This is a genomic window from Stenotrophomonas sp. YJH_SMC_120 (assembly GCF_059368675.1).
This window is the reverse complement of the sequence record NZ_JCAFRY010000026.1, coordinates 1-50,075: the sequence shown is the minus strand read 5'-3', so window position 1 is coordinate 50,075 and position 50,075 is coordinate 1. Positions and strand designations below refer to the sequence as shown.

The following is a 50,075-nucleotide window of genomic DNA, read 5'->3' as shown; positions in this document are numbered from 1 at the left end:
AGAGCAACGTGATGCCGTGCTGCCTGAATGGCTGCATTACTACAACTGGCACCGACCCCACATGGGGATCGGCAGCCAACCGCCTATTTCCAGAATCCCGCTGAACAACGTGGTGGGTTTACACAGTTAGTCGACTGCTCTACGTTCAGGCCGCGAAAATCCCGCCCTGCGCGCGTTAGTCGACTACCAGTCGACTCTACCAATCCCGGTCCCCAGTCCCGATCCCGATCCCGATCCCGATCCCGATCCTGGTGCCGTCTCAGCGATACACCACGTACCGCATCAGCAGGAACGACACACACGCCAGGCCGCCTTCCACCAGCGGTTTGGCCAGCCAGGTGTACTGCAGGCCCAGCGCGTGGTCCACCAGGCTCACCAGCAATGTGCTCGCCACGGTGAGCAGCAGCCATAGGCCGAAGAAGCGTGCAAATCGCTTCCATCCCAGCTTGCGGGTGCCGGCCTCGGCAAAGGTGTAGCGGCCGTTGAGCCAGAAGCCCAGCAGCATGCCGGCCAGGCGCCCGGCGATGTTGGCCGGCGCCACGGGCATGCCCAGTGCGGTGGTGACCACGAACACGAGCCAGTCGAGCAGCAGCTGCACGAGCCCGATGACGAGGTAGGCGCTTCCCTGGCGGACGAGGCTCATCGGCATGGCGAAGGGAGGAGGGATGCCCATGTTAACGGCGCACGCTCTAGAATCACCGGCAACGAACCACGGACCGCCGTTCCCATGACCCAACCCCTGCACGTCATCATCCTCGCTGCCGGCGCAGGCAAGCGCATGAAGTCGGTGCTGCCGAAGGTGCTGCAGCCGATCGCGGGCCAGCCGATGCTGGCGCACGTGATCGACGCGGCCCGTGAGCTCCAGCCGGCGGCGATCCACGTGGTCCATGGCCATGGCGGCGAGGTGGTGCGCCAGTACTTCGCCGGCCAACCCGACCTGCAATGGGCCGAGCAGGCACAGCAGCTCGGCACCGGCCACGCGGTAGCGCAGGCGATGCCCCAGGTTCCCGACCTGGCGCAGGTGCTGGTCCTGTACGGCGACGTGCCGCTGATCCGTGCGCAGACCCTGCGCGACCTGCTCGCACAGCCGGGCCGGCTGGCGGTACTGGTGGCCGATGTCGATGACCCGACCGGATATGGCCGCGTGCTGCGCGATGCCGAGGGCAAGGTTGGCGCGATCATCGAGCAGAAGGACGCCACCGATGACCAGCTGCGCGTGCGCACGATCAATACCGGCATCATCGCGGCCGAATCGACTGCGCTGCGCCGTTGGCTGTCGCAGCTTTCCAACAGCAATGCACAGGGCGAGTACTACCTCACCGATGTCTTTGCGTTTGCCGCCCATGAATACACGCCGGCCGAAATGGCGCTGGTGGCCGACGCGCAGGAGGCCGAAGGGGCAAACGACCCCTGGCAGCTCTCGCAGCTGGAGCGCGCCTGGCAGCGTCGTGCGGTACGGGCTCTGTGCGCACAGGGGGCGCGCGTGCGCGATCCGGCCCGGCTCGACATCCGCGGCACTGTCACCGTGGGCAGCGACGTGCTGATCGACGTCGATGTCGTGCTCGAGGGCAACGTGGTGCTCGGCGACGGCGTCACCGTCGGTCCGTTCAACCGTTTGAAGGACGTCAACCTTGGGCCGGGCACCGAAGTGCGTGCGCACTGCGACCTGGAGGGCGTGGTTACCGAGGGCGCCGCGCAGATCGGCCCGTTCGCGCGCCTGCGACCGGGCACCGTGCTGGCCGATGGCGTGCACGTCGGCAACTTCGTCGAGACCAAGAAGGTCACGCTGGGTGTGGGCAGCAAGGCCAATCACCTCACCTACCTGGGCGATGCGGTGATCGGCAGCAAGGTGAACATCGGCGCTGGCACCATCACCTGCAACTACGATGGCGTGAACAAGTCGACCACCACCATCGGCGACAACGCGTTCATCGGCTCCAACAGTTCGCTGGTGGCACCGGTGACCATTGGCGACGGCGCGACCATTGCCGCCGGTTCGGTCATTACCCGCAACGCGCCGGACGGCAAGCTGACACTGGCGCGTGCCCGACAGGAAACCATCGATGGCTGGAAGCGCCCGCTCAAGAAGTCCTGAGCCCCGCATTCCCCGCGCCGATGAACTCGGTGTGCTGCCCGGCATCGAGCAGCGCGCCGGCCAGGTGTTGAGGGGCCATGAGGCCTATCCGGTGTTCGCCGGGCATGGCCTGGACCTGCCGACACTACAGGATGGCCTTGAACGCGGGCAGCTGTGGGTGGTGGATGCGGCAGACGGTGGCATCGCCGGCTATCTGCTTGCCGGCGAACTGGCAGGTGAGTTCCACGTGCTGCAGATGGATGTGGATCCTGCACACGCGCGGCAAGGTCATGGGCGCACGTTGTTGCGCCATGCATTGGTACAGGCCCGGGCGAAAGGCTATCGCTCGGCCGTGCTGACCACGTTGTCCGACGTGCCGTGGAATGCGGCCTTCTATGCCAGTGAAGGGTTCGTCGCCGCACCGGAGGCGGAGTGGGGTGCAGGGCTGCAGGCGGTGATGGCCGAAGAGGCCGCGCTGGGGTTTCCGATGCATCTACGCGTGGCGATGCGGCAGGCCTGGTAGGTGCCGGCCTCGGTCGGCATATCCACGCATCGCGTGGATCTACCCGATCGGTCCGCTCAACCCACCGGCAGCAGGATCGACACGCACAACCCGCCATCGCCGCGGTTCTGCAGTGACACCCGTCCGCCGTGGGCCTCCACGATCTCCCGCGTCAGCGCCAGCCCCAGCCCGGTGCCATTGCGCTTGGTCGAGTAGAACGGCATCAGTGCGTTCTGCAGCACCTGCTCGTTCATGCCCTTGCCGCGGTCAAGCACGTCCAAGCGCAGCCACTGCGGCAGCCGGGTCAGCTGTACCTGCACATCGTCGTTGGGCGGCTCGGCTTCAGCGCAGGCTTCGTGCGCATTCTTCAGCAGGTTCAACAACGCCTGCCCGAACTGCGCGATGTCGATGCGGCTGCTCAGCTCCTCGTCCGGCTCACGTTCCATGCCGAACGGGATCTGCTGGCGCAGGCTGGACAGGAACGGCGCCCAGTGCACGGTCTGCAGCTGCGGCTGTGGCAGCTTGGCAAAGCGCGCATAGCCACGGATGAAGCCTTCCAGGTGGCGTGCGCGATCCTCGATGGTGGTGAAGATCTCGGGCAGCCGGTCAAAGCGTTCACGCTGCACCAGCACGCCGCCGGAATGGGCGAGCGAAGCAATCGGCGCCAGTGAGTTGTTGAGCTCGTGGCTGATCACCCGGATCACCTTCTTCCAGGTCTGCACTTCCTGGCGGCGCAGCTCGGCGGTCAACAGGCGCACCAGCAGCAGGTCGTGTGGGCGGCCGTTGAGCTGGAAGGCACGCCGCGAGAGGTGATAGACCTGCTCGTCATCCTCATCGCCGTCCTCCCCCTCGGCGTGCACCGCGAACAGGCTGTCACCGCCACGGGCGATGGCATCGCGCAGTTCCACCGGCACCTGTTCCAGCACGTCTTCCAGGCGCTGGCCTTCCAGCTTCCAGCCGCCGTGCAGCAGCTTGCGCGCGGCCAGGTTGGAGAACACCACGCGGGCGATGCCATCACCGCCGGAGGCGATCAACAGCATCGCAACCGGCGTGTTCTGCACCATGGTGTCCAGCAGCAGCTCACGTTGCACCAGGCCCTGCCGCTGCTCACGCAGTACATCACCCAGCTCCCGGTGTGCCTGCACCAGGTCGCCGAGCTCGTCATTGCCGGGCCAGTGCACGCCGAAGTTGTATTCGCCGTCGCGATAGCTGCTGGTGGTGCCCGCCAGGGCCCGCATCAGTGACCGCACCGGGGCGGTGGCCCGACGCAGGGTCCACCACATCAGTGACAGCAGGATCAGCGCCGACACCGTGGTCACCACCCAGCCATGGTCCATCCAGTAGGCCAGGAGCCACGGCAGTGCCGCAGCCAGTGCCAGCACCGGCAGCAGGCGCAGGAACAGGCGGAAGGTGAACGAGCGCCGCTTCATTCGCGTGGAATACCGTGGCGGTCCATGCGCCGGTACAGCGCCTGGCGGCTCAGGCCGAGCTCGGCGGCAGCCTGGGCGATGACGCCATGGTTGCGCGCCAGCACCTCCTCGATGCGTGCGCGGTCGGGATCATTGCCTGCGCTGGGTGCCGGTCGTGGTGCGGCGGCTGCGCGCGGCAGGTTGAGATCGGCCACTTCGATGCGGTTGCCGGTGGCCAGCAGTTCGGCACGCTGGATCACGTTGCGCAGCTCGCGCACGTTACCTGGCCAGGGGTGCCGCTGCAGTGCTGCGGTGGCGGCGCTGGACAGCGGCTTGCCAGCGGTCAGGAATCGCTCGGCCAGCGGCACGATGTCGCCCGGGCGGTCGGCCAGCGGCGGCAGCACCAGTTCCACCGTGTTGAGGCGGTAATAGAGATCTTCGCGGAAGGTACCCTCGCGGATCATCGTCGGCAGGTCGGCATTGGTCGCGCTGACCACGCGGACCTTGACCTGGCGCTCGCGGTTGGAACCCAGGCGCTCGAAGCGGCCGGTTTCCAGCACGCGCAGCAGCTTCATCTGCCCGCCCAGCGACAGGTTGCCGATCTCATCCAGGAACAGGGTGCCACCATCGGCGGCCTCGAACTTGCCTTCGCGCGCCTTGTTGGCGCCGGTATACGCACCGGCCTCGGCACCGAACAGTTCGGCTTCGATCAGTTCCGAGGGCAGCGCGCCACAGTTGACCGCCACGAACGGGCCCTTGGCCACCAGCGAATTGGCCTGGATGATCTGCGCGATCTTCTCCTTGCCGGCACCGTTCGCGCCGGTGATCAGTACCGGCAGTTCCGAGCGTGCGACCTGGCAGGCGAGGGCGATGACGCGCTCGCTGGCGGGGTCGGCGAAGACCGCGCCGCACAGGTCGTACTTCTCTTCCAGCGCATTGCGCTGGCGCAGCTCACGGCTGCGGCGCCGGTCCAGTTCACGGCGTGCCTCGGACAGTTCCAGCAGGTTGTTGACCGTGGTCAGCAGCTTGCGGTCGTCCCAGGGCTTGGCCAGGTAGTCGGCGGCACCGGCCTTGACCAGGTCCACCGCGCTGCTCAGGTGGGTCCAGGCGGTCAGCAGGATCACCGGCAGGTCCGGGTGGCGCGCGCGGATCTGTGCGAACAGGTCTTCGCCTTCTTCGCCGGAGGTGGTGTCCTCGCTGAAATTCATGTCCTGGATCACCAGGTCGACCGGCTGCGACTCGAGCAGGGCCAGCCCTTCGGCCGGGCTCTGCGCCTGCAGGGTGTCGATGTCATGCAGGGAGAACAGCACGTCCAACGCGGTGCCCACGCTGGCGTTGTCGTCGATGATCAGGATCGAAGGCATCAAGCAGTTCTGCAGAAAGGGATGGGCGGCGCCGATGGAGCCGTTCGTGTCCACGCACCGGGAGAGCCCGGCGCCACCCATCAAGCATAGCCAAACCTGTGGCCGTGCAGGAGCGGATGATGCTCAGCGCCTGGGTGGGGCTGGCGGAGGTGGTGGCGCGGGTGGTGGCGGGACCTCCAATGCCTGTCGCCACGCAGCGGCGTTGACCGCCACCGTCAGTTCGCGCTTGTCGCGGCGCAGCAACAGATAGGCGCTGGCCGCGTGGGAATGGCGCAGTGCCTCGGCCAGATGTTCAACCCGGCGCACCGCCGTGTCGTCCACGCGGAGGATGCGATCGCCACTGCGCACGCCGAAGCGCACTTCCGGGCTGGCGGCCTCCACATGCACCTGGCCTTCGGTCGAGCGCAGCGACAGCCGCGCTCCATCGCGGCGCCATTCCAGCGTCTGTGCGCTGCCACCACCGGCCAGCGCCGGCAGGGGCAGTAGCAGCATCAGGCACATCGCGCAGGCACGCATCTCACGCGCCCCGCGTGGCGACCGCAGGCGGTACCGCCGCCGCACGCCGTGCCGGACCGAACACCGCAATCTGTCCCAGTATCCATAGCAGCAGTGCACCCAGCGGCAGGTAGTACAGCGGCATGCGCGGCAGCTCGTACAGGTTCATCAGGGCCAGGTTGATCGCGTACGCCGCGAGCATGCCCAGCATGATGCCCAGCGAGGCCAGCAGGAAGTTCTCGGTCTGGAAGTAGCGCAGGATCTGCCCGCGGGTGGCGCCCAGCGCACGGCGGATGCCGATCTGCTTGCTGCGCTGCTGCACCCAGAAGCTGGCCAGGCCGATGATGCCCAGCGCAGTGACCACCAGCAGCGAGATGCTGACGGTGATCAGCAGGCCGACCATCGCGCGGTCGTTCTTGAAGAAGTCCTTGCGCTGGTCTTCATAGGTCAGCTTGTCGCGCATCAGGCGGTTGGGGTCGTTGCGCTCCAGCGCGGCGGCACCGGCATCGAGCACCTCCTGGCGGCGTTCCGGCGAAGTGCGCAACACGTACGTGCCACCCTTGTCGAAGCTGACCCGGATCGGCAGCAGCATCGAGTTGGTCCAGTTGTCATTCCAGCCATTGGGCGTGCTGAGCGTGTCGACGATGCCGACCACATGCAGCGACTGCTTGCCCATGTAGTAGGTCTTGCCCAAGGCGCTGCCGTTGGGCTCCATCTTGGCGGCGGTGGCCTGGGTGAGGATGACCGGGATGGCCTTTTCCTTGGCGCCACCCTTGCTGACGTCTTCGAAGTTCTGGTACTCGTCGGGCAGGAAATCGCGGCCGGCGATCAGATTGATGCCCATCGTGGCCAGCCCGTTCTCGGACAGGGTGTACATCGAAGCGTTGGTGGTCGGCCGTTCCTGGTCGATCACCCGCGAGATGCTGCTGCTGGAGGATCCGTTGCGGAAGGGAACCTGGTTGATGATGGTGACGTTGCTGACGCCGGGAATCGCGCGCAGCGATGCCAGGTCCTCGCGGGTGCGGGACATGGCGTCGGTCTGCTTGCCGATGCCGCTGACGCGCAGCATCACCAGTTCGCTCTCGGCGATGCCGCTGGGCATGCTGATCTTTTCCACGCGCTGGCTGACCAGGAACAGCGCGTTGCAGACGATGGCGCAGGTCAGTGCGACTTCCAGCACGATCAGGGCGGCAGCGGTCTTGTGCCGGCGCAGCGTGCTGAGGATGGGGCGGATGTCCATGGGAGTCCTCGTTCGGGTGCTTACTGCGACTTGAGCTGGATGGCCGGGGTGACCTGCATCGCGCGCCAGGCGGGCAGGAATCCGGCGGCGAGGCTGGCGAACAGGGTCAGGCCCAGCGCGAGCAGCAGCATGTTGCCGTCCAGGTGGGCCAGCTTTGCGTATTCCACCGGCTGCTGGCGCACCGCGAACAGGCCAAGCAGGGCCAGGCCGATACCCAGCACGCCACCGACCACGCCCACCGCGCCGGCTTCCACCAGGCACTGCAGGAAGATCTGGCCACGGCTGGCACCGAGTGCACGGCGCACGCCGATCTCACCACTGCGGCGCAGGAACTTGGCCAGCAGCAGGCCTACCGTGTTGACCAAGCAGACACCGAGGAAGCCCAGCGCCAGCCACAGCTGCAGGCGCACGTCGCTGGGCACTGCACCATTGAAGTCCAGCCATTCCATCACGGTGCGCAGGCGCACGTTCGGTGGGTGCTTGAAGCGGCCGGCCTCGCGCTGCTGGGTCGAATAGTTCTCCAGGTAGCGGCGGTAGTCGCCGGCCTTGGCCGGGTCCATTTCCACCCAGTACTGCAGCCACGCGCACGGTGCATTGAGCGAGTAGCTGTTGCCGTCGGGGTTTTCGCCGAAGCAGTTCATGTTGCCGTTGTTGCCGAGCTTCAGGTCCAACGAGGTGGAGATCGGCAGCAGCAGGTCTTCGTTCTTGCCGTAGCTGCCGGTGGTCAGGTCGTAGAAGTGCGGCTCCGGGCTCCATTCCTTCATCACGCCGACGATGCGGTAACTCTGGCCTTCCATGCGCAGGTCGCGGCCCACGCTGTTGGCGCCCTGGTACAGCTTGTCGTTGAGCGCCTTGGAGATGACCACCACGCGTGCGCGGCCTTCATCGTCCTCGCGCGTCCAGGGGCGGCCGTACTGCATGGGCACCTCGAACATCGGGAAGAAATCGGCCGAGGTCCAGCGGGTGTCGATGCTGAAGGGCTTGAGCGTGCTGTTGTCCGGTTCGATGGTGCCGCCGCCGCCGCTCATCAGCGCCTGGCGCTCGCCCTTGGCCTCGCGCAGCAGCGCTTCACCGTCGAAGCGGGTCAGCTGGGTTTCCGGTTCCTCGCCGGCGACATAGGCGCCGGTCGCGGCATCGAGCTGCACGTAGAACAGGCGGTCACTCTTGCCCGGAATCGGGTCGCCGGACAGCACGTGGAATACGGTCAACGTGGTCATCGAGGCGCCGATGCCGAGCGCGATGGCGATCACCATCAGCGCGGTCAGGACCTTGTTGCGGCGGAAACTGCGCGCCGCCAGTCGGGTGTAGTAGGCGAACATGGTCGGGCCCTCACTCGTTGACGGCGACGATGTGGCGCAACGGCGTGGCCAGCACCGGCTCGCGCACCAGGTCGGTCACCTGGCCATCGACGATGTGCACGTTGCGCTGCGCACGCGCGGCCAGTTCCGGGTCGTGGGTGACCATCACGATGGTGGTGCCGGCGGCGTTGATCTCCTCCAGCAGCTCCATCACGCCCCGGGCCATCTGCGTATCCAGATTGCCGGTCGGTTCGTCGGCCAGCAGCAGGCGCGGGCTGCCGGCCAGCGCACGCGCGATGGCCGCGCGCTGCTGCTGGCCACCCGACAGTTCATTCGGATAGTGCTTCATGCGCGAGCCCAGGCCGACCTGGGTCAGTGCCTTCTCGATGCGTTCGCGGCGCTCGTTGGCGCTCATCCTGCGATAGCGCAGCGGAACGTCGACGTTGTCGAACAGGTTCAGGTCGGGGATCAGGTTGAAGCCCTGGAAGATGAAGCCGATCTTCTGGTTGCGCAGGCGGCTGCGGGCGTCGTCGCCCAGCGTGCTCACGTCCTGGCCGTCCAGCATGTAGGTACCGCTGGTGAAGGTTTCCAGCAGGCCGGCGATGTTGAGGAAGGTGGTCTTGCCGGAGCCGGACGGGCCGGTGACCGCGACGAACTCACCTTCCTTGACCTGCAGTTCCAGCGAGCGCAGTGCGTGGGTTTCCACCTGTTCGGTGCGGAAGACCTTGGCGACCGAACGCATTTCGAGCATGTACATGGGGTGTCCTCTCTCCAGGATTCAGGTATCAGGTATCAGTTGACGGAGACGCGTTCGGCGTCCTTGAACAGGTCGCTGCCGGAGACCACGATGCGGTCGCCCGGCTGCACACCCGACTTGATTTCCACTTCGCCCAGGCTGCTGACGCCCAGTTCCACCGGACGGCGCACGGCGGTGCGGCCATCCATCACGTAGGCCATGCCGTTGCCCTGTTCGACGAACGGGCCACGCTCGACCTTCAGCACGTTCTTGCGGGTATCGAGCAGCACGCGCACTGACATCCGTTGGCTCTGGCGCAGGCCTTCGGGCTGCGCGCTGGCAAAGCGCACGCGCGCGTTGACCTCACCGTTGACCACTTCCGGCGACACCGCGCTGATCTCGCCCGGGAAGGGCTGGCCGTTGCCGCCGGTCAGCTGTGCGGGCATGCCGATCGCCAGGTCGCGGGCGAAGCTCTCCGGCACCTTGATCTCGACTTCGAACTTGGACAGGTCGACCACGCCCAGCACCGGGGCATTGGCGGCCAGGTTGGTGGACTGCACCGCCTGCACCTGGCCGACCTGGCCATCGAACGGGGCACGCAGCGTCAGCGCATCGACCTGGCGCTGTACTTCGGCCACCACCGCCTTCTGGCGATCGGCCAGCAGGCGCTTGTTGCGGGCATCCAGGTCCGCGCCCTGGCTCTGCAGGCGGGCATCGGTGGTGGCGTTGGCCAGGGTGATGTCGGCTTTCTTCAGCGAGTCCTTGGCCTTGGCCAGGTCGATCTGCGGCACCGCCCCGCCGTCGTAGCCGCGCTGGTAGCGCTGCAGGTCGCGGTCGGCGGCCTGCCGTTCGATGGTGGCCTGGTCGGTTTCCTTGCGCGACTTGGCGCGGGCCAGGGTGGCGTCCAGCGCGGCACGGCTGGCCTCGGCCTCCAGGCCGGCCAGGGTGGCCTGTTCCTGGGCCAGCTTGCTGCGCAGTTCGGGGCTGTCGATGACCGCCAGCTCCTGCCCCTTCTTCACCACGTCACCGGCGACCACCTTCAGGTCCACGGTGCCCGCAGAGATGGCATACAGGACCGGGCTGTTGGCGGCGATCACGCGGCCGTCGGCGGCGATGTCACGGACCAGGTCGCCCCGCTTCACTTCGGCGATGCGCACGCGGCTGCTGTCGAAGGAACGGCTGGCGTTGGACCAGGCGTGCACGGCCCAGCCGATGCCGGCGAGCAGGGCGATCGTGCCCAGCGCCGGCCAACGGTAACGGAGCCAGTTGGCGCGCGGAGCGCTGGCCGGAGTGGAGGAAACGATCTGGTCCTGGGCGGAAGTGTCGCGGATCATCGGGTGCGTGCCTGACGGTGGTAGCCAGTACCAAGCACGTAGCGTGCCAACTTTAATTCCTTATGGGTCAATGAGTTGGGATGTGGTGTGAAGTGTCCGGGTGTCCGCGGACACCTTTCCGGACACTTTCATTAAGCGGACAGGAGGGGGAGCGCGGGCACGCAGGCTAGAATGCGACGATCGTCTTCAAGGAAACGCGTGACATGTGTGGAATCGTGGGTGCGATCGCTGATCGCGACGTAGTGCCGGTGCTGATCGAAGGCCTGAAGCGGCTGGAGTACCGTGGTTACGATTCCTCCGGCATCGCGGTGATCGACCAGGGTGAGCGCCGCGATGTACGTCGCGTGCGTCGTACCGGTCGTGTGTCGGAAATGGCCACGGCGGCCGAGGCCGAGGGCTTCAACGCGGTGCTGGGCATCGGCCACACCCGCTGGGCCACCCACGGTGGTGTCACCGAGGCCAACGCGCATCCGCACATCAGCCATGGCGTGGCGCTGGTGCACAACGGCATCATCGAGAACCACGAAGAGCAGCGCGAGAAGCTGCGTGCGCTGGGCTACACCTTCGAGTCGCAGACCGACACCGAAGTCATCGCACACCTGATCCACCATCACCTGAAGAGTGGTGACGACCTGCTGGTGGCGCTGCAGCATACGGTGAAGGAGCTGACCGGTGCCTACGCACTGGCCGTGGTCAGCCGCGCCGAGCCGGAACGCTTCGTCTGCGCGCGCATGGGCTGCCCGCTGCTGATCGGCCTGGGCGAGGGCGAGAACTTCGTTGCTTCCGACGTCTCGGCGGTGATCTCGGCCACCCGCAAGGTCATTTTCCTGGAAGAGGGCGATACCGCCGAGATCCGTCGCGATGGCGTGCGCATCTTCGACGAGCACGACCGGCCGATCGAGCGCGACGTGCATCTGTCCGATGTGTCGCTGGCATCGCTGGAGCTGGGCCCGTACCGCCACTTCATGCAGAAGGAGATCCACGAGCAGCCGCGCGCGCTGGGCGACACCATCGAGGCGGCGATCGACGCCGGTGGTTTCCCGGCCGAGCTGTTCGGCAAGAGCGCCGAAGCCGTGCTGTCGGGCACTGAAGGCGTGCAGATCATCGCCTGCGGCACCAGCTACTACGCCGGCCTGACCGCGCGCTACTGGATCGAAGCCATCGCCGGCCTGCCGTGCAGCGTGGAGATCGCCAGCGAGTATCGCTACCGTGCCGCCTACGCGAATCCGAAGCACCTGATCGTGACCATTTCCCAGTCCGGCGAAACGCTGGATACGTTGGAAGCGCTGAAGTACGCCAAGTCGCTGGGCCACAAGCACACGCTGTCGATCTGCAACGTGCCGGAAAGCGCGATCCCGCGCGCCAGCGAACTGGTGTGCTACACCCGTGCCGGTGCCGAGATCGGCGTGGCCTCGACCAAGGCCTTCACCACCCAGCTGGCGGCACTGTTCCAGCTGACCGTGGTGCTGGGCAAGCTGCACGGCCGCATCGACGCGGCGCAGGAAGCGGACTACCTTGAGCAGCTGCGCTTCCTGCCGGGCAGCGTGCAGCACGCATTGAACATGGAGCCGCAGATCGCTGCGTGGGCCGAGCGTTTCGCACGCAAGAGCAGCGCGCTGTTCCTGGGTCGTGGCCTGCATTACCCGATCGCGCTGGAAGGCGCGCTCAAGCTCAAGGAAATCTCCTACATCCACGCCGAGGCCTACCCGGCAGGCGAGCTGAAGCATGGCCCGCTGGCGCTGGTGGACGAGGACATGCCGGTGGTGGTGATCGCGCCGAACGACAGCTTGCTGGAAAAGGTGAAGTCGAACATGCAGGAAGTGCGCGCGCGTGGCGGTGAACTGTTCGTGTTCGCCGACCAGGACAGCAACTTCAACGAGTCCGAAGGGGTGCACGTGATCCGTACGCCGCGTCATGCCGGCGTGCTCAGCCCGATCGTGCACACCATTCCGGTGCAGTTGCTGGCCTACCACACCGCGCTGGCGCGCGGCACCGACGTGGACAAGCCGCGCAACCTGGCCAAGAGCGTGACGGTGGAGTAACACCCGTCAGCTCGGTTGGAGGTTGCAAGCGAAGGGGGCCGTGTGGCCCCCTTTCGTTTGTGCCGGTGGCAGCGGCAAGTGGGACAGCCACAGGGTGTTCTGTCCACCGTCGGCAGCAGGCAATCAATCTTTAACGCGTGGCATCGCGTGTATTCAGCGGCGGTTTCAGCCGCGGTGCCATTCTCTGGATCGTCGGTTGGTTCCCACGACGAACTGTCCCATCGATGCCGGTAGTGACCGATGGTCGCAGTCGTAGAATCGATTTGACCGAGGTCCGGGTTGAGCGGTTGAACCCACCTCGTTCGCGTTGCAGCACGTCGTCTGCCGATCCATTCCAAGCGGCAGCCGGGTGCGCCAGACGTGCGCTGAAAGGTCTGTTCCCGGGGAGGGGGCGTATCGGAAGAGCACACTTTTTGACTTCAGTGACCTGCACCAGGAAACAAGAATGAACGTCCGCGAACTCCTGCAATCCAAGAAAGAAGCTGTCATCACCATCGATGCCGAAGACACCATTGGTGCCGCCGCCCACAAGATGAGCGCGAACAGGATCGCTGCGCTGGTGGTGATGAAGGACGATGCCCCGGTCGGCATCATTTCCGAGAAGGACATCGTGCGTACCCTGGCCGACGACGGCCCGCAGGCCGGCCGCCGGGTGATTTCCAGCCTGCCGTCCACCGGCCTGGAGGGCATCGCCCCGGAGGCCACCCTGAAGCAGGCCATGTCGCTGATGACGTACTCGCGGCGCCGTCATCTGATGGTCACCGAAGGCACTCGTCTGGTCGGCATCCTCAGCCTGGGCGACATCGTGAAGAACCTGCTGGGCGAGCTGGAGCTGGAAAAGGCCGTGCTGCAGGACATCTACATGGCCGCCCACTGAGGGCTGCAGCGCTGGAAGCAGAGAAGCCGGGCATTGCCCGGCTTCTTCGTTCACGGCATCGGTGAAATCAGAAAGTGACCTTCACCGAGTCGGCGCTGTAGTTGGCTGGGCCGTGGTAGACCACTTCGATGTTGTTGCCATCCGGGTCGAGCACGAACGCGCCGTAGTAGCCCGGGTGGTAAGGGCGTTCACCGGGCGCGCCGTTGTCGGTGCCGCCGGCGGCGATCGCGGCGGTATGGAAGGCATCGACGGTGGCGCTGTCGCGGGCCTGGAAGGCCAGATGGTGGCGGCCGGTCAGCTGGCCGGTGGCGGCCGTGCTGCTGGCGCTGGAAATGAACAGCTCATCGGCCCAGAAGTAGTCATCGCCTTCACCGGCGATCGGGATGCCGATGGTGTCGAACACCGCCTGGTAGAAGCGGCGGCTGGCCGCCAGGTCGCGCACTACCAGCTGGATGTGGTCGATCAGGCGGCCGCGGTGCAGTTCCATCGTTTCCATACGAACCTCGCAGAAAAAGGGGACGGAGGGGATTAAGTCGCTTCCAGCCCAATAATGCCAGAAACGACTTAATCCCCTCCGTCCCCTTTTCGGGTCAGACGTTGGCGATGATCTCGACCCAGTAGCCGTCCGGGTCCTTGATGAAAGCCAGGTTCTTCATGCGGCCGTCGGTCAGGCGCTTCTGGAAGGTCACGCCCAGATCCTCGAAGCGCTGGCAGGCGGCCTCGATGTCCGGCACCGACACGCAGATGTGGCCGAAGCCGCGCGGGTCGCTGTTGCCGTCGTGGTAGACCGCGCCGTCCTGGGTTTCGGTGCCGTGGTTGTGGGTCAGTTCCAGCACGCCCGGCAGCCCGGCCATCCACAGGCGGCGGGCGTTGTCATCTTCCGGCACCGTGACGCCAGCGGGCACGTAGGCCAGGAAGTACAGGCTGAACTGGGCCTCGGGGAAGTCGCGCTTGTCGATCAGCTGGTAGCCGAGCACGCGGGTGTAGAAGTCCAGCGAAGCGGCAATGTCCTTCACGCGCAGCATGGTGTGGTTGAACACGAAGCCGGTGGTTTCGGCCGGGGCCTGGGCGGCGACGCCGGGAACATCGCGCAGGGCGGGAATGGTCATGGGGGAGGTCCTTCAGACAGGGCCGTTGCCGGCCGGATGGCGCCATTCTACCGGCCAGCACCTGACGGCACTGCGACGTACAATGGCCGGATCGCACCGTTCCGTCCTGACAACGATTGCCCGCCATGTCGCAGCGTGAATGGGTGGCTGCCGCCATCCGCAAGATCGAAGCTGATTTCAACCGTTCCGCCGATACCCACCTGATCCCGCTGGCGCTGCCAGGGTTCGAGGGCATCGACCTGTACCTGAAGGATGAGTCGAGCCATCCCACCGGCAGCCTGAAGCACCGGCTGGCGCGCTCGCTGTTCCTGTATGCGCTGGCCAATGGCTGGTTGCGTGAAGGGCGTCCGGTGATCGAGGCCTCCAGCGGCTCGACCGCCGTGTCCGAAGCCTATTTCGCGCGGCTGCTCGGCCTGCCGTTCATTGCGGTGATCCCGGCCTCCACCTCGCCTGAAAAGATCGCCGCGATCGAGTTCCACGGCGGCCGTTGCCACCTGGTCGAACGTGCCTGCGACCTCAACTGTGATTCGGAAAAGCTGGCCCGTGAAACCGGCGGCCACTTCATGGACCAGTTCACCTATGCCGAGCGCGCCACCGACTGGCGTGCCAACAACAACATCGCCGAGTCCATCTTCAAGCAGATGGCCGAGGAGCCCAGCCCGGTTCCGGAATGGATCGTGTGCAGCCCCGGTACCGGCGGTACCGCAGCGACGCTGGGGCGCTATGTCAGCTATCGCCGGCATGACACCCGCATCCTCTGTGCGGACCCGGAAGTGTCGGTGTTCTTCGATGGCTACAAAGCCGCCGTGGCCGGTGAGCAGGACTGGCGCGGCCTGACCTGCAGCGGTGGCTCGCGCGTGGAAGGCATCGGCCGGCCGCGGGTAGAGGCGAGCTTCATCCCGACCAGTGTCGATGCGATGGTGAAGGTGCCCGATGCGCTGAGCCTGGCCGCGATGCGCCATGTCAGCCGCCAGCTGGGCCGCCGTGTCGGCGGCTCCACCGGCACCAACTTCATCGGTGTGCTGCAGGCGGCGCAGTGGATGCGCGAGGCGGGCCATCAGGGCAGCATCGTCAGCATCCTGTGCGACAGCGGCGAGCGCTACGCACAGAGCTACTACGACCCGTCGTGGTATGCGCGCCAGGGCATCGACGTCGACGGCGCCGATGCGCAACTGGCGGCGGCGGTGGCCGGGCAGGGACTGCCCGAATTGCCGTGGTGCAGCCTGGAAGCGTTGTAACGCGGCAACGTACGGCCGGCTGTGCGTCGACTCTACCCGGTCGCCGGGGCGGCTCAATATCCCGCTGCAGTGAACGCGTCCAGCACCGCGTCGCGCAGTGCATCGGGCAAGGCCTCGATGTCCATCGCGCGATCATCCAGATGCAGGCTCGGGTCCAGGATGCTCGCTCGGCCCTGGGCCAGCGCCTGCAGCCACAGCAGCACGCAGATCACGAACTCGCGCTCATGGCCCAGCCGCAGCTGGCTGGCGCCGCGTTCGATCACCTCGAACGGGTACCACTCCTGCGCATCGTTGAACGTGCCGCCCTGCTGCAGCACTGCCTGCAACTGCTGCAGATGGCGCGGGGCGTCATCGCCGGCATCGCACAATGCGGCGATCCAGGTCAGTTCGGCCGGGCTGGCGGACAATGCCAGTGACCGGGCCGGTGAGGCGGATGCAACTGCAGCCAGACCTTCCATGTAGGGCCTCGTTCGGTGCGTACCGCTGCGGACTCCCCCGCAGCCAGAGCTTCGGTGCGCGACCGTAAGGCCGACGTGAATGCCGGGCCGTGCCCCCTTGTCAGCCCCGCCTGCCAGCGCCATATCCTGCATGCTGCCCGCCTGCCGGGCCCGTACCCTGGAGATCTGCCGTGACCGTTGCCAACCCCCTGCTCGATTTTTCCGGCCTGCCGCGCTTCGAGGCCATCCGCCCCGAGCACGTGGCGCCGGCGCTGGACGTGCTGCTGGCCGGGGCCGAAGCCGCCGTCAGCGCCGCCGAGCAGGTGCAGCCGGTCACCTGGCAGACCTTCGTTGCCCCGCTGGATGACGCCACCGAGCGCCTGTGGCGCGCCTGGGGTCTGGTCGGCCACCTGCAGGGCGTGGTCAACACCCCGGAACTGCGTGAGGCCTACAACAGCAACCTGCCGCGGGTGACCCGCTTCGCCAGCGCGCTGGGCCAGAACCTGGCGTTGTACCGGCAGTACCAGACGCTGGCCGCCAGTGCCGAGGCGGCGCGCTTCGACGCGGCCCAGCGCAAGGTGCTGGACAACACCCTGCGCGATTTCCGCCTCGGTGGTGCCGAGCTGGCGCCGGAGGCGCAGCAGCGCTTCGCGGCGATCAAGGAAGAACTGTCGGCGCTGTCGGCGAAGTTCTCGCAGAACGTGCTCGACGCTACCGACGCCTGGTCGCTGATCATCGAGGACGAAGCGCGGCTGAAGGGCCTGCCGGAAGACGTGAAGGCCGCCGCGCGTGCCGCAGCACAGAAGGACGGCAAGGCCGGCTGGAAACTGACCCTGCAGATGCCGTGCTACCTGCCGGTGCAGACCTGGGGCGAGGACCGCGACCTGCGCGAGATCCTGTACCGCGCCAGCGCACAGCGTGCGTCCGAATTCGGCGATGAGTCGCTGGACAACAGCGGCAACATCGATCGGATCCTCGCCCTGCGCGCTGAACTGGCCGCGCTGCTCGGCTTCGATTCGTATGGCGATTATTCGGTAGCGACCAAGATGGCGCAGGACCCGGCCGAAGTGCTGGGTTTCCTGCGTGACCTGGCCGCGCGCGCCAAGCCGTTCGCGGCCAGGGACCGCGCCGACCTGGAGCAGTTCGCACGCGAGCAGCTGGGCATCGACAGCCTGCAGGCCTGGGACCTGGCGTTCGCCGCCGACCGCCTGAAGCAGGCCCGTTACAGCTATTCCGAACAGGAGGTGAAGCAGTACTTCACCGAACCGAAGGTGCTGGGCGGCCTGTTCTCGGTGATCGAGCAGCTGTACGGCCTGCGCGTGCAGGAGGACAGCGCACCGGTGTGGCATGACGACGTGCGCTTCTTCCGTCTGGTCGAAGCGCAGGGCGCGCTGGTCGGCCAGTTCTATCTGGACCTGTATGCGCGCGAGGGCAAGCGTGGTGGCGCGTGGATGGACGATTGCCGCAACCGTCGCGTGCGCGCGGACGGCAGCGTACAGACGCCGCTGGTCTACCTGGTGTGCAACTTCGGCCGTGGTGCCAACGGCAAGCCGGCCACCTTCAGCCACAACGAAGTGACCACGCTGTTCCATGAGATGGGCCATGGCCTGCACCAGCTGCTGACCCGCATTGGTGAGCTGGGCGTGGCCGGCATCAATGGCGTGGAATGGGATGCAGTGGAACTGCCCAGCCAGTTCATGGAGAACTTCTGCTGGGAGTGGGAGCACCTGCAGGCCATGACCGCGCACGTGGACACGGGCGAACCGCTGCCGCGCGGGCTGTACGAGCGCATGCTGGCCGCGCGCAACTTCCACAGCGGCATGGCCACCGTGCGCCAGCTTGAGTTCGGCCTGTTCGACATGCTGTTGCACAGCCAGTTCGAACCGGCGCAGGACAGCGTGCTGGCGCTGCTCGATCGCGTGCGTGCGGAGGTGGCGGTAAACCATCCGCCGGCCTGGAACCGCTTCCCGCACCAGTTCAGCCACATCTTCGCGGGCGGTTACGCCGCCGGCTACTACAGCTACAAGTGGGCCGAAGTGCTCAGTGCCGACGCCTATGCGGCGTTCGAGGAAGCGCCGCAGGCACTGGCCGAGACCGGTGCACGCTTCCGCGATGAGATCCTGTCGCGCGGTGGCAGCCGCCCGGCGGCGGAGAACTTCAAGGCCTTCCGTGGGCGCGCGCCGCAGATCGACGCGCTGCTGCGCCACTCGGGCATGGCGTAAGGTGTTTGGTAGGTGCCAACCCTGGTTGGCACTTCACCGCCATCCACGCATGGTGTGGATCCACCGGAATGCCGGCCAGCGGCCGGCACCACCGAAGACCGGTCATTCGGCGTAGATCATCTTCCGGGTCATGCCGCCGTCGACGATGAAGTCCTGGCCGGTGCTGAAACCGGACAGCGACGACAGCAGGTACACCGCCAGTGCACCGATATCTTCAGGGCGGCCGACCCGGCCGACCGGATGCTGTGCGTGGTCGATGGCCGAGTACTCTGGTTCATGGCGCCGTGAGGGTGCCTGCCACGCAGTGGTACCGACCCAGCCGGGGCTGATGCTGTTCACCCGCACCGCCGGGCCGGCGCTGATCGCCAGCGCATGGGTGAAGGCCACCAGGCCACCCTTGGCCGCCGCATAGGCCTCGCTGCGCGCTTCGGATTGCCAGGCGCGGGTGGAGGCGATGTTGATGATCGCGCCCGCAGCACTGTCCGTCAGCGCCGGCAGCGCGTGCTTGCTGCACAGGAAGGCGCCATGCAGCGACGACAGCCGGCGTTGCCATTCGTGCCAGTCCATGTCCTGCAGCCGCGTGCCGTGCGGCCCGGCGATGCCGGCATTGTTGACCAGCCCGTCGATGTGTCCGAAACGCTGCAGCGCCTCGGCGATGAAGTCGCGCACGCTGGCTTCGTCGGTGATGTCCAAACGCTGGAACGCGGCATCCTCACCGCGCTGCCATTCGTCCAGGCAGGCCTGGCCGGCCTCCCTGTCGAGGTCGCCGATCAGCACGCGTCCGCCGGCACCGAGCACGGCCTGGGCAATACCGCGACCGATGCCGTTGGCGCCGCCGGTGACCAGCACCACCTTGCCCGACAGTGGCGCGGCCGGCCATGCGGCAATCGGCGGCACCGTGCTCACGTCAGGTCTTCGCCGCGCAGGCGACGATGCCAGCCGTCCACGCCGATGCGGTCCAGGGTCTGGATGTTGCGCTCGACGATCACGTCCGGGTCCGGATACACATCCACCGCACGCGCCACGCTGTCTTCGCGCAGCAGGTGCAGGGTGGGGAAGGGCGCGCGGTTGGTGTAGTTGCTGGCGTCGTCGGCGGCCACGCCCTCGAACTGGTAATCCGGATGGAAGCTGGCCACCTGCAGGATCCCCTGCAGGTCCAGTGCCTCGATCGCCGCATCGGCGTTGTCGAGGAAGTCGTTGTAGTCGAGGAAATCGGTCAGCACCTGCGGGTGCACGATCAGCGTCGTGTCGATCTGCTCGGCCGGCGTGTCGCGCAGCAGCACCAGCTCCTCGGCCAGCTGTTCAACCAGCGCTTCTGTCGTGGTCGCATCACTGAGCACGATGCGGACCTGGTCCTTCACGTATACCGCCTTGGCGAACGGGCACAGGTTCAGGCCGATGACGATGCGCTCCAGCCACAGGCGGGTCGCGGCGATCGGGTCATCGATGGGCAGGTCGGAATCGGTCATGGCGGGCACGTCGGCTGGCGGGGCCGACATTGTAGGCGCGTCGCTGGCAACGCGCCGTCGTACCTGCGGCTGGCAGCGCCGGGGGATTCCCGGCAGGTGGCTCAGTCGCGGAAATTGTTGAACTGCAGCGGCAGCTCGAACTTGCCGGCCTTGAGCACGGCGATGGCGTCCTGCAGGTCATCGCGCTTCTTGCCCTGCACGCGCAGCTTGTCGCCGTTGATCTGGCTTTCCACCTTCAGCTTGGCGTCCTTCAGGGCCGCCGCGATCTTCTTGGCGATCTTCTGCTCGATGCCCTGCTTGACGGTGATCTTCTGCCGGGCCTGGGCCAGGTTGGTCTCGATGTCGCCGAACTCCAGGCTGAGCACGTCGATGCCGCGCGCGGCCAGGCGAGCACGCAGGATGTCGTTCATCTGCTTGAGCTGGAATTCGGTCGGCGCGAACTGATTGATGACATCGCCGTCGCGCTCGAACTTTGCGTCCACGCCCTTGAAGTCGAAGCGGGTGGCCAGTTCGCGGTTGGCCTGGTCGATGGCGTTGGTCAGCTCGTGGGTGTCGACTTCGGACACGACGTCGAAGGAAGGCATGGGCGGTGCTCCGCAGGTTTCAGTGGCGATCATTCTATCGTGCCGGCCCGCGTGCCCGCTTTCTGTGGAGCCCAGCCCATGCTCGGCGGCCGCCCTACAATCTGGTGCGGTCGGCGATAATGGGCCATGAACGTGCAACGCTCCCCTTCGCGTGCGGTGGCCTGGATGGTCGCTGCGGTCGCCTGTTTCTCGCTGATGGACGCTGGCATGAAGCAGCTGTCGGCCAGCTATCCCACCCTGGAAGTGACTTTCCTGCGTGGTGCGGCCTCGTTGCCGTTCGTGCTGGTGTGGGTGCTGGTCAGTGCCGGCCCACGTTCGCTGGTGCCGCGGCGCTGGGGCCTCCACCTGCTGCGCGGCGCGTTGGGCATGGCGATGATCGGCTGCTTCGTGTTCGCCCTGCGCGACCTGCCGCTGTCCACCGCCTACACCATCTACTTCGTTGCCCCGCTGCTGATCGCCGCGCTGTCGGTGCCGTTGCTGGGCGAGCGGGTCGGGCCGCGGCGCTGGGTCGCCATCGGCATTGGTCTGGTGGGCGTGCTGGTGGTGCTGCGGCCGGGCGTGGATGGCTTCATTTCGGTGCCCGGCCTGATGGTGCTGGCGGCGGCAACGGCCTATGCCGTGGCGGCGATCACGGTCAGCCTGCTGACCCGCACCGATACCTCGCAGTCGATGGTGGTCTGGTTCCTGGTGATCATGGCCATCGGCGCCGGCCTGCTCGCCATTCCCGGCTGGGTACCGCTGCAGCTGGCACACGCGCCTTTGATTGCCGGCATGGGCCTGGCCGGGGCGCTGGGCCAGATTGCCCTGACCAAGGCCTTCCAGCTGGGCGAGGCCTCGATGATCGCGCCGCTGGAGTACAGCGGCCTGGTCTGGGTGATCGGCTGGGATCTGGCCTTCTGGGGCCAGCTACCGGACGGCTATACCTGGGTGGGCGCGGCGATCATCGTCGCCTCGGGGCTGTACCTGCTGCATCGCGAGCGGGTAAACCGGCAGGAACCGCCGAAGCCGCTGGATCATCCCTGAGCCCGGGGGTAGTGCCGGCCGCTGGCCGGCAACCCCTTGCGCCGGAGGGACCGCTGCAGGTGCCGGCCAGCGGCCGGCACTACCGGGGACAGTTTCTTAGAACCAAAAGGAATAACATTCTGGGCCATGGCGCGGGCGCGCGACCGCCTGCGCTGGTAGGCTGCACGCCCCCTTCCGTCACCCAGCCGGTGAGCCACGCCCGTGATCGAGTTCCAGCGCCTGCACAAATCCTATGCCGTTGCCGGCCGCGAAGTCAGCGCGCTGCAACCGTTGGACCTGACCATCGAGGCCGGTGAGGTGTTCGGCATCATCGGTCATTCCGGCGCCGGCAAGTCGACACTGATCCGCATGATCAACCGCCTGGAAGAGCCCAGTGGTGGCCGGCTGCTGATCGGCGGTGAGGATGTCACCGCGCTGGACGCGGACGGCCTGCGCGCGCTGCGCCGGCGCATCGGCATGATCTTCCAGCACTTCAACCTGCTGTCCTCGCGCACGGTGGCCGGCAATGTCGCCTTCCCGCTGGAACTGGCCGGCACGCCGAAGACGGAGATCGACGCGCGCGTGGCCGAGCTGCTGCAGACCGTGGGCCTCGAAGCGCATGCGCAGAAGTATCCGGCGCAGCTGTCCGGTGGCCAGAAACAGCGCGTCGGCATCGCCCGCGCGCTGGCGACCCGTCCGCAGATCCTGCTGTGCGACGAGGCCACCAGTGCGCTCGATCCGCAGACCACCGCTTCGGTGCTGTCGCTGCTGTCGAAGATCAATCGCGAGCTGGGCCTGACCATCGTGCTGATCACCCATGAGATGGACGTGATCCGCCGTGTCTGCGACCGCGTTGCGGTGCTCGATGCCGGCCAGATGGTCGAAACCGGTCCGGTCACCCGGGTGTTCCTGCACCCGCAGCACCCGACCACGCGCCGTTTCGTCAGCGAATCGGAGCATGTGGACGAGGGCACGCTGCACCGCGATTTCGATGCCGTCGGTGGCCGTATCGTGCGCCTGACCTTCCTCGGTGGCGACACCTACGAACCCCTGCTCGGCCGCGTCGCGCGCGAGACCGGGGTCGACTACAACATCCTGTCCGGTCGCATCGACCGGATCAAGGACACCCCGTATGGCCAGCTGGTGGTCGCCCTGGTGGGCGGCGACCAGTCCGCCGCGCAGGCCGCATTCGTGGCCGCCGGCGTGCATGTTGAGGAGCTGCGTCGATGATCATCGCTACTGCCGGCGGATTCTTCCGCCACCTGGACGCGGGCAAGTGGGCCGACATCGGCCAGGCCACCATCGACACCCTGCTGATGCTGCTCGGTTCGCTGCCGCTGACCCTGGCCATCGGCCTGCCCCTGGGCGTGCTGCTGTACCTGTTCGGTGCACCGCAGATGAAGCGCCGGCCATTTGCGTACGGCGTGCTGGCGCTGGTGGTGAACCTGCTGCGTTCAGTGCCCTTCATCATCCTGATGATCGTGCTGATCCCGGTCACCCTGTTCCTGATGGGGACGTCGCTGGGTGTACGCGGTGCGATCGTGCCGCTGGTCATCGGTGCCGCGCCGTTCTACGCGCGCCTGGTCGAGACCGCACTGCGCGAAGTGGACCGTGGCGTGATCGAAGCGACCCAGGCGATGGGAGCCACCACCTGGCAGCTGGTCACCCGCGTGCTGCTGCCGGAAGCGCGCCCGGGCCTGATCGCTGGCGCAACGGTCACCACCGTCGCGCTGATCGGCTTCACCGCGATGGGCGGTGCGATCGGCTCCGGTGGCCTTGGCGACCTGGCCTTCCGCGACGGCTACCAGCGCTCGCACACCGACGTGGCGCTGGTCACCGTGGTCCTGCTGCTGATCCTGGTGCAGCTGCTGCAGATGCTCGGCGACCGCCTGGTCGCGCATTACAGCCGCAGATAACAGAATGCCGGGCGGCGCCCGGCATCTTGTTCGGGTAGTGCCGGCCGCTGGCCGGCAATCCCACGTGCGGTCAACGCACGTTCGGTACTTCGTAACCCAGCTTCCCGACCTGCTCCGGGTGCTGCGGCACGCGCTTGAGCTTGTCGGTGTTCACCCCGTACTCGTCACGCAGGCGCTCGGCCAGCTCCTTGTACAGGGCTTTGTCCATGTCCGGCGTACGCGAGAAGATCCAGGCCATCTCGCGGCCCGGGTAACCGATCAGTGCCCACGAGTAATCCGGTGCCACTTCCAGCACCCGCGAATGGGTAGGCACGACGCGGTAGAACCAGGTGCGCCAGCCGTGGTTGCCGCTGTCCGGGTCGACGCTGGCGCGGGCACGCACTTCCTGCAGCGGTTCGCCGAAGCCATCACGGTAGCGGTAGGTGATGCCGACCTTGTGCTCGTCGCGCAGTTCGTAGTCGTTGACGCTGGCCACATGGCCACGTTCGATGAAGTTCGGCACGCGGCCGATCACGTACCAGGTGCCCATGAAGCGCTTCAGGTCGATCGGCGCATCCGGGTTGGTCGGCGCATCCGGGTCGGTCGCGCGCGGGGTGCTGGCGCGGGGCGATGGCGGCTCACTGGCGGCCACGGCGGGGCCCGCCAGGGACAGGGCCAACAGCATGGCGCAGAGCGGGCGGATCGAAGTCATGCGGGAGCGGGCTCAGAAGGGCTTTGCCTGAGCATGGTCGACTGAGCGTGCGCGATCCGTCAATGGTGTCGCAACCTGTGAGAAGGGCCTTGCCCAAGCTGTGTTGCATTGTCCACCGGAGAAGCCCCATGAACGCACGTTCCGTCCGCCGCCCTGCAACTGAACGCGTCATCATTGAACGCGCCGATCCGCGCCTGCTGCGCAGCGTGCGGCAGGTGGCCCTGGCCGGCTTGGCGCTGGTACTGGTCTGGCCAGCCGCGCGCGGCAGCAACGCCTGGCTGGGCTGGCTGCCGATGTGGCTGGTGGGCATGCCGCTGGTGGCCTGGTGGGCGCTGCTGCGCTTCCCTGTGCCGCGCCTGTCGTGGCTGCGGCTGGCCCGTCGCACCGGTGGACAGGCACATCGTCGCACCGCCGGGACGCCCCGCCGTCGCCGCGCTACGGCCACGGCCTGACCTTCGACACGGGGGCGGCTGCAGCGATCCATGCTAGCGTTCCACGGCTTATGACTGCCTGGAGCTGCAATGTCTCGACTCGCTTCCGCCTGCCTGCTGGCTGGCATGATGACCGCTGCCTCGGTGGGGACCGCCGTGGCTGCTGAAGACACCGATCGCTACGCCTGGCTGGAGGACGTCACCGGCGACAAGCCGCTGTCCTGGGTCAAGGAACAGAACGCCAAGTCCGAGGCGCGCCTGGCGCAGACCCTGGCCTTCAAGCAGATGGAGACCAGCATCCGCGAGGTGCTCGACTCTGATGCCAAGATTCCCGCCGTGCAGAAGATCGGTGACTACTATTACAACTTCTGGAAGGACCAGCAGCACGAGCGTGGCCTGTGGCGCCGCACCACGCTGGCCGAGTACCGCAAGGCCTCGCCGCAGTGGGAGACCGTGCTTGACCTCGATGCCCTGAACAAGGCCGAGGGCGAGAACTGGGTCTGGCACGGCGCCGACTGCCTGCGCCCGGATTACAGCCGCTGCCTGATCGCGCTGTCGCGCGGTGGTGCCGACGCCGACGTGACCCGCGAGTTCGACCTGGCCAACAAGACCTGGATCAAGGACGGCTTCTTCCGTCCGGAGTCGAAGGGCGGCCTGAACTGGATCGATCGCGACACCGTATTCGTCTACACCGACTTCGGTGCCGGCTCGATGACCACCTCCGGCTACCCGCGCGTGGCCAAGCTGTGGAAGCGTGGTACGCCGATGGCCTCCGCCAGCGTGGTGTATGAAGGCAAGCCGGAAGACATGTACATCGCGGCGATGCACGATGACACCCCGGGCTTCGAGCGCAACCTGGTCAGCCGTACGCTGGCGTTCTACAACAACGAGATCTACCTGCGTGGCGACGATGGCACGCTGACCAAGATCGATGCGCCGAACTCGGCTGAGAAGGGCCTGCACAAGCAGTGGCTGACCCTGGAGCTGCGTGATCCGTGGACCGTGGGTGGCAAGACCTATGCGTCCGGTTCGCTGCTGGCGACCAGGCTGGATGACTTCCTGGCCGGCAAGCGTGAGTTCGACGTGCTGTTCACCCCGACCGCGACCACCTCGCTGGCCAGCGCCACCTGGACCAAGAGCCACCTGGTGCTGAACGTGCTGGACGACGTCAAGAACCGCCTGTCGGTGCTGACCCCGGGCGCCAATGGCTGGCAGACCAGTCGCTTCGTCGGCGCGCCGGCCTTCGGCACGTTGGGCGTGGCTGCTGTCGACAGCAACGACAGCGACGCGGTGTGGCTGACCGCCACCGACTACCTGACCCCGACCACCCTGGCGCTGGCCGAGATCGGGCAGGCCCCGGAAACGCTGAAGACCATGCCGGCCTTCTTCGATGCCAAGGGCAAGGTGATCGAGCAGCACTTCGCCACCAGCAAGGACGGCACCCGCGTGCCGTACTTCGTGGTGCACGACAAGGCGATGAAGCTGGACGGTTCCAACCCGACCCTGCTGTACGGTTACGGTGGTTTCGAGATCTCGCTGACCCCGGGCTACTCCGGTGGCATGGGCCGCGCCTGGCTGGAAAAGGGCGGCGTGTACGTGGTTGCCAACATCCGTGGCGGCGGCGAATACGGCCCGCGCTGGCACCAGGCGGCGCTGAAGCAGAACCGCCACAAGGCCTATGAAGACATGGCCGCGGTGGCACGCGATCTGGTCAAGCGCAAGATCACCAGCGCCAGTCACCTGGGCGTGCAGGGCGGCAGCAACGGTGGCCTGCTGACCGGCAACATGCTGACCCAGTACCCGGAACTGTTCGGTGCGGTGGTGGTGCAGGTGCCGCTGCTGGACATGAAGCGCTACAGCCATCTGCTGGCCGGCGCCTCGTGGATGGCCGAATACGGCAACCCGGATACCAGCGACTGGGCGTTCATCAAGACCTTCTCGCCGTACCACCTGTTCGACGCGAAGAAGAAGTACCCGCCGGTGCTGTTCACCACCTCCACCCGCGATGACCGCGTGCACCCGGGCCACGCCCGCAAGATGGCGGCGAAGATGATCGACGCCGGCAAGGACGTGACCTACTACGAGAACATCGAAGGTGGCCACGGCGGTGCAGCCAACAACGCGCAGGCCGCACACATGTCGGCGCTGGCCTACAGCTTCCTGTGGGAGCGGTTGGGCGGTAAGTAAGCAGACAGGCAGAACGGAAAACGCCGCCCCCCGGGGCGGCGTTTTTCTTTATCCGGTAGTGCCGGCCGCTGGCCGGCAACCGCATCATTCACGCATTCCCGGGTTGCCGGCCAGCGGCCGGCACTACCGCCAACGTGATCCCTGCCAACGCTGCAACCCACGCGCGATCCGTGCCACCGCCTCCTGCAACCGCGGCACTTCCTGGGTATAGGCCAGGCGCACGTGCTGGTTGGCGCGATGGAAGCCGAAATCCAGCCCGGGCGTGAATGCCACGTGCTCGGTTTCCAGGAAGTGGGCGCAGAACGCCTGTGCGTCATCGGTGAATGCGCTGACATCGGCGTACAGGTAGAACGCACCCTGCGGCTCGACTTCGATGCGGAAGCCCAGCTCGCGCAGCGCGGGCAGCAGGAAGTCGCGGCGCTGGCGGAACGCTTCGCGACGCTGTTCGAAGATCGACATCGCTTCGTCGCTGAAACACGCCAGTGCGGCATGCTGGGCGATGCTCGACGCGCTGATGTACAGGTTCTGCGCGAGTTTCTCCAGGTCCGGCACGGCTGCTGGCGGTGCCACCAGCCAGCCCAGCCGCCAACCGGTCATGCCGAAGTATTTGGAAAAGCTGTTCAGCACGAATGCGCTGTCATCCACCTGCAGCACGCTGGGTGCATCCAGGCCATAGGTGAGGCCGTGGTAGATCTCGTCCACCACCAGGTGACCACCGCGCGCGTGCAGGGTCTTCGACAGGGCGGCCAGTTCGTCGGCGGAGAGCACGGTGCCGGTCGGGTTGGCCGGTGAGGCAACCAGCGCGCCGACGCTGTCGGCATTCCAATGCTGTTCCACCAGCGACGGTGTGAGTTGGTAGGCAGTGTCCGGGCCGACCGGCACCAGCTGTGCGCCGCCTTCAACGAGGCGCAGGAAGTGGCGGTTGCACGGATAACCAGGGTCGGCCAGCAGCCAGTGGCGGCCGGGATCGACCAGCAGGCTGCTGGCCAGCAGCAGCGCACCGGAGCCGCCGGGGGTGACCAGGATGCGTTCGGGGTCGATGTCCAGCCCGTAGTGGCTGCGATAGAAGCCGCTGATCGCCTGGCGCAGGGCGGGCAGGCCACGTGCGGCGGTGTAGCGGGTATGGCCGGCGGCCAATGCGGCCTGGCCGGCACGCACGATCGGTTCGGCGGTGGTGAAGTCCGGTTCGCCGATTTCCAGGTGGATCACGTCGTGGCCGGCCTGTTCCAGCGCTTGCGCGCGGGCCAGCAGGGACATCACGTGGAACGGGGCGATTTCATGGCTGCGCCGGCTGTAGCCCGGCGTATGGGGCAGGGTACTCATGCAGCCCATGGTACGCCGCGCACCGGGGTCACGCGCTCTGGCAGTGCCGGCAGGCATGGCCACCATGACGTTCCGCAGGGTTGCCCACCGTCCTTCCGCAACCCAGACTCGGGCGCAAGGACGCCATTGCATTGCCCCTCAAGGAGCCCTATCTCATGAAATCCACCCTCTGCCTGTTGCTTGCCAGCCTGATGACCACCACTGCCACCGCCGCCACTCCGCCCGTTCCGCCGGATGCCGCCAAGCATCCGCATGTGGTCAAGGCGCCGTTCGGCGCGACCCGCAACGATGACTATTACTGGCTGCGCGACGACAAGCGCGGGAACAAGGACATGCTGGCCTATCTGCAGGCCGAGAATGCCTATGCCGACCAGCTGCTGGCGCCGCTGAAGCCGCTGGAAGACACCCTTTACAAGGAGATCGTCGGCCGCATCAAGCAGGACGATTCCAGCGTGCCGGCGCGCGAGCGTGGCTACTGGTACTACAGCCGCTTCGAGACCGGCCAGGACTACCCGATCCATGCGCGCCGCAAGGGCAGCATGGAGGCCGCCGAGGAAATCCTGCTGGACGTCAACGCGATGGCTGCCGGCAAGGGCTATTTCAGCGTCGGCTCGATGGAAGTCAGCCAGGACAACCAGCTGCTGGCCTGGGCCGATGATGATGTCGGCCGCCGCCAGTACACCATCCGCTTCAAGGACCTGGCCACCGGCAAGGTGCTGCCCGATGTGATCACCGGCAGCTCGGGCGACCTGGTCTGGGCCGACGACAACCGCACCGTGCTGTATGTCGAGAACGATCCGGAAACGCTGCTGACCGTGCGCGTGAAGAAGCACGTGCTGGGCACCCCGGCCAGCGCCGACACCGTCGTCTACGAAGAGAAGGACGACAGCTTCTACATGGGCATCGGCCGCACCCGCGACGATCGCTTCATCACCATCGGCGTGCACAGCACCGTGTCCTCGGAAGAGCGTTACGCGCCGGCCAGCGACCCGACCCACTTCACCGTGCTGGCGCCGCGCCAGCGCGATGTCGAGTACGACGCCGACCACTACGATGGCCGCTGGGTGATCCGTACCAATGACGGTGCCAAGAACTTCAAGCTGGTCACCGCACCGACCGATGCGACCTCGCGTGCGCAGTGGAAGGACTGGATCGCGCACGACGATGCGGTGTTCATCGAAGGCTTCGAACTGTTCGATGGCTACACCGCCATCGCCGAACGCTCCGAGGGCCTGGAACGCATCCGCCTGCTGTTCAAGGATGGCCGCAGCGACTACGTGAAGGCCGACGAGCCGGCGTACTCGATGGGCCTGGGCGACAACACCGAGGCCGATACGCCCTGGTTGCGCTACGTCTACACCTCGATGACCACCCCCACCACCGTGTTCGAACTGAACACCGCCACCGGTGAGCGCCGCCAGCTGAAGGTGCAGCCGGTGATCGGCTATGAAGCGTCGAAGTACGAAACCGACCGCGTCTGGATCACCGCACGCGATGGCGTGAAGGTGCCGGTGTCGCTGGTCTACCGCAAGGGCTACCAGAAGGATGGCAAGGGCGCGTTGTTTCAGTACGCGTATGGCAGCTACGGCATGTCGATGGATCCGTATTTCAACCAGACCGCGGTGAGCCTGCTCGACCGCGGCGTGGTGTATGCCATCGCCCACATCCGCGGTGGCCAGGAAATGGGACGCGACTGGTACGAGAACGGCAAGCTGCTGCACAAGCAGAACACCTTCAACGACTTCATCGACGTCACCCGTGGCCTGGTGGCGCAGGGCTGGGCGGCGAAGGATCGCGTGGCGGCATCCGGCGGCAGTGCCGGTGGCCTGCTGATGGGCGCGGTGGCCAACCAGGCGCCGCAGGACTACCGCGTGATGGTGGCCCAGGTGCCGTTCGTCGATGTGGTGACCACCATGCTCGACCCGACCATTCCGTTGACCACCAACGAGTACGACGAGTGGGGCAACCCGGAGCAGAAGCAGTTCTACGACTACATGCTGTCCTACTCGCCCTACGACAACGTGAAGCAGCAGGCGTACCCGGCGCTGTTCGTGGGCACCGGCCTGTGGGATTCGCAGGTGCAGTACTGGGAACCGGCCAAGTGGGTGGCCAAGCTGCGTGACGACAACACCGGCCACTACCCGATCCTGTTCCGCACCAACATGGAAGCCGGCCACGGCGGCAAGTCGGGGCGCTTCCAGCGCTATCGCGAGCTGTCCGAGTCGTACGCGTTCGTACTGCAGCAGCTGGGCATCGCCCAGCCGTGATCGCGACAGGGTGCCGGGCACTGCCTGGCACCCTGAACCGGTATCCTTGCGGCCATGAGCGCGCCAGATCCTTCCGTCCCTCGCGGTGCCACCACGCCACCGCGCGTGGTGCGTTTCCGCTGGGCGTGGTGGCTGCTGGCCTATGTCAGCCTCGGCACCGGCATCGTCGGCATCTTCGTGCCGGGCCTGCCGACCACCGTATTCATCCTGATTTCGGCCTGGGCCGCCTCGCGTGGCTCCGAGCGCCTGCACAACTGGCTGCTGCAGCATCCACGCTTCGGCCCGGCCATCGCCAACTGGCAGGCACACGGGGCGGTCAGCCGCTACGGCAAGTGGATGGCCACGATCACCATGGCGGTATGCGCCGGCATCATGCTCTGGTGCGTGCCAATTGCCTGGGTGAAGTGGTTCTCGATCGGCAGCATGACCGTGGTGGCGATCTGGCTGTGGACCCGGCCACTGCCGCCCCCCGCGGATTGAGCACCTGCGGTAGTGCCGGCCGCTGGCCGGCAACCCGATCCCCTGCACCAACCGCTCAGCCGCCAATGGCTATACTCGGGGCATGAAGATCCCCCATCGAAACGCCATCCTGATTCCGCTGGCAGCGGCTTCGCTGCTGTTCCTCGCCGCCTGCGGCAACAAGGGCCCGCTGGTACTGCCGCAGAAGCCGGTGCCGGTGGAAGAAACCGTCGAACCTGTTGCCGAGCCCGCTACCGAAGCGACCCCGGCGCAGACCGAAGGCAGCGGCACCCCGGCCACGACCGTGGAGCCGGCTGCACCGACCACGCAACCGGCGCCTGCGCCTGCGAAGAAGGTGGGCGGCGGGAATGAGTAAGGCCGGTTCCAAGGCCCTGCGCTTCAGCAAGATGCATGGCGCGGGCAATGATTTCGTAGTGATCGACCTGCGTGACGGCACCGCGCCGCCCACGCCTGAACTGGCCGCGCAGCTGGCCGACCGCCACACCGGCGTCGGCTGCGATCAGATCCTGACCATCGAAGCGCCGCGCGCGGAAGGCTCGGTGGCGTCGTACCGCATCTGGAATGCCGACGGCTCCAATTCCGAACAGTGCGGCAATGGTGCGCGCTGCATCGCCGCCTGGCTGGTGCGCGAAGGCAGTGCGCAGGGCGACCGCTTCGTCATCGACAGCCCGCTGGCCAGCCATGAGGTGGAAGTGCTGGGCGATGGCCAGTTCGCGGTGACCATGGGCGTGCCGGCGTTCGAGCCGGCCAACGTGCCGCTGGTGGGTTTCGCCCACGCGCGCGAGGAATACCTGCTGCCGCTGCAGGGCGAAAGCGTGCGTTTCGCTGCGGTGTCGATGGGCAACCCGCATGCAGTGATCGAAGTGGGCCTGATCGATGCTGCACCGGTCGAGCGCGTCGGTGCGCTGCTGCAGCAGCATGCCTCGTTCCCGCGCTCGGTGAACGTGGGCTTCGCCCAGGTGATGGGCCCGGCGCATGCTCGCCTGCGTGTGAATGAACGCGGCGTCGGCGAAACCCTGGCCTGCGGCAGTGGCGCCTGCGCCGCTGCGGTGACCCTGATGCAGCGCGGCCGCCTGCAGCGTGATGCACGCATCAGCCTGCCCGGCGGTGACCTGCGCATCCAGTGGCCGGGCGATGGCCAGCCTGTGGTGATGGCCGGCCCGACCGCATTCGTCTTCGAAGGGGAGTGGATGGCATGACCGAAACCGTCGACAAGCTCGGGGCCCACGAGGTCGCTGCCTGGTTGCGGCGACATCCCGGCTTCCTCAAGCAGTTCCCGGACCTGGCCCTGACCCTGGTGGTGCCGCGTGACGACGGCCCGACCGCGTCGCTGGCCAGCTACCAGCTGGAAGTGCTGCGCGAGAAGAACCGCGAGCTGGCACGACGGTTGGCCGACCTGGGCGCGACTGCCCAGGTCAACGAACGCCTGGCGGTGCGCACGCACCAGCTGACCCTGGCGTTGATGAAGCAGGACAACGCCGCCGACACCCTGCGTGCGATGGCGGCCTCGCTGCAGGAAGATTTCGCCGGCGACCTGGTGCGATTGGTGGTGCACACGCCGGTGGCCGGGCTGGAACAGGCCGACTGGTTGCAGGTGATCGCCGCCGATGATCCGCAGCTCGGCCCGTTCCGCGACTGCCTGAAGGACGGCGAGCCGATCTGCGGCCGCCTGCAGCCGGAAAAGAATGCCGTGCTGTATGGCGTGCGCAGCGAGGAAGTGCAGACCACCGCGCTGCTGCCGTTGCCGGGCGTGGGCCTGATTGCGGTGGGCAGCCACGATCCGAACCGTTTCTATCCGGGCATGGGCACGCTGTTCCTGCGCATGATGGGCGACGCCCTGGTCGCCGGCCTGAAGCGCTTCCCGGGCTGAGCAGGACACGACGATGAGCGCGGTACAGGCCTTCCTGCAGCATCTGCAGGTGGAGCGGCGGATGTCGGCGCATACGCTCGATGCCTACCGCCGTGACCTGGACGCGCTGTCGGTCTGGGCCGAGCCGCGCGGTGTTGCAGTGGAGGCACTCGATGCCGACGCGCTGCGCCAGTTCGTCGCCGATGAGCACCGCCGTGGCCTGTCGGCCAAGAGCCTGCAGCGCCGCTTGTCCGCCTGCCGCAGCTTCTATGCCTGGCTGCTCAAGCACGGCCGCATCGAGGTCAGTCCTGCAGCAACGCTGAAGGCGCCGCGCGCGCCGCGCCGGTTGCCACAGGTCCTCGACGCCGATGAGGCCGTGCAGCTGGTCGAGCTGGAGCCGGAAGGTGAACTCGGCCGCCGTGACCGCGCGCTGCTGGAACTTTTTTATTCTTCCGGCCTGCGCCTGAGCGAAGTCTGCGCGCTGACCTGGCGCGATCTGGATTTCGACAGCGGGCTGGTCAACGTGCTGGGCAAGGGCAATCGGCAGCGCCGCGTGCCGTTCGGCCGGCCGGCGCGCGAAGCGCTGCAGGCGTGGCGCGCCGAAAGTGGCGGTGGTCCGGCCTCGCCGGTATTTCCCGGCCGCAACGGACCGATCAGCCAACGCGCGGTGCAGATCCGCATCCGCCAGCTGGCGCAGCGCCAGGGCCTGTTCAAGCACGTGCACCCGCACATGCTGCGGCACAGTTTCGCCAGCCATATCCTGGAATCATCCGGTGATCTGCGCGGCGTGCAGGAGCTGCTGGGCCATGCCGACATCGCCACCACCCAGATCTACACCCACCTGGATTTCCAGCACCTGGCCAAGGTCTACGACGCGGCGCATCCGCGCGCGAAGCGTCGAAGCAGCAGCGAGGGCAGCGGAGAAAGCTGAACGTTGCCCGTGCGGCAGCCGGTCGCGGGTGGCTTGAAGGGCGCAGGGCAGTCCCCACCTCTGGTTCTGTCACCCCGGAGGCATCATGGACCCCAGTCAGAACCCCAACGTTTTCCACGCCACCACCATCGTCTGCGTCCGTCGCGGCGAGCACGTGGCCATTGCCGGCGACGGCCAGGTCACGCTGGGCCACACCGTGATGAAGGGCAATGCGCGCAAGGTGCGCCGCCTCGGTCGTGATGGCCAGGTGCTGGCCGGCTTTGCCGGTGCCGCCGCCGATGCCTTCACCCTGTTCGAGCTGTTCGAGGCCAAGCTGGAAAAGCACGGCCAGTTGCAGCGTGCTGCGGTCGAACTGGCCAAGGATTGGCGCACCGAGCGCCGCCTCGGAAAGCTTGAAGCCCTGTTGGCCGTGGCCGACAAGGAAACCTCGCTGATCATCAGCGGCACCGGCGATGTGATCGAACCGGAGGACGGCATCATCGCCATCGGCTCGGGTGGTTCCTATGCGCTGTCGGCTGCACGCGCGTTGATGGCACACACCAAACTGGATGCGCGCACCATCGCCAGCGAAGCGATCGGCATTGCCGGCGATATCTGCATCTACACCAACCGCAACGTGGTGGTCGAGGAACTCTGAGGGTCGCGCCGGCTGCTGGCCGGCAACCTCATGATCCCCCACACGCGTGCCTGGTTGCCGGCCAGCGGCCGGCGCGACCGACAACGAATTCGTGAGCACATCCATGTCGAAGATCGAAGTTTCCTCCGCCACCATGACCCCGCGCGAGATCGTGCAGGAACTGGACCGGCATATCGTGGGCCAGCACGACGCCAAGCGCGCCGTGGCCATCGCCCTGCGCAACCGCTGGCGCCGCATGCAGCTGGTGCCTGAGCTGCGCAATGAAGTGATGCCGAAGAACATCCTGATGATCGGCCCGACCGGCGTCGGCAAGACCGAGATCGCGCGTCGCCTGGCCACGCTGGCCAACGCGCCGTTCGTGAAGGTCGAAGCCACGCGCTTCACCGAAGTCGGATACGTCGGCAAGGACGTCGAGCAGATCATCCGCGACCTCGCCGATACGGCAGTGAAGCTGTACCGCGAACAGGCCAAGGTGCGCGTGCGTACCCAGGCCGAGGAACGCGCCGAAGACCGCATCCTCGATGCGCTGCTGCCGCGCCGCAGCGGTGGCATCGGCTTCGATCCGGAAGTCGCCCGCAACGAACCGTCGGCGCAGGACAACGAGACCCGCATCAAGTTCCGCAAGATGCTGCGCAACGGTGAGCTGGACGAGCGCGAGATCGAACTCGACCTGGCCGCCAATGTCAGCATGGACATCATGACCCCGCCGGGCATGGAGGAAATGGGCCAGCAGCTGAAGTCGATGTTCGCCAACCTTGGCGGCGGCGCGAAGGCGCACAAGCGCACGCTGACCATCAAGGCCGCGCGACCGCTGCTGATCGAGGAAGAGGCCGGCAAGCTGGTCAATGAGGACGATATCCGCACTGCGGCGATCGAGGCCTGCGAGCAGCACGGCATCGTCTTCATCGACGAGATCGACAAGGTCGCCAAGCGTGGCGATAACGTGGGCGGCGGCGATGTCTCCCGCGAAGGCGTGCAGCGCGACCTGCTGCCGCTGGTGGAAGGCTCCAACGTGTCCACCAAGTACGGCACGATCAAGACCGACCACATCCTGTTCATTGCATCCGGTGCGTTCCACCTGGCCAAGCCCAGCGATCTGATTCCGGAGCTGCAGGGTCGCTTCCCGATCCGCGTTGAACTGGGTGCGCTGAGCAAGGGTGATTTCGTGCGCATCCTGACCGAGCCGAAGGCCGCGCTGACCAAGCAGTACGAGGCGCTGCTGGCTACCGAGGGCGTCAAGGTCAGCTTCACCGCCGACGCCATCGAGCGCCTGGCCGAAATCGCCTTCCAGGTGAACGAGCGCCAGGAGAACATCGGTGCCCGTCGCCTGCATACGGTGCTGGAGCGCCTGCTGGATTCGCTCAGCTACGAGGCACCGGACCGCGATGGCGAAAGCCTGGCGATCGACAGCGCCTACGTCGACAAGCACCTGGGTGAGCTGGTGCAGGACCCGGACCTGAGCCGCTACATCCTGTAATGCCCGTTGGAGTCGGATCCCTCGCCCCAGCGAGGGCTCTGACCCCGCCCGCTGCAACAGAAAGGGCCGCCGCAGGGCGGCCATTTTCTTGTGCGGTCAGCGCGACTGCCGGGTGCGGTAGTCCCGCAGCACCTGGTCGATCACCGCACTGGTGCGGGCGGCGCTGATGCCGGTCGAGGGCGAACGGCCGTTGCCGCGCAGCTCGTCCACGAGGGAGGCGATCAATGGCTGCTGGACCGATGGCGGGTTCGGGACGTCGAATGCCTGCATGCCCGCTTCGGTCTCCAGAACCACTGGAACGTCTTCGAAGGTGGCAAAGCGCAGCTGCCCGCGGTCGCCGGTGATCTCGACCTCATCCTGGCGGCGGAACGCGCAGAAGCTCCATTGCGCGATGCCGTGCGCCCCGCTGCCGGTACGGAAGCACATCGAGACACTGTCCTCGGCGGCGTAGGCGCCGGTCAGCGAACTGGCCAGGCCACGCACGTCGCTCAGCGGCCCCAGCAGATGGTCGAGCAGGTCCAGGGTATGCGAGCCCAGATCGACGAACAGCCCGCCGCCGGCGATCGACGGATTGGTCCGCCAGAAGTTGGGCGATGCTGCATTCGCCGAATGCGGCCGATGCAGGGTGGCGCGCACGCTGCGCGGCGTTCCGATCGCGCCGTTGTCCAGCAGCTGCTTCACCTGTGCGAAGCGGGGCAGGGCACGGCGGTAGTAGGCCACGAAAACGGGCACGCCGCTGCGGGCGCTGGCCGCGATGATGCGCTGGCACTCGTCGTGGTCCATGGCCATCGGCTTTTCGATGTAGACCGGCTTGCCCGCGGCGATCGCCTGCAGCGCGTATTGCATGTGCGTCGAGGGCGGCGTTGCGACGTACACCGCGTTCACTTCCGGATCGGCGATGAGTGCGTCGGCGTCCGCGTACCAGCGCGGAATCGCGTGGCGCCGCGCATAATCCTCGGCCAATCCCGCATTGCGGCGCATGACCGCTGCCACCCGTGACCCGGGTGTGCTGGCCAGGGCGGGGCCGCTCTTCTTCTCGGTGACGCTGCCACAGCCGATGAAGCCCCACACCACGTTGTCCAGGATCACGGGGCTGTCCTCAGATGGGCGCGGCGGCGGCGGCGGCAGCAGCGCCACTCACGCCTCGGGCAGCGGCTCGGGCACAGTGCCCGGCACGAACACGCCGTCCTTCACGTAGGCGGCCAGGGTCATGTCCAGTGCGAGCATGCCGTCGCGCTTGAGGTCCATCAGGTCCGGTTCGACCATCGCCCCGTGCAGCACGCCCAGCACGGTGGCATGCAGCATGCGCGCGGCGATCTTGGGGTCGGCGCCTTCGCGCAGCTGGCCCAGATCGCGGGCACGGCGCAGGGCACGCTCCATCCGGTCCAGCGCATCGCGGAATCCGGCCTGCTGCATTTCGGTCAGCACCCTGGTGTCGGCCGAGGCATCGCTGCGCAGCATGATCTCCATGGTCTTGCGCAGGCGCTCGTCTTCGGACAGCTCGATGAAGGAGTGGATCATCACCGCGCGCAGGTCGTGCACGGGGGTGTCGCGCTGGTCGGTCGAGGTGCGCTCCAGTTCCTGCATGAAGGGCAGGTGCACCCGTTCGACGATCGCGGCCAGCACCTCGCTCTTGTTCTTGAAGTGCCAGTAGACCGCGCCACGGGTATAGCCGGCGCGGGCGCCGATCATCTCCAGCGTGGTACGGGCCACGCCGTGTTCATGGAAGCAGGCTTCGGCGGCGTCAAGGATGCCTTCCCGGGTTGCCTGGGTGTCCTCTTTGGTCTTGCGGGCCATGGGTAGGTACGAGTGCGGGTGAAACGTGGCTGAATTGTACCGGTTTACAAACAAACAAGCATGTATGTATATTTCGCTCCCATCATTCCCGTCGTGTGCGTGGCAGGCCGGTCCGGCTCCCGCTCCACCCGGGTGGGCGCTGTTCTCACGGTCTTCACCTTTACCGGTCGAAGGGTCCGCCGTATCAGCGCCGGCTGAGATCCTTTCCTTCAAGAGCCTTTCCGTCATGTTGCTGAGCCGAATCCGACCCTTTGCACTGTCGCTGGCCATCGCCGCAGCCGTGGCTGCCTGCGGCGGCCAACCCCAGGCCCCCGAGCAGGGCCCGGGTGACGTCACCGTGGTCACGCTGAAGTCCGAGACCGTGGGCCTGACCCGCGAACTGCCGGGCCGTACCAACGCCTTCCTGGTCGCCGAAGTGCGCCCGCAGGTAAACGGCATCGTTGCCAAGCGCCTGTTCACCGAAGGCGGCATGGTCAAGGCCGGCGAGCCGCTCTACCAGATCGAGGACGCCAGCTACCGCGCCCAGGCCAACAGCGCCCGCGCCCAGCTGGCCCGCGCCGAAGCCACGGCCAACGCCGCGCGCCTGAGCGCCAAGCGCATCACCGAGCTGGCCAAGGTCGACGCGGTCAGCCAGCAGGACCTGGAAAACGCCGTGGCCGCGCAGAAGCAGGCCGAGGCCGATGTCGGTGCCGCCAGGGCCTCGCTGGACGCGGCCAACGTCACCCTCGGCTATGCCCGCATCACCGCGCCGATCAGCGGCCGCATCGGCAAGTCCAGCGTTACCCAGGGTGCGCTGGTCAGCGCCGGCCAGGCCAATGCACTGGCCACCGTGCAGCAGCTGGACCCGATCTACGTCGACCTGACCCAGTCCTCGGCCGAGCTGCTGCAGCTGCGCCGCGAACTGGCTGCCGGCCGCCTGCAGGACAACCAGACGCTGCCGGTCAGCATCCTGATGGAAGACGGCAGCACCTTCGAGCACAAGGGCACGCTGGAGTTCTCTGAAGTGAGCGTCGATCCAGCCACCGGCAGCTTCGGCCTGCGCGTGAAGGTGGACAACCCGGACGGCCTGCTGATGCCGGGCACCTACGTGCGCGCGGTGATCGGCGGCGGCGTGCGCAGCGATGCGGTGCTGGTACCGATGCAGGGCATCGCTCGCGATCCGAAGGGCGACACGACCGCGATGGTGGTCGGCAAGGACAACAAGGTCGAAGTGCGCCCGGTCAAGGTCAGCCGCACGGTCGGCGACAAGTGGCTGGTCGAGGACGGTCTGAAGGCCGGCGACAAGGTCATTGTCGAAGGCCTGCAGAAGATCGGCCCCGGCATGCCGGTCAAGGCCACCGAGAAGGGCGCTGCTCCGGCCAAGCCGGCAGCGGCCGCCCAGCCTGCCGCCCCGGCCGGCGACGCGAAGTAAGCGGAGAACCCCATGGCACGCTTTTTCATCGATCGACCCATCTTCGCGTGGGTGATCGCCATCATCATCATGCTCGCCGGCGGCCTGGCCCTGTTCAAGCTGCCGGTCTCGATGTACCCCAACGTCGCACCGCCGGCGGTGGAAATCAGCGCCACCTACCCGGGTGCATCGGCCAAGGTGGTCGAGGACTCGGTGACGCAGATCATCGAGCAGAACATGAAGGGCCTTGATGGCCTGATCTACTTCTCCTCCAACAGCTCGTCCAACGGCCAGGCCACCATCACCCTGACCTTCGAGAGCGGCACCAACCCGGACATCGCCCAGGTGCAGGTGCAGAACAAGCTGCAGCTGGCCATGCCGCTGCTGCCGCAGGAAGTGCAGCGGCAGGGCATCAACGTGGCCAAGTCCAGCTCGGGCTTCCTGAACGTCATCGCGTTCGTGTCCGAGAACGGCAGCATGGACGCCAACGACATCGCCGACTACGTCGGTTCCAATGTCGTCGATCGCCTGAGCCGCGTGCCGGGCGTGGGCAACATCCAGGTGTTCGGTGGCAAGTACGCCATGCGCATCTGGCTGGATCCGAACAAGCTGCATACCTATGGCCTGTCGGTTGCGGAAGTGACCGCAGCGATCAAGGCACAGAACGCGCAGGTGGCCATCGGCCAGCTTGGCGGTGCACCGTCGATCAAGGGCCAGCAGCTCAACGCCACCATCAACGCGCAGTCGCGCCTGCAGACCCCGGAACAGTTCCGCAACATCATCGTGCGCGGTGCGCAGGACGGTGCCGAGCTGCGCCTGGGGGATGTCGCCCGCGTCGAGCTGGGTGCCGAGTCCTACGACTTCGTCACCCGCTACAACGGCCAGCCGGCCAGCGGCCTGGCGGTGACCCTGGCCACCGGCGCCAACGCGCTCGATACCGCCGCCGGTGTGAATGCCGCGCTGGAAGACATGAAGAGCTTCTTCCCGGCCGGGCTGAAGGCCGAGGTCCCGTACGACACCACCCCGTTCGTGCGCGTGTCGATCAAGGGCGTGGTGCAGACCCTGATCGAAGCGATCGTGCTGGTGTTCGTGGTGATGTACCTGTTCCTGCAGAACTTCCGCGCCACCCTGATCCCGACCATCGCCGTGCCGGTGGTGCTGCTGGGTACCTTCGGCGTGCTGGCCATGCTCGGCTTCTCGGTGAACATGCTGACCATGTTCGCGATGGTGCTTGCGATCGGCCTGCTGGTGGACGATGCCATCGTGGTGGTTGAGAACGTCGAGCGCATCATGTCCGAGGAAGGACTGTCGCCGCTCGAGGCGACCCGCAAGTCGATGGGACAGATCACCGGCGCGCTGGTGGGCATCGGCCTGGTGCTGTCGGCGGTGTTCGTGCCGATGGCCTTCATGAGTGGCTCCACCGGCGTGATCTACCGCCAGTTCTCGGCCACGATCGTCTCGGCGATGGCATTGTCGGTGCTGGTCGCGATCGTGCTGACCCCGGCGCTGTGCGCGACCATGCTCAAGCCGCTGAAGAAGGGTGAGCACCACGTCGCCCACCGCGGCCTGGCCGGTCGCTTCTTCAATGGCTTCAACCGTGGATTCGACCGCACCAGCGAAAGCTACCAGCGTGGCGTGCGCGGCATCATCCATCGCCCGTGGCGCTTCATGGGCATCGTGGCGGCGCTGTTCGTGCTGATGGGCGTGTTGTTCGTGCGCCTGCCCAGCTCATTCCTGCCCAACGAAGACCAGGGCGTGTTGATGGCGTTGGTGCAGGCCCCGGTGGGTGCCACCCAGGAACGTACGCTGGAATCGATCGCGGCACTGGAAAACCACTTCCTGCAGAATGAGAAGGAAGCGGTGGACTCGGTGTTCTCGGTGCAGGGCTTCAGCTTCGCCGGCATGGGCCAGAACGCCGGCATGGCGTTCGTCAAGCTGAAGGACTGGAGCGAGCGTGACGCCAACAATGGCGTGATGCCGATCACCGGACGCGCGATGGCGGCCCTGGGCCAGATCAAGGATGCCTTCATCTTCGCCTTCCCGCCGCCGGCCATCCCGGAACTGGGCACCGCCTCGGGCTATACCTTCTTCCTGAAGGACAACAGCGGCCAGGGCCACGAGGCACTGGTGGCCGCGCGCAACCAGCTGCTCGGCCTCGCCGCCGGTAGCAAGAAGCTGGCCAACGTGCGCCCGAACGGCCAGGAGGACACGCCGCAGTTCCGTATCGACATCGACGCGGCCAAGGCGACCTCGCTGGGGCTGTCGATCGACCAGATCAACGGCACGCTGGCCGCCGCGTGGGGCAGCTCATACATCGACGACTTCGTCGATCGTGGCCGCGTCAAGCGTGTGTTCGTGCAGGCCGACCAGCCGTTCCGCATGGTGCCGGAGGACTTCGATCTCTGGTCCGTGAAGAACGACAAGGGTGAAATGGTGCCGTTCAGTGCCTTCGCTACCAAGCACTGGGATTACGGTTCGCCGCGCCTGGAACGCTACAACGGTGTGTCGGCCATGGAAATCCAGGGCGAACCGGCCCCGGGTGTCGCCTCCGGTGATGCCATGGCCGAGATCGAACAGCTGGCCAAGCAGCTGCCGGCGGGCTTCGGCATCGAATGGACGGCGATGTCGTACCAGGAGCGCCAGGCTGGCTCGCAGACGCCACTGCTGTACACGCTCTCGCTGATGATCGTATTCCTGTGTCTGGCCGCGATGTACGAAAGCTGGAGCGTGCCGACCGCAGTGCTGCTGGCGGCCCCGCTGGGCATCCTCGGCGCGGTGCTGGCCAATACCTTCAAGGGCCTGGAACGCGATATCTACTTCCAGGTGGCGATGCTGACCACGGTGGGCCTGACCAGCAAGAACGCGATCCTGATCGTGGAGTTCGCCAAGGAGAACCTGGAGAAGGGCGCAGGCCTGATCGAATCGATCATGCATGCCGTGCGCGACCGCCTGCGCCCGATCGTGATGACCTCGCTGGCCTTCGGCATGGGCGTGGTACCGCTGGCGATCTCCACCGGTGCCGGTTCCGGCGCCAAGCAGGCGATCGGCACCGGCGTGCTCGGCGGCATGATCGTCGGCACCGTGCTCGGCGTGTTCTTCGTGCCGCTGTTCTTCGTGGTGGTGCAGCGCGTGTTCAAGCGCAAATCCACGACGTGACCTGAAACGGTCATGCCGGCCTCAGGCTGGCGTTGTCGAAACGGTAGTGCCGGCCGCTGGCCGGCATGACCTCCTGCCATCCGGCAGTACCGATGGAAGTCATTCCCATGAAAAGTGCATCCCTGTTCCTTTCCATTGCCGCTGTGCTCGCGCTCGCCGGCTGCTCCACCCTGGTGCCGAAGAACACCGCTGTCGCCCCGGCGATCCCGGCGCAGTGGCCGGCCGAGGCCGCGCAGGGCGAGGTGGCCGATGTCGCCGCCGTCGGCTGGCGCGACTTCTTCACCGATGCGCGCCTGCAGCAGGTGATCGACCAGTCGCTGCAGAACAACCGCGATCTGCGCGTGGCCGTGCTCAACGTTGAGCGCGCGCGCGGCCAGTACCGTGTGCAGCGCGCTGATCGCGTGCCCGGCGTGGCCGTTACCGGCCAGATGCAGCGCCAGGGCACCGACGCCGGTGTCAACGAACAGTTCACCGCCGGTGTCGGCGTGGCCGAGTTCGAGCTGGATCTGTTCGGCCGCGTGCGCAATCTCAGTGAAGCCGCGCTGCAGCAGTACTTCGCCGTCGCCGCCAACCGCCGCAACGCGCAGTTGAGCCTGGTGGCCGAGACGGCCACCGCATGGCTGACCTACGGTGCCGACGCGCAGCGGCTGAAGATCGCCGATGCCACGCTGAAGACCTACGAGGATTCGCTGCGCCTGGCCGAGGCCCGCCACGAACGTGGTGGCAGTTCGGCGCTGGAGCTGACCCAGACCCGTACCCTGGTCGAGACCGCGCGTACGGACGCCGCACGCCTGCGTGGCCAGCTGGCCCAGGACCGCAACGCGCTGGCGCTGCTGGCCGGTGGCCAGCTGGATCCGGCGCTGCTGCCGGACAGCATCGAGCCGCAGCTGCTTGCACTGGCACCGCCGCCGGCCGGCCTGCCCAGCGACGTGCTGCTGCAGCGCCCGGACATCATGGCCGCCGAACACCAGCTGCTGGCGGCCAACGCCAACATCGGTGCGGCACGCGCGGCGTTCTTCCCGAGCATCTCGCTGACCGGCAGCATCGGCAGTGGTTCGAGCGAACTGTCCAACCTGTTCGACAGCGGTACGCGCGTGTGGAGCTTCCTGCCGAAGATCACGCTGCCGATCTTCCAGGGCGGCAAGCTGCGCGCCAACCTGGCCATCGCCAACGCGGATCGTGATATCGCTCTGGCGCAGTACGAGAAGTCGATCCAGGTGGGCTTCCGCGAAACCGCCGATGCGCTGGCGTTGAATGTCAGCCTGGACGAGCAGGTGAGTTCACAGCAGCGCCTGGTGGAAGCGGCCGAACAGGCCAACCGCCTGTCGCAGGCGCGCTACGACGCGGGCCTGGACAGCTTCGTGACCCTGCTGGATGCACGTCGTACGGCCTACAACGCACAACAGACCCAGCTGCAGGCGCAGCTGGCGCAGCAGGCCAACCGCATCACCCTGTACAAGGTGCTGGGCGGTGGCTGGCACGAGCGCAGCTGAAGGACAGCCGGCCAGCGGCCGGCTCTACCCTGATGATCGATGGTAGTGCCGGCCGCTGGCCGGCATTGTCATTCCCGGGCCCGCTACACCGCTTCATCGTCGCGCCGCGCTGCATGGCAGGCGCGAACGCGCGCGAGCGCATCACCGGCTTCGCGCGCCATCTGCTCGTACTCGGCGCGGATCTCTTCCAGGCGCGCTTCGTCCAGTTCTTCCAGATCCAACAGTTCGTTGTTGGCTTCGGCCGTCGCCCGGATCAGCTCGTCCAGCTTGATCTGCATCGCGGCGGTGTCCGCGTTCTGTGTGTGCTGGATCAGGAACACCATCAGGAAGGTGATGATGGTGGTGCCGGTGTTGATCACCAGCTGCCAGGTGTCGTTGAAACCGAACACCGGGCCACTGATGCCCCAGATCACCACGATCGCTACTGCAGCCAGGAAGGTCCACGGCGAGCCGGTGGCGGCCGCGGCCTTCTTGGCGATCGTATTGAACAGGTTTCGTACTTTCATCGTCGTCGTCCCACCCAGGTGACGAGGATGATCGGCAGTGGCCCGTGCAGGCGCCGTGCAGCGGCGGTCAGGCGCGCATGCGCTGCAGCCGCGGTGCCTGCAGGCTGCGCACCGGACTGCTCTGGTAGACGTGCTGCCAGCAACGGTCGACGAATTCGCGGGCCTGGGCTTCACTCAGTCGCGGCATGATCTGCAGGGCGTACTGGGTCTGGAACATCTCGTCACGTTCGGCCTCGCTGGCGCGCGGCTGGGTGATCAGCGAATCGCAGGCAAACTTGATCCACGGCACGTACGAGCCGAACGAGTTGTGCGGCAGTGCGCCTTCGGCATGTTGGCGGCGCCAGTGATCCAGCTCGGCGTCAACGTTGATGACCGGAGGAATGGTGGGGACTTCAGCGTGCATGACAATCCAGTTCGGTTGAGTGGAAAGGGAGTGGGGGTTCATCGGAGTGTGGCGTATGTGGCGGTGCATGCCGCGTCAGCGCGATGTGGAGCTGGCGTTGTCATGTCCGATCAACTGCGCGTGCTCGACGGCACCGAGATCTTCGGCCAGGGTGGCCATCGCGTTGCACAGGCGCTCGTGGTCGAGCGGATGGCGACGGACCAGCTCCAGTTGCATGCGCTGGTAGGCGGTCCAGAACAACGCGCCGCGCCGGTGCAGTGCATATTGCCGCTGCAGGCGTTCGCGGATCGGGTCGAGGATCGAGTCTGGTGCAGGTCGTACGGCGTGCGCGCACATGGCTGGCTCCGCCGGGGAAAGAAGTCCCGGTAACCCCACCCTAGGCGCGGCAGCCGGGCGGGGTGTTATCGCAGCGTGTGCACGTTGCGCAGCTGACTGTGCACTGGTTCACGGCAATGGCCGCAAACGCTGCCGGCACTAGGGCGTGCCGGCACTGAAGCGTTCATTAAACGGGTTCAACAGGACATTGCGTGGTGATCATTCACCGATGTCTTCATTCCAGATCTCCGGGTACTGCGCAATGAAGCCGCCCAGCAGGTCCACGCATTCCTGGCTGTCCAGGTCGACCACGTTGACGCCATTTTCCCGCAACCAGTCGATGCCGCCCTGGAAGGTGCGCGATTCGCCCACCACCACGGTGCCGATGTTGAACTGGCGCACCAGGCCAGAGCAGTACCAGCACGGTGCCAGGGTGGTGACCATGATCGTGTCCTGGTAACGGCGCTGGCGGCCGGCCTTGCGGAACGCATCGGTCTCGCCGTGCACCGACGGGTCGCCTTCCTGCACGCGGCGGTTGTGGCCGCAGCCAAGCAGGCGGCCGTCGTTGTGGTACAGGGCCGCGCCGATCGGCACGCCGCCCTCGGCCAGGCCCTGGCGGGCTTCGGCGATGGCGGTCTGCAGCAGGGCCTGGTAGTCGGGCGTGGTGATCATGCGGGGCTCCGGTAAGTCGTGGTCCGCCATGATACGGGCAGGGGGTGCCGCTGGCCCCCGGCGGTGCGATAATCGGGGCCATGAGCGAATCCCCCTACAAAGCCGGTACCACCCATTTCGGGTTCCGCGACGTCGCCGCCAAGGACAAGCAGAAGCTGGTCGGCCAGGTGTTCACCTCGGTCGCGCGCAACTACGACCTGATGAACGACCTGATGAGCCTGGGCGTGCACCGGGCGTGGAAGCGCTACTACGTGGCCACCGCGCAGGTGAAGCCGGGCGACCGCGTGCTCGATCTGGCGGGCGGCACCGGTGACATCGCCGCCCTGCTGAAGGAGCGCGTCGGCGCCGAGGGCTCGGTGGTGCTGGGCGACATCAACGCCGGCATGCTGTCGGTCGGCCGTGACCGCCTGACCAACCGCGGCCTGGTGCTCGGCCTGGACTACGTGCAGTGCAACGCCGAGGCCCTGCCGTTCCCGGACAACAGCTTCGACCTGGTCACCATCGCCTTCGGCCTGCGCAACGTGACCGACAAGGACGCTGGCCTGCGCGAGATGTACCGCGTGCTGAAGGTGGGCGGCCAGGCCCGCGTGCTGGAGTTCTCCGAAGTCACCGCGGACTGGTTCAAGCCGATCTACGACTTCCACTCGTTCAAGATTCTGCCGAAGCTGGGCAAGCTGTTCGCCAATGACTCGGACAGCTACCAGTACCTGGCCGAGAGCATCCGCAAGCACCCGCCGCAGGATGAACTGAAGGCGATGATGGGGCAGGCCGGGTTCGAGCGCTGCCACTACAAGAACCTGACCGGCGGCATCGTTTCGATCCACTCCGGCTACAAGCTGTAAGCCCTGCTCTGGTGGGTGCCAACCTTGGTTGGTGCTCGCCCGCTGCGGTGATCCGCTCTGGTGGGTGCCGACCTTGGTCGGCACGGACCTGCCGCATGCGTTGATGGATCCGTGCCAACCAAGGTTGGTACCTGCCTGTAGATGCCAACCTTGGTTGGCATGCGCCCGAGGCGCAGGATCGGCTTGCCTGCCATTACCCCGCACCGCGCAACGCCTGCCGGGCCGGAGGGAGGTACCATTGGGGTTTGATCCCCGTAACGGTCCCGATTCATGCGTAATCCGCTGATGCTCCTTCCGCTGGCCGTGGCCCTGGCCGCCGGCTGCTCCCAGGAGGCGGCCGCGCCCGCCGCCGCCCCGACTGCCGCAAAGGCCCCTGCCGCCCCCGTGAACGCCGAGAACCGCAGCCACGACGAAAGCTCGTACGCCGAGCCGGACAAGGTCGTCATCAAGGACATCGCGCTGGATCTGAAGCTGGACTTCGACCAGAAGCAGATCGGCGGCACCGCCACCTACACCCTGGAATGGAAGCAGAAGGACGCCAGGCAGCTGGTGCTCGACACCCGCGAGCTGACCGTGTCCAAGGTCGAGGCCGTCGCCGCCGATGGCGCGCGCAGCCCGCTGAAGTTCGAGCTGGCCGCCGCTGACAAGGTGTTCGGCAGCAAGCTGACCATCGAGGCCCCGGAACAGCCGGCCAAGGTGGAAGTGACCTACCACACCACGCCGACCGCATCGGGCCTGCAGTGGCTGGCACCGTCGATGACCGAGGGCAAGAAGCTGCCCTTCATGTTCAGCCAGTCGCAGGCCATCCACGCCCGTTCGTGGGTGCCGCTGCAGGACACCCCGAGCGTGCGTTTCACCTACAGCGCGCACGTGGTCTCGCGCCCGGACGTGATGGTGCTGATGAGCGCCGACAACGATCCGAAGGCGGCGCGTGACGGTGACTACACCTTCAAGATGCCGCAGCCGATTCCGTCCTACCTGCTGGCCATCGCGGCCGGCGACCTGGTGTTCGAGCCGATCTCCGGCCGCTCCGGCGTCTGGGCCGAGCCGACCATGGTCAACAAGGCCGCCAAGGAATTCGAAGACACCGAGAAGATGATCGGTGCCGCCGAGAAGCTGTACGGCGAATACCGCTGGGGCCGCTACGACATGCTGGTGCTGCCGCCGTCGTTTCCGTTCGGCGGCATGGAAAACCCGCGCCTGACCTTCGCCACCCCGACCGTGATCGTCGGCGACAAGTCGCTGGTCTCGCTGGTGGCCCACGAGCTGGCGCACAGCTGGTCGGGCAACCTGGTGACCAACGCCAGCTGGAAGGACATCTGGCTCAATGAAGGCTTCACCACCTACGTCCAGGGCCGCATCACCGAAGCCCTGTACGGCAAGGAGATGGCCGAGATGGAGAAGCAGATCGACCAGACCGACCTGCTGGCCGAAGTGAAGGACATGAGCCCGGCCGACCAGGCACTGGCGCTGCCGCCGCTGAACGAGCGTGATCCCGACGAAGCGCTCAGCCAGGTCGCCTACGTCAAGGGTGCATGGTTCCTGGAGTTCCTGGAGCAGCGCTTCGGCCGCGAGACCTTCGATCCGTTCCTGCGGGGCTGGTTCGATGACCACGCCTTCCAGAGCGCGAACACCGACCAGTTCGTCGCGTACATGAAGAAGAACCTGCTGCCGAAGAATCCGTCGGCCGTGACCGAGGCCGAACTGAAGGCGTGGCTGGACGAGCCGGGCATCCCGGCGTTCGCGGCCAAGGCGCAGTCACGCAACTTCAGCAGCGTCGATACCGCGCGCATCGCATTCGCCAGCGCCGGCACCGTGCCCAGCAGCCAGGTCATCGCCGACTGGAGCACCCAGGAATGGGTGCGCTTCATCGACGGCCTCGGTGCGACCCAGCCGCTGGACAAGCTGGCCACGCTGGACAAGGCCTTCCACTTCACCGGCACCCCCAATGGCGAGATCGCCATGCGCTGGTACCCGCTGGCGATCCGCAGCGGCTACGAGCAGGCCAATGAAGGGGCGGCTGCATTCATCGAGCGCGTCGGCCGTCGCAAGCTGATCCTGCCGATCTACGCCGAACTGGTGAAGACCCCGAAGGGTCTGGAACTGGCCAAGCAGGCCTTCGAAAAGGCCAAACCGGGCTACCACCCGATCACCACCGCCTCGGTCCAGGACATGCTGGCCAAGGCTGAAGCCAAGTAAGCGGTAGTGCCGGCCGCTGGCCGGCAACCGGTCACTGCTTCACCACCAACGGCGGGGAAACCCGCCGTTGGTGTATCCGCTTTTCGCTGCCGATAGAATCGGGATGCACTCGCATAGGACCTCCGCCATGAAACGACTGATCCTGCTCACCGCCTGCACCCTGGCCCTGGCCGCCTGCAGCAACCCGGAAGAGGAACGCAGGGCGCAGGAAGCCGCTGCGGCCGCCGCGCAGGCGCAGAAGGAGGCCAAGGCCGAAGACGTGGCCAAGCAGTACGACATGGCCGTGGCCGCGCAGGACTGGGAACGCGCGCGCCTGCATGGTGCCTCGCTGCTGGACCAGTACAAGGACACCGCCGCCGCCGAGCGCATCGCCGCAGGCTTCGACGAGGTCAAGGCCAAGGGCGATGCCGCGCGCGACCTGCGCCGCATGCAGGGGCTATGGCAGTACAACCAGATTCCGGTGGGCAGCAAGGGCAACCAGGTCTCGGCGCAGATCTACAGCAAGGAACGGGTGGACGTGGATGGCAGCGGTGCCAAACCGGTGCAGCTGGTGTTCCGCGATCATCCGGAGTGGAAGCGGCATGCCTACCTGGTGCTGCAGGCCGGTGATTTCCGTTGCCCGCAATGCACGGTGAAAGTGACCGTGGATGACGGCAAGCCGGTACCAATGGCGGCCTGGCGCCCGAAGACTGATGAAGCCATCGCCCTGTTCATCACCGATCAGAAGGCACTGTGGAAGCTGGCGCGCAAGGGCAAGTCGATCAGCATCGAGTTCCCGGTCAAGGCCGGTGGCACGCGCACGGCCGTGTTTGAAACCGGCGGTGTCGACGCCAGCCGCATGCCGCAGTGGTGGCAGTGAGGGTTGCGACGGGCAGCGCAGTGCACGCGTTGTCCGCGATCCGGCACTGGGTGTTCGACATGGACGGCACACTGACGGTGGCCGTGCATGACTTCGCCGCGATCCGCCGCGCGCTGGAGATCGCGGCCGAGGAGGACATCCTCGACCATATCGCGGCGCTGCCGGACGCACCGGCGCAGGCCAAGCGCGCGTGGTTGCTGGATCACGAGCGCGCGCTGGCCGAGGACGCGCTGCCAGCGCCGGGGGCGGTGAAGCTGCTGCGCGCGCTGGCGGCGGCGGGTTGCCGGCTGGGCATCCTGACCCGCAACGACCATGCGCTGGCGAAGCTGACGCTGGAGGCGATCGGGGTCGGGGCGTTGTTCGACGACGCAGACATCATCGGTCGCGATGAAGCGGTGCCCAAGCCCTCGCCGGATGGCCTGCAGCAGCATCTTCGTCGCTGGGGCATCGGGGCTGCGCACGCGGTGATGGTCGGTGACCACGCCTACGACCTGGAGTGCGGTCGCGCCGCGGGCGCCCACACCGTGCTGGTCAATCTGCCGGAGAACCCGTGGCCCGGCAGCGCCGACTGGCATTTCGCCGATTGCCGCGCCTTGCTGGCGGTTTGGCAGCGGAAGGGGTAGTGCCGGCCGCTGGCCGGCAGTGTCGACCAAGGTCGACACCCACCAGAACACCCGTGGCCAGGTTGGCGGCCTGGCAGCAGAAGGGGTAGTGCCGGCCGCTGGCCGGCAGTGTCGACCAAGGTCGACACCTACCAGAACACCGGTGGCCAGGCTGGCGGCCTGGCAGCAGAAGGGGTAGTGCCGGCCGCTGGCCGGCAGT

General features: G+C 66.7%; 49 protein-coding genes. 27 read left to right on the top strand and 22 right to left on the bottom strand.

Annotation, left to right across the window (positions count from 1 at the left end; translation table 11 throughout):
• Nucleotides 1–130: integrase core domain-containing protein (locus AC5P60_RS19895; protein WP_197631242.1), on the top strand; the 130-nt coding region annotated here is incomplete at its 5' end.
• A gap of 129 nt (nt 131–259) precedes the next feature.
• Here the strand turns inward: AC5P60_RS19895 and AC5P60_RS19890 are convergent.
• On the bottom strand, nt 260–643 hold the full coding sequence (locus AC5P60_RS19890) for a GtrA family protein (protein ID WP_024957075.1): 384 nt from the start codon (nt 641–643) through the stop codon (nt 260–262).
• 84 nt (nt 644–727) lie between these two features.
• On the opposite strand from AC5P60_RS19890, the gene glmU reads away from it, so the two are divergent.
• Complete coding sequence (glmU, locus tag AC5P60_RS19885) at nt 728–2,095, top strand: bifunctional UDP-N-acetylglucosamine diphosphorylase/glucosamine-1-phosphate N-acetyltransferase GlmU (protein ID WP_049397104.1); 1,368 nt, start codon at nt 728–730, stop codon at nt 2,093–2,095.
• Complete coding sequence (locus tag AC5P60_RS19880) at nt 2,064–2,597, top strand: GNAT family N-acetyltransferase (protein WP_111118086.1); 534 nt, start codon at nt 2,064–2,066, stop codon at nt 2,595–2,597. The genes glmU and AC5P60_RS19880 overlap by 32 nt, the downstream gene beginning before the upstream one ends.
• A gap of 56 nt (nt 2,598–2,653) precedes the next feature.
• On the opposite strand, the gene AC5P60_RS19875 is transcribed toward AC5P60_RS19880, so the two are convergent.
• The 7 genes from AC5P60_RS19875 to AC5P60_RS19845 all read right to left on the bottom strand — a co-directional run bounded on the left by AC5P60_RS19875 (nt 2,654) and on the right by AC5P60_RS19845 (nt 10,452).
• The gene (locus AC5P60_RS19875) at nt 2,654–4,006 is read right to left on the bottom strand and encodes a sensor histidine kinase (protein WP_005414539.1); all 1,353 of its coding nucleotides are present in this window, start codon (nt 4,004–4,006) and stop codon (nt 2,654–2,656) included.
• A complete protein-coding gene (locus AC5P60_RS19870) occupies nt 4,003–5,349 on the bottom strand; it encodes a sigma-54-dependent transcriptional regulator (protein ID WP_164208477.1) in 1,347 nt (448 codons plus the stop codon). Before AC5P60_RS19870 ends, AC5P60_RS19875 begins: the two co-directional genes overlap by 4 nt.
• Nucleotides 5,350–5,472: 123 nt before the next feature.
• The gene (locus tag AC5P60_RS19865; protein WP_172958443.1) at nt 5,473–5,850 is read right to left on the bottom strand and encodes a PDZ domain-containing protein; all 378 of its coding nucleotides are present in this window, start codon (nt 5,848–5,850) and stop codon (nt 5,473–5,475) included.
• A 16-nt stretch (nt 5,851–5,866) separates the two neighbouring features.
• On the bottom strand, nt 5,867–7,084 hold the full coding sequence (locus tag AC5P60_RS19860; protein WP_049404095.1) for an ABC transporter permease: 1,218 nt from the start codon (nt 7,082–7,084) through the stop codon (nt 5,867–5,869).
• Between the two features lie 20 nt (nt 7,085–7,104).
• A complete protein-coding gene (locus tag AC5P60_RS19855; protein WP_024957069.1) occupies nt 7,105–8,403 on the bottom strand; it encodes an ABC transporter permease in 1,299 nt (432 codons plus the stop codon).
• Between the two features lie 10 nt (nt 8,404–8,413).
• Entirely contained in the window at nt 8,414–9,139 is a 726-nt protein-coding gene (locus AC5P60_RS19850; RefSeq protein ID WP_005411118.1) for an ABC transporter ATP-binding protein, read from the bottom strand.
• Between the two features lie 35 nt (nt 9,140–9,174).
• Nucleotides 9,175–10,452 carry an efflux RND transporter periplasmic adaptor subunit gene (locus AC5P60_RS19845; RefSeq protein ID WP_012481314.1) on the bottom strand — a complete coding sequence of 426 codons (1,278 nt, stop codon included), beginning with the start codon at nt 10,450–10,452 and terminating at the stop codon, nt 9,175–9,177.
• 203 nt (nt 10,453–10,655) lie between these two features.
• Between AC5P60_RS19845 and glmS the strand changes: the two genes are divergently transcribed.
• Nucleotides 10,656–12,494, top strand: coding sequence for a glutamine--fructose-6-phosphate transaminase (isomerizing) (gene glmS / locus AC5P60_RS19840; protein WP_483693645.1), 1,839 nt, complete (start codon nt 10,656–10,658; stop codon nt 12,492–12,494).
• A 445-nt stretch (nt 12,495–12,939) separates the two neighbouring features.
• On the top strand, nt 12,940–13,371 hold the full coding sequence (locus AC5P60_RS19835) for a CBS domain-containing protein (protein ID WP_005411115.1): 432 nt from the start codon (nt 12,940–12,942) through the stop codon (nt 13,369–13,371).
• Nucleotides 13,372–13,438: 67 nt separating this feature from the next.
• Here the strand turns inward: AC5P60_RS19835 and AC5P60_RS19830 are convergent, their stop codons facing one another.
• Nucleotides 13,439–13,867 (bottom strand): VOC family protein, encoded by a 429-nt coding sequence (locus AC5P60_RS19830; RefSeq protein WP_049454983.1) that lies wholly within the window; start codon nt 13,865–13,867, stop codon nt 13,439–13,441.
• Nucleotides 13,868–13,961: 94 nt separating this feature from the next.
• Nucleotides 13,962–14,480: a lactoylglutathione lyase gene (gene gloA, locus AC5P60_RS19825; RefSeq protein ID WP_005414533.1), complete on the bottom strand. Its 519-nt coding sequence runs from the start codon at nt 14,478–14,480 to the stop codon at nt 13,962–13,964.
• A 125-nt stretch (nt 14,481–14,605) separates the two neighbouring features.
• Between gloA and AC5P60_RS19820 the strand changes: the two genes are divergently transcribed.
• Entirely contained in the window at nt 14,606–15,718 is a 1,113-nt protein-coding gene (locus tag AC5P60_RS19820; RefSeq protein ID WP_005411112.1) for a PLP-dependent cysteine synthase family protein, read from the top strand.
• Nucleotides 15,719–15,771: 53 nt separating this feature from the next.
• Here the strand turns inward: AC5P60_RS19820 and AC5P60_RS19815 are convergent, their stop codons facing one another.
• The gene (locus AC5P60_RS19815; protein WP_005411111.1) at nt 15,772–16,176 is read right to left on the bottom strand and encodes a hypothetical protein; all 405 of its coding nucleotides are present in this window, start codon (nt 16,174–16,176) and stop codon (nt 15,772–15,774) included.
• 170 nt (nt 16,177–16,346) lie between these two features.
• On the opposite strand from AC5P60_RS19815, the gene AC5P60_RS19810 reads away from it, so the two are divergent.
• A complete protein-coding gene (locus AC5P60_RS19810; RefSeq protein WP_483693644.1) occupies nt 16,347–18,377 on the top strand; it encodes a M3 family metallopeptidase in 2,031 nt (676 codons plus the stop codon).
• A gap of 102 nt (nt 18,378–18,479) precedes the next feature.
• On the opposite strand, the gene AC5P60_RS19805 is transcribed toward AC5P60_RS19810, so the two are convergent.
• From AC5P60_RS19805 to AC5P60_RS19795, 3 genes are all read right to left on the bottom strand, one after another.
• Nucleotides 18,480–19,283 carry an SDR family oxidoreductase gene (locus AC5P60_RS19805; RefSeq protein ID WP_495201810.1) on the bottom strand — a complete coding sequence of 268 codons (804 nt, stop codon included), beginning with the start codon at nt 19,281–19,283 and terminating at the stop codon, nt 18,480–18,482.
• Nucleotides 19,280–19,846 carry a DUF1415 domain-containing protein gene (locus AC5P60_RS19800; RefSeq protein WP_012481307.1) on the bottom strand — a complete coding sequence of 189 codons (567 nt, stop codon included), beginning with the start codon at nt 19,844–19,846 and terminating at the stop codon, nt 19,280–19,282. The genes AC5P60_RS19805 and AC5P60_RS19800 overlap by 4 nt, the downstream gene beginning before the upstream one ends.
• Nucleotides 19,847–19,947: 101 nt before the next feature.
• Nucleotides 19,948–20,430, bottom strand: coding sequence for a YajQ family cyclic di-GMP-binding protein (locus AC5P60_RS19795; protein WP_005411107.1), 483 nt, complete (start codon nt 20,428–20,430; stop codon nt 19,948–19,950).
• A 126-nt stretch (nt 20,431–20,556) separates the two neighbouring features.
• Here AC5P60_RS19795 and AC5P60_RS19790 point away from each other — a divergent pair, with 126 nt between their 5' ends.
• The 3 genes from AC5P60_RS19790 (at nt 20,557) to AC5P60_RS19780 (ending at nt 23,348) form a co-directional block, all read left to right on the top strand.
• Nucleotides 20,557–21,453 (top strand): DMT family transporter, encoded by an 897-nt coding sequence (locus tag AC5P60_RS19790; protein ID WP_005411106.1) that lies wholly within the window; start codon nt 20,557–20,559, stop codon nt 21,451–21,453.
• Nucleotides 21,454–21,654: 201 nt separating this feature from the next.
• Complete coding sequence (locus tag AC5P60_RS19785; protein ID WP_005411105.1) at nt 21,655–22,662, top strand: methionine ABC transporter ATP-binding protein; 1,008 nt, start codon at nt 21,655–21,657, stop codon at nt 22,660–22,662.
• Nucleotides 22,659–23,348 carry a methionine ABC transporter permease gene (locus tag AC5P60_RS19780; protein ID WP_005411104.1) on the top strand — a complete coding sequence of 230 codons (690 nt, stop codon included), beginning with the start codon at nt 22,659–22,661 and terminating at the stop codon, nt 23,346–23,348. Before AC5P60_RS19785 ends, AC5P60_RS19780 begins: the two co-directional genes overlap by 4 nt.
• A gap of 70 nt (nt 23,349–23,418) precedes the next feature.
• Here AC5P60_RS19780 and AC5P60_RS19775 read toward each other — a convergent pair whose 3' ends face one another.
• The gene (locus tag AC5P60_RS19775) at nt 23,419–24,039 is read right to left on the bottom strand and encodes a lipocalin family protein (RefSeq protein WP_483693643.1); all 621 of its coding nucleotides are present in this window, start codon (nt 24,037–24,039) and stop codon (nt 23,419–23,421) included.
• 128 nt (nt 24,040–24,167) lie between these two features.
• On the opposite strand from AC5P60_RS19775, the gene AC5P60_RS19770 reads away from it, so the two are divergent.
• Nucleotides 24,168–24,491: a hypothetical protein gene (locus AC5P60_RS19770; protein ID WP_049404081.1), complete on the top strand. Its 324-nt coding sequence runs from the start codon at nt 24,168–24,170 to the stop codon at nt 24,489–24,491.
• Between the two features lie 69 nt (nt 24,492–24,560).
• On the top strand, nt 24,561–26,657 hold the full coding sequence (locus AC5P60_RS19765; protein ID WP_049404079.1) for a prolyl oligopeptidase family serine peptidase: 2,097 nt from the start codon (nt 24,561–24,563) through the stop codon (nt 26,655–26,657).
• Nucleotides 26,658–26,780: 123 nt separating this feature from the next.
• Here AC5P60_RS19765 and AC5P60_RS19760 read toward each other — a convergent pair whose 3' ends face one another.
• Nucleotides 26,781–27,980, bottom strand: coding sequence for a pyridoxal phosphate-dependent aminotransferase (locus AC5P60_RS19760; protein WP_174842249.1), 1,200 nt, complete (start codon nt 27,978–27,980; stop codon nt 26,781–26,783).
• A gap of 155 nt (nt 27,981–28,135) precedes the next feature.
• Between AC5P60_RS19760 and AC5P60_RS19755 the strand changes: the two genes are divergently transcribed.
• The 8 genes from AC5P60_RS19755 (at nt 28,136) to hslU (ending at nt 35,621) form a co-directional block, all read left to right on the top strand.
• Nucleotides 28,136–30,247, top strand: coding sequence for a S9 family peptidase (locus tag AC5P60_RS19755; RefSeq protein WP_483693642.1), 2,112 nt, complete (start codon nt 28,136–28,138; stop codon nt 30,245–30,247).
• Between the two features lie 54 nt (nt 30,248–30,301).
• On the top strand, nt 30,302–30,727 hold the full coding sequence (locus AC5P60_RS19750; RefSeq protein ID WP_033834523.1) for a YbaN family protein: 426 nt from the start codon (nt 30,302–30,304) through the stop codon (nt 30,725–30,727).
• 82 nt (nt 30,728–30,809) lie between these two features.
• The gene (gene lptM, locus AC5P60_RS19745) at nt 30,810–31,082 is read left to right on the top strand and encodes an LPS translocon maturation chaperone LptM (RefSeq protein WP_005411097.1); all 273 of its coding nucleotides are present in this window, start codon (nt 30,810–30,812) and stop codon (nt 31,080–31,082) included.
• Nucleotides 31,075–31,926 carry a diaminopimelate epimerase gene (dapF, locus tag AC5P60_RS19740; protein ID WP_033834522.1) on the top strand — a complete coding sequence of 284 codons (852 nt, stop codon included), beginning with the start codon at nt 31,075–31,077 and terminating at the stop codon, nt 31,924–31,926. Before lptM ends, dapF begins: the two co-directional genes overlap by 8 nt.
• Nucleotides 31,923–32,597 carry a DUF484 family protein gene (locus AC5P60_RS19735; protein WP_005411095.1) on the top strand — a complete coding sequence of 225 codons (675 nt, stop codon included), beginning with the start codon at nt 31,923–31,925 and terminating at the stop codon, nt 32,595–32,597. The genes dapF and AC5P60_RS19735 overlap by 4 nt, the downstream gene beginning before the upstream one ends.
• A 13-nt stretch (nt 32,598–32,610) precedes the next feature.
• Nucleotides 32,611–33,507: a tyrosine recombinase XerC gene (xerC, locus tag AC5P60_RS19730; RefSeq protein ID WP_005411094.1), complete on the top strand. Its 897-nt coding sequence runs from the start codon at nt 32,611–32,613 to the stop codon at nt 33,505–33,507.
• A gap of 85 nt (nt 33,508–33,592) precedes the next feature.
• Nucleotides 33,593–34,144, top strand: coding sequence for an ATP-dependent protease subunit HslV (gene hslV, locus AC5P60_RS19725; protein WP_478427425.1), 552 nt, complete (start codon nt 33,593–33,595; stop codon nt 34,142–34,144).
• A 103-nt stretch (nt 34,145–34,247) separates the two neighbouring features.
• Nucleotides 34,248–35,621: an ATP-dependent protease ATPase subunit HslU gene (gene hslU, locus AC5P60_RS19720; protein ID WP_005414521.1), complete on the top strand. Its 1,374-nt coding sequence runs from the start codon at nt 34,248–34,250 to the stop codon at nt 35,619–35,621.
• Nucleotides 35,622–35,717: 96 nt separating this feature from the next.
• Here the strand turns inward: hslU and AC5P60_RS19715 are convergent, their stop codons facing one another.
• Both AC5P60_RS19715 and smeT read right to left on the bottom strand, forming a co-directional pair.
• A complete protein-coding gene (locus tag AC5P60_RS19715; RefSeq protein WP_483693641.1) occupies nt 35,718–36,710 on the bottom strand; it encodes a Gfo/Idh/MocA family protein in 993 nt (330 codons plus the stop codon).
• Nucleotides 36,711–36,758: 48 nt separating this feature from the next.
• Nucleotides 36,759–37,418 carry an efflux transporter SmeDEF transcriptional repressor SmeT gene (smeT, locus tag AC5P60_RS19710; protein ID WP_005411090.1) on the bottom strand — a complete coding sequence of 220 codons (660 nt, stop codon included), beginning with the start codon at nt 37,416–37,418 and terminating at the stop codon, nt 36,759–36,761.
• Between the two features lie 226 nt (nt 37,419–37,644).
• Between smeT and smeD the strand changes: the two genes are divergently transcribed.
• The 3 genes from smeD (at nt 37,645) to smeF (ending at nt 43,457) form a co-directional block, all read left to right on the top strand.
• Nucleotides 37,645–38,829, top strand: a complete 1,185-nt coding sequence (gene smeD / locus AC5P60_RS19705; RefSeq protein WP_005411089.1) for a multidrug efflux RND transporter periplasmic adaptor subunit SmeD — start codon at nt 37,645–37,647, stop codon at nt 38,827–38,829.
• 12 nt (nt 38,830–38,841) lie between these two features.
• Nucleotides 38,842–41,964 (top strand): multidrug efflux RND transporter permease subunit SmeE, encoded by a 3,123-nt coding sequence (gene smeE / locus AC5P60_RS19700; protein ID WP_033835920.1) that lies wholly within the window; start codon nt 38,842–38,844, stop codon nt 41,962–41,964.
• 92 nt (nt 41,965–42,056) lie between these two features.
• Nucleotides 42,057–43,457, top strand: coding sequence for a multidrug efflux RND transporter outer membrane subunit SmeF (gene smeF, locus AC5P60_RS19695; protein WP_138970161.1), 1,401 nt, complete (start codon nt 42,057–42,059; stop codon nt 43,455–43,457).
• 83 nt (nt 43,458–43,540) lie between these two features.
• Here the strand turns inward: smeF and AC5P60_RS19690 are convergent, their stop codons facing one another.
• From AC5P60_RS19690 to AC5P60_RS19675, 4 genes are all read right to left on the bottom strand, one after another.
• Nucleotides 43,541–43,963, bottom strand: coding sequence for a low affinity iron permease family protein (locus AC5P60_RS19690; protein WP_005411086.1), 423 nt, complete (start codon nt 43,961–43,963; stop codon nt 43,541–43,543).
• A 67-nt stretch (nt 43,964–44,030) separates the two neighbouring features.
• Nucleotides 44,031–44,366 carry a hypothetical protein gene (locus AC5P60_RS19685; RefSeq protein WP_005411085.1) on the bottom strand — a complete coding sequence of 112 codons (336 nt, stop codon included), beginning with the start codon at nt 44,364–44,366 and terminating at the stop codon, nt 44,031–44,033.
• A 75-nt stretch (nt 44,367–44,441) separates the two neighbouring features.
• Nucleotides 44,442–44,702 (bottom strand): hypothetical protein, encoded by a 261-nt coding sequence (locus tag AC5P60_RS19680; RefSeq protein WP_033834556.1) that lies wholly within the window; start codon nt 44,700–44,702, stop codon nt 44,442–44,444.
• A 198-nt stretch (nt 44,703–44,900) separates the two neighbouring features.
• Complete coding sequence (locus AC5P60_RS19675; RefSeq protein ID WP_033834555.1) at nt 44,901–45,353, bottom strand: nucleoside deaminase; 453 nt, start codon at nt 45,351–45,353, stop codon at nt 44,901–44,903.
• A gap of 80 nt (nt 45,354–45,433) precedes the next feature.
• Between AC5P60_RS19675 and ubiE the strand changes: the two genes are divergently transcribed.
• From ubiE to AC5P60_RS19655, 4 genes are all read left to right on the top strand, one after another.
• Complete coding sequence (gene ubiE / locus AC5P60_RS19670; RefSeq protein WP_005411082.1) at nt 45,434–46,195, top strand: bifunctional demethylmenaquinone methyltransferase/2-methoxy-6-polyprenyl-1,4-benzoquinol methylase UbiE; 762 nt, start codon at nt 45,434–45,436, stop codon at nt 46,193–46,195.
• A 270-nt stretch (nt 46,196–46,465) separates the two neighbouring features.
• On the top strand, nt 46,466–48,394 hold the full coding sequence (locus tag AC5P60_RS19665) for a M1 family metallopeptidase (protein WP_483693639.1): 1,929 nt from the start codon (nt 46,466–46,468) through the stop codon (nt 48,392–48,394).
• A 127-nt stretch (nt 48,395–48,521) separates the two neighbouring features.
• Entirely contained in the window at nt 48,522–49,253 is a 732-nt protein-coding gene (locus tag AC5P60_RS19660) for a lipoprotein (protein ID WP_033834554.1), read from the top strand.
• A complete protein-coding gene (locus AC5P60_RS19655; RefSeq protein ID WP_033834553.1) occupies nt 49,241–49,876 on the top strand; it encodes an HAD family hydrolase in 636 nt (211 codons plus the stop codon). The genes AC5P60_RS19660 and AC5P60_RS19655 overlap by 13 nt, the downstream gene beginning before the upstream one ends.
• Nucleotides 49,877–50,075 lie beyond the last annotated feature (199 nt).

Bases quoted from the DNA above. Each gene is read 5' to 3' on its own strand.
- AC5P60_RS19890 (WP_024957075.1), bottom strand. From the start codon at position 643: ATGAGCCTCGTCCGCCAGGGAAGCGCCTACCTCGTCATCGGGCTCGTG.
- glmU (WP_049397104.1), top strand. From the start codon at position 728: ATGACCCAACCCCTGCACGTCATCATCCTCGCTGCCGGCGCAGGCAAG.
- AC5P60_RS19880 (WP_111118086.1), top strand. From the start codon at position 2,064: ATGGCTGGAAGCGCCCGCTCAAGAAGTCCTGAGCCCCGCATTCCCCGC.
- AC5P60_RS19875 (WP_005414539.1), bottom strand. From the start codon at position 4,006: ATGAAGCGGCGCTCGTTCACCTTCCGCCTGTTCCTGCGCCTGCTGCCG.
- AC5P60_RS19870 (WP_164208477.1), bottom strand. From the start codon at position 5,349: ATGCCTTCGATCCTGATCATCGACGACAACGCCAGCGTGGGCACCGCG.
- AC5P60_RS19865 (WP_172958443.1), bottom strand. From the start codon at position 5,850: ATGTGCCTGATGCTGCTACTGCCCCTGCCGGCGCTGGCCGGTGGTGGC.
- AC5P60_RS19860 (WP_049404095.1), bottom strand. From the start codon at position 7,084: ATGGACATCCGCCCCATCCTCAGCACGCTGCGCCGGCACAAGACCGCT.
- AC5P60_RS19855 (WP_024957069.1), bottom strand. From the start codon at position 8,403: ATGTTCGCCTACTACACCCGACTGGCGGCGCGCAGTTTCCGCCGCAAC.
- AC5P60_RS19850 (WP_005411118.1), bottom strand. From the start codon at position 9,139: ATGTACATGCTCGAAATGCGTTCGGTCGCCAAGGTCTTCCGCACCGAA.
- AC5P60_RS19845 (WP_012481314.1), bottom strand. From the start codon at position 10,452: ATGATCCGCGACACTTCCGCCCAGGACCAGATCGTTTCCTCCACTCCG.
- glmS (WP_483693645.1), top strand. From the start codon at position 10,656: ATGTGTGGAATCGTGGGTGCGATCGCTGATCGCGACGTAGTGCCGGTG.
- AC5P60_RS19835 (WP_005411115.1), top strand. From the start codon at position 12,940: ATGAACGTCCGCGAACTCCTGCAATCCAAGAAAGAAGCTGTCATCACC.
- AC5P60_RS19830 (WP_049454983.1), bottom strand. From the start codon at position 13,867: ATGGAAACGATGGAACTGCACCGCGGCCGCCTGATCGACCACATCCAG.
- gloA (WP_005414533.1), bottom strand. From the start codon at position 14,480: ATGACCATTCCCGCCCTGCGCGATGTTCCCGGCGTCGCCGCCCAGGCC.
- AC5P60_RS19820 (WP_005411112.1), top strand. From the start codon at position 14,606: ATGTCGCAGCGTGAATGGGTGGCTGCCGCCATCCGCAAGATCGAAGCT.
- AC5P60_RS19815 (WP_005411111.1), bottom strand. From the start codon at position 16,176: ATGGAAGGTCTGGCTGCAGTTGCATCCGCCTCACCGGCCCGGTCACTG.
- AC5P60_RS19800 (WP_012481307.1), bottom strand. From the start codon at position 19,846: ATGACCGATTCCGACCTGCCCATCGATGACCCGATCGCCGCGACCCGC.
- AC5P60_RS19795 (WP_005411107.1), bottom strand. From the start codon at position 20,430: ATGCCTTCCTTCGACGTCGTGTCCGAAGTCGACACCCACGAGCTGACC.
- AC5P60_RS19790 (WP_005411106.1), top strand. From the start codon at position 20,557: ATGAACGTGCAACGCTCCCCTTCGCGTGCGGTGGCCTGGATGGTCGCT.
- AC5P60_RS19780 (WP_005411104.1), top strand. From the start codon at position 22,659: ATGATCATCGCTACTGCCGGCGGATTCTTCCGCCACCTGGACGCGGGC.
- AC5P60_RS19775 (WP_483693643.1), bottom strand. From the start codon at position 24,039: ATGACTTCGATCCGCCCGCTCTGCGCCATGCTGTTGGCCCTGTCCCTG.
- AC5P60_RS19770 (WP_049404081.1), top strand. From the start codon at position 24,168: ATGAACGCACGTTCCGTCCGCCGCCCTGCAACTGAACGCGTCATCATT.
- AC5P60_RS19765 (WP_049404079.1), top strand. From the start codon at position 24,561: ATGTCTCGACTCGCTTCCGCCTGCCTGCTGGCTGGCATGATGACCGCT.
- AC5P60_RS19760 (WP_174842249.1), bottom strand. From the start codon at position 27,980: ATGAGTACCCTGCCCCATACGCCGGGCTACAGCCGGCGCAGCCATGAA.
- AC5P60_RS19755 (WP_483693642.1), top strand. From the start codon at position 28,136: ATGAAATCCACCCTCTGCCTGTTGCTTGCCAGCCTGATGACCACCACT.
- AC5P60_RS19750 (WP_033834523.1), top strand. From the start codon at position 30,302: ATGAGCGCGCCAGATCCTTCCGTCCCTCGCGGTGCCACCACGCCACCG.
- lptM (WP_005411097.1), top strand. From the start codon at position 30,810: ATGAAGATCCCCCATCGAAACGCCATCCTGATTCCGCTGGCAGCGGCT.
- dapF (WP_033834522.1), top strand. From the start codon at position 31,075: ATGAGTAAGGCCGGTTCCAAGGCCCTGCGCTTCAGCAAGATGCATGGC.
- AC5P60_RS19735 (WP_005411095.1), top strand. From the start codon at position 31,923: ATGACCGAAACCGTCGACAAGCTCGGGGCCCACGAGGTCGCTGCCTGG.
- xerC (WP_005411094.1), top strand. From the start codon at position 32,611: ATGAGCGCGGTACAGGCCTTCCTGCAGCATCTGCAGGTGGAGCGGCGG.
- hslV (WP_478427425.1), top strand. From the start codon at position 33,593: ATGGACCCCAGTCAGAACCCCAACGTTTTCCACGCCACCACCATCGTC.
- hslU (WP_005414521.1), top strand. From the start codon at position 34,248: ATGTCGAAGATCGAAGTTTCCTCCGCCACCATGACCCCGCGCGAGATC.
- smeT (WP_005411090.1), bottom strand. From the start codon at position 37,418: ATGGCCCGCAAGACCAAAGAGGACACCCAGGCAACCCGGGAAGGCATC.
- smeD (WP_005411089.1), top strand. From the start codon at position 37,645: ATGTTGCTGAGCCGAATCCGACCCTTTGCACTGTCGCTGGCCATCGCC.
- smeE (WP_033835920.1), top strand. From the start codon at position 38,842: ATGGCACGCTTTTTCATCGATCGACCCATCTTCGCGTGGGTGATCGCC.
- smeF (WP_138970161.1), top strand. From the start codon at position 42,057: ATGGAAGTCATTCCCATGAAAAGTGCATCCCTGTTCCTTTCCATTGCC.
- AC5P60_RS19690 (WP_005411086.1), bottom strand. From the start codon at position 43,963: ATGAAAGTACGAAACCTGTTCAATACGATCGCCAAGAAGGCCGCGGCC.
- AC5P60_RS19685 (WP_005411085.1), bottom strand. From the start codon at position 44,366: ATGCACGCTGAAGTCCCCACCATTCCTCCGGTCATCAACGTTGACGCC.
- AC5P60_RS19680 (WP_033834556.1), bottom strand. From the start codon at position 44,702: ATGTGCGCGCACGCCGTACGACCTGCACCAGACTCGATCCTCGACCCG.
- AC5P60_RS19675 (WP_033834555.1), bottom strand. From the start codon at position 45,353: ATGATCACCACGCCCGACTACCAGGCCCTGCTGCAGACCGCCATCGCC.
- ubiE (WP_005411082.1), top strand. From the start codon at position 45,434: ATGAGCGAATCCCCCTACAAAGCCGGTACCACCCATTTCGGGTTCCGC.
- AC5P60_RS19665 (WP_483693639.1), top strand. From the start codon at position 46,466: ATGCGTAATCCGCTGATGCTCCTTCCGCTGGCCGTGGCCCTGGCCGCC.
- AC5P60_RS19660 (WP_033834554.1), top strand. From the start codon at position 48,522: ATGAAACGACTGATCCTGCTCACCGCCTGCACCCTGGCCCTGGCCGCC.